Source organism: Adlercreutzia sp. ZJ473, from assembly GCF_013185065.1.
Classification (GTDB): Bacteria; Actinomycetota; Coriobacteriia; order Coriobacteriales; family Eggerthellaceae; genus CAAEEV01.
Window position 1 is genome coordinate 1 of sequence record NZ_JAAVTO010000010.1, and the last position, 56,377, is coordinate 56,377.

Genomic DNA, 56,377 nt, shown 5'->3' on the forward strand with positions numbered 1-56,377 from the left:
GCGCGCGAGCGGACCCGCGTGCGAGCGGGCACGCGAGCGGACCCGCGGCGCCCACGTGCGCCCCGCATCCGCCCGCTGAGCGCGTTCGTAGAGTTTTCACGCCGACGCTGGACAGCGCGCGCGAGCTCGCGGACAATAGGCGAAGCGTTTTTTCGCGGGCATAACCGCAGCTAAAGCTAAGGAAGCAGCATGTTGAAGATAGTTGTGTCACCTGACCCCATCCTCGCCACGGTGTGCGAGCCCTGCACGCCGGGCGACAAGTCGCTCGAGCGCCTCGCCAAGCAGATGGCGCACGCCATGTACAAGAACTCCGGCTGCGGCATCGCCGCGCCGCAGGTGGGCGTCACGAAGCGCCTCGTCGTGATCGACGTGGACTACGATCCGGACGTCAAGTCCTCGCAGGAGCCGCTCGTGCTCGTGAACCCCGAGATCGTCGAGCTTCGGGGCGAGCCGGAGACGGCGGGCGAGGGCTGCCTGTCCTGCCCGGGCATCTCCGTGCCCGTCGCGCGCCAGCCCTGGGCGCGCGTGCGCTACTACGATCTCGCCGGCGACCTCTGGGAGATCGAGGGCGACGGCCTGCTCGGCCGCTGCCTGCAGCACGAGATCGACCACTTGAACGGCCGCACGCTCTTCGAGAGCTGCGACCCCGTGACCCGCATCGAGGCGTTGCGCGCCTACGAGGAGGCGCGCGCCCAGGGCGCCCGCCCCGGCGACACGTCGATCGAGGTGAAGTAGGTTGCGCATCGTCTTCATGGGCACGCCGCCCTTCGCCGCCACCGTGCTCGAGGAGCTTGCGGCCGCACATGACGTGGTGGGCGTCTACACGCGCCCCGACGCCGTGCGCGGCCGCGGCAAGAAGCTCGTCCCCTCGCCGGTGAAGGAGCTCGCGTGCGCGCTCGGCCTGCCCGTCCTCACGCCGCGCTCGCTGCGCAGCGCCGAGGAGCAGGCCGCCCTCGCCGCCCTCGAGCCCGACGTCATCTGCGTGGCGGCCTACGGCGCCATCCTGCCGCGCGAGGTGCTCGACATCCCGCGCCTCGGCTGCCTGAACGTGCACGGCTCGCTCTTGCCGCGCTGGCGCGGCGCCGCCCCCGTCGAGCGCGCCATCCTGGCGGGCGACGCGGAGGCGGGCGTGTGCATCATGCGCATGGAGGAGGGCCTTGACACGGGCGACTTCTGCGTGAGCCGCCGCATCCCCGTGGGGGACCTCGGCGCCGAGGCGCTCAGCGACGAGCTGGCGAACCTCGGCGCCCGCGCGCTCATCACGGCGCTCGCGCACGTGGAGGAGGGCGCCGCGCGCTGGACCCGCCAGGACGAGGCGCTCGTCACCTACGCGGACAAGATCGCCAAGGGCGAGCTCGACCTGGACCCGGAGGCGGCGGCCGACGTGAACGCGCGGCGCGTGCAGGCCTCGAGCGCGGCGCACCCGGCGCGCTGCGCCATCGCCGAGCGCGGCGTCACCGTGACGTCGGCGCGGCTCGCGGCGGACGGGGAGCTGCCCGAGGCGGCGCGCGGCCTCGGCGCGGAAGAGGCTCTCTTCGCGGGCAAGCGCCTCTTTCTGGGCTGCGCCGCCGGCGTGCTCGAGGTGCGCGCCCTCAAGCCGGACGGGAAGAAGGGCATGGACGCGAAGGCGTTCGCCGCGGGCGTGCCCGCGCTGCGCGAGGGCGATGCGAAGTGGGGGAGGCGCCATGGGTGAGCGAGCCAACAAGAGGAGCTTCACGCAGTCGGGCCGCGGCGGACGCGGGCAGGGCGGCGGCGCCCATCGCGGGCGCGGCGGGGCGAAGGGCGCCTCGCCTGCGCGTACCTCGGCGCTCGAGGCCGTGCGCATCCTGCGTGAGCGCGACGCCTTCGCGCAGGACGTCATGGAGAAGACGGTCGACGTGGCGCGCCTGAGCCCCGAGGACCGCGCGTTCGCCACGCGCCTCGTGCTCGGCGTGGTGAGCACCAAAGGCGTGCTCGACGAGGTGCTCAACCGCTGCATGCGCACACCGCACGACGTCACGCCCGACGTGCGCGACGCGCTCCAGATCAGCGTCTACGAGATCCTCTTCCTCGACAAGAGCCCGCACGCCGCCGTCGACCAGGGCGTCGAGCTCGTGCGCGGCATCGCCCCGCGCGCGGGCGGCGTGGCCAACGCCGTGCTGCGCAAGGTGGCCGCCTCCAAGGCGAGCTTCCCCTTCGGGAACCCCGCCACCGACGCGGCGGCCTACGCGCGCCTGCATGGCTTCCCCGCCTGGCTCGCCGCGCGCCTCGTGTCCGACCTCGGCGCGCAGGACGCGCACGAGCTCATCAAGGCGTCGAACGAGCCGGCGCCGCTGTACGCGGCCGTGTGCGCCGCGAAGGCGACGCCCGAGGTGGAGGACGAGGTCGTGGCCGACCTCGAGGCCGCCTGCGCCGCGCCCGAGCCCGTGGAGGTCGACGGCGCGCGCGTCGCGGGCTGCTACCGCCTCGCCGACGGGCGCGCCCTGCTCGACGGCCGCGTGAAGCGCCACATCGCCAACGGGTGCCTGCTCGTAAGCGACGCGGCCTCCCAGGTGGTGGCGAGCCTCGTGCTGCCCGCGGACAAGCCCGCGTCGCTTCTGGAGGTGGGCGCCGGGCGCGGCACCAAGACTATCCTCATCCAGAGCAACGCGCAGCGCCGATACGGCGCGCAGGTCGACGGCTACGTAACGATCGACAACCACGGCTTCAAGACCAACCTGCTCGCCGACCGCGCAAGCGACTACGGCGTGCACCTCGAGGAGGCCCTCACGGGCGACGCCGCGCGGCTTGACGAGGCGGTCGGCGACCGCGCCTTCGACGTGGTGTTCATCGACGCCCCCTGCTCGGGGCTCGGCACGCTGCGCCGGCACCCCGAGATCCGCTGGCGGCTGCGCCCCGACGTGGTCACCGACCACGCGCGGCTCGGCCTGAGGCTGCTCGAGAGCGCCGCGGCGCACGTGGCGCCCGGCGGCATGCTCGCGTACGCCACCTGCACGGTGCTTCCCGAGGAGAACGCGCACGTGGTGGCCAGCTTCCTCAAGGGAGCGTTCGGGGAGGGCTTCGAGCTGGTGCCCGTGCGCGGGCAGGCCGCCTTCGCCACCCGCGTGGCGTCCGGCGGAACTGACGGGCACTTCTGCGCCATCATGCGCCGCAAAGCGCTATAATACGCTCTCAATTGGCCCACGACGAGACGTGAAGGAGGATAGATCGTGGAACCGAACATCAAAGAGGTGGCAAATCGCATTCGCGCGCTGCGTGAGGACATGGACCTGTCGATGCAGGAGATGGCTGACGCCACGGGGCGCTCGGTGGCCGAGTACGCCGCGCAGGAGTCGGGCGAGCACGACCTGTCCTTCACCTTCCTCTACAAGTGCGCCGAGAAGTTCGGCGTCGACGTGATCGAGATACTCACCGGCGAGAACCCGCACCTGACGGGCTACTCGCTCACGCGCGCGCATGACGGGCTGTCCATCAAGCGCCGCGCCGGCTTCGAGTACCTGCACAAGGCGCCGCACTTCCGCCACAAGCTCGCCGAGCCCTTCCTGGTAACGGCGCCCTACCTCGAGGAGGAGCAGGGCGTGCCCATCCACCTGTCGCGCCATGAGGGGCAGGAGATCGACTTCATCATCTCGGGCAAGATGCGCTTCGCCTACGAGGAGCACGTCGAGGAGCTCGAGGCGGGCGACATGCTCATGTACGACTCCGGCCGCGGCCACGGCATGATCGCCGTCGGCGGCGAGCCGTGCGTCTTCCTGGCCATTGTTCTCAAGCCTCACGAGGACAAGATTATCTAGGCGCTGCGCAGACGCGCCAGCGCCTAACAAATGCCGTCTTGTTCGCTTCGCGCAGCGACGTAAGGCCGCTGCGCCCTGATCGCTGAGGAATACTACCATGAGAAACATCAACCTTCGCTACGTGAGCGAGTCCTACGACGAGAAGGGCCTGCTCACCTCCTTCGACGTACACTACCCCGAGGACTTCAACTTCGGCTACGACGTGGTCGACGACATCGCCGTCGCCGACCCCGACCGGCGCGCCATGGTGTGGTGCAACCCCGAGGGCGAGCAGCACACCTTCACCTTCGCCGACATGAAGACGTGGTCGGACAAGACGGCGAACTACCTGGCGAGCCTCGGCATCGGGCGGGGGGACTACGTGATGGTCATCCTGCGCCGCCACTACCAGTTCTGGTTCGTGGCCACCGCGCTCGCCAAGCTCGGCGCCGTCATGGTGCCCGCCACCTTCATGCTCAAGGAGCACGACCTCACCTACCGCGTGAACGGCGCGGACATCAAGGCCGTCATCTGCACGAACGCCGGCGACATCGCGAACGTGGTGGACGCCGTGGCCGACGAGTGCCCCAGCCTCGTGACGCGCGTCCTGGTGAACTCGCCGGGCGCGGGCCTCACCCCGCGCGACGAGGCGGGCAACCTCCAGGTGGCGGAAGGCGAGCTCGTGGGAAGCGCCCTGTCGGGCGAGGAGGGCGTCTGCGCCGCGCCCGTCGAGCGCGCGGGGTGGCACGACTTCAACACCGGCGTGCGCGCGGCCTCGGCTGACTTCGCCCGCCGCGAGACGCGCGCGGCCGACCCCATGCTCATGTACTTCTCGAGCGGCACGTCGGGCAACCCCAAGATGGTGCTGCATGACAGCGGATACGCGATCGGGCACTTGATCACGGCGAAGCACTGGCACAACGTGCGCCCGGACGGCATCCACTTCACCATCGCCGACACGGGCTGGGGCAAGGCCGTGTGGGGCAAGTACTACGGCCAGTGGCTCATGGAGGCGTGCGTGTTCACGTACGACTTCGACCGCTTCCACCCCGCCGAGATCCTCTCGCTCGTGGGCAAGTACCACATCACCACGCTGTGCTGCCCGCCGACCATGTACCGCCTCATGATGCAGGAGGACATCGACGCGTTCGACCTGAGCACGCTCGAGTACTCCACCACGGCGGGCGAGGCGCTCAACCCCGATCTGTTCGACTTCTGGAAGGAGCACACGGGGCTCACCATCTACGAGGGCTTCGGCCAGACCGAGACGCCGCTCACCATCGCGAACCTCACGAACTCCACGCCGCGCGCGGGCTCGATGGGCAAGCCCGTGCCGCTGTACCGCGTGGCCATCCTGCGCGAGGACGGCACGGAGTGCAGCGTGGGCGAGACGGGCGAGATCTGCATCAACATCGACCCGCACCCGGCGGGCATCATGATGGAGTACTACCGCGACCCGGCCAAGACCGCCGCTGCGATGCACGACGGCTGGTACCACACCGGCGACACCGCGTGGGCCGACGAGGACGGCTACTACTGGTACGTGGGCCGCAACGACGACGTCATCAAGTCGAGCGGCTACCGCATCGGCCCCTTCGAGATCGAGAGCGTCATGCTCGAGCACGACGCCGTGCGCGAGTGCGCCGTCACGGGCGTGCCCGACGAGGTGCGCGGCAAGGCCGTGAAGGCCACCGTGGTCCTCGCCGAGGGGTTCGCGCCGTCAGAGGCGCTCACGCGCGAGCTGCAGAAGTGGGTGAAGAACAAGACGGCGCCGTACAAGTACCCGCGCATCGTGGAGTACGTGGACGAGCTGCCGCGCACCGTCAACGGGAAGATCCGCCGCGTGGCCATCCGCGAGGCGGACGAGGCCGCGGGCAAGGCGACCCCCGAGGGGCTGGTGTAGCATGGGCGCGGACGCCTGCGCCTCTGCCTGCGCCTCTGCCTGCGCCGCGGGCGCGGAGCGCGCCGGCGGCGTGCCCTTCGCGCTCGCCCCGGTGAACGTGGTGGCGGGCCACTACGGCGTGGGCAAGACGAACCTCGCGATCAACCTGGCGATCGACGCCGCGCGGGCGGGGCATGACGTCACGCTCGTCGACCTCGACGTGGTGAACCCGTACTTCCGCTCGACCGAGTACCGCGGCGTGCTCGAGGAGGCGGGCGTCGACGTGGTGGCGCCCGTGTTCGCCGAGGCGGGGTCGAGCCTCGACGTGCCGTCCCTCACGGGCGCCGTCGTCCCCGCCGTCGAGCGCGCCTACGCCGACGCTGCTTTTGAGGATGCAGGGGGCGCCGCGGAGGGGCGGACGCGGAGCAGAGCTCAGTCGCTCGGACAGTCCTGCTCGCACGGAAGCGCCGCAGGCGCTTCCGGCTCGTGCGGAACTCGCTTGGTGAGCACCGCACCGCGTCCGCCCCTCCACCCCCAAGTCTCTGCGCCGTGCCGGGGCGGCGGACGCGCCCGCATCGACGCCGCGCCGTCGCCCCGCACCGTCGTCATCATCGACGCGGGCGGCGACGACGCGGGCGCCATGGCGCTCGGCCGCTTCGCGCGCCACGTGGCGGCGGGCCCCTACGCGCTGATCTACGTGGTGAACCGCTTCCGCAACCTGACGCAGGAGCCCGACGAGGCCCTCGAGGTGCTCGCCGAGATCGAGCGCGCGGCGCGCCTGCGCGCCACCGGCGCCGTGAGCAACGCGCACCTCAAGGCCGACACCACCGGCGAGGTGGTAGCGCGCGGCGCGGCGTTCGCGCAAGCGGTCGCCGACGCCGCAGGGCTTCCGCTCCTGTGCGTTACGGCGCCAAAAACGCTCACTCAGCCAGAATCCGACGAACTGTCATCGTTGCGAGGCGCCTTCAACCTGTATCCTGTTGAGCTGCGTGTGAAGACGCCCTGGGAATGAGGGCGCAGCATAGGTTAACCTCGCAGGGGTCGTCGTCTTCGGACGTTCGACCCCTGCGCTTTAGCAAAGAAAGAGGTAAATCATGGCACGAATCATCGTGGACGAGGGCTTCTGCAAGGGCTGCGGCCTGTGCGTTGACGCCTGCCCGGTCCACATCATCGAGCTCGACCCGGCGCGCATCACGCCGAAGGGCTATCATCCGGCCCATTGCACGGACGAGGGAGCATGCACGGGCTGCACGTCCTGCGCGCTCATGTGCCCCGACGTGGCCATCACGGTGGAAAGGTAGGTTGAGGTGGCAGAGAAAGTTCTCATGAAGGGCAACGAGGCCCTTGCGGAAAGCGCCATGCGCGCGGGATGCCGCTTCTTCTTCGGCTATCCCATCACGCCGCAGACCGAGCTCGCGGCGTACATGTCCAAGCGCATGCCGAAGGTGGGGGGCACCTACCTGCAGGCCGAGAGCGAGGTGGCGGCCATCAACATGGTCTACGGCGCCGCGGCTGCCGGCGCGCGCGTGATGACGTCGTCCTCGAGCCCGGGCGTCTCGCTCAAGGGCGAGGGCGTGTCCTACATGGCGGGCGCCGACCTGCCGGGCGTCATCATCAACATCCAGCGCGGCGGCCCGGGCCTCGGCGGCATCCAGCCCTCGCAGTCCGACTACTGGCAGGCCACGCGCGCGCTCGGCCACGGCGACTTCCACATCGTGGTGTACGCGCCCTCGACCGTGCAGGAGATGGCCGACCTGGCTTACAGCGCCTTCGACGTGGCCGACAAGTACCGCACGCCCGTGATGATCCTCGGCGACGGCATGCTCGGCCAGATGATGGAGCCCGTGGTGCTGCCCGAGCCCATCGACCCGGCGACGCTGCCCGAGAAGCCCTGGGCGACCACCGGGCATGCGCACCAGCGCCCGCACAACGTGATCAACTCGCTGTACCTCACCGCCGACGAGCTCGAGAAGCTCAACTTCGAGCGCTACGAGCGCTACGCGGTGATCGAGCGCGACGAGCAGCGCGCGGAGACCTACCTGACCGAGGACGCCGACGTGGTGGTCGTCGCCTTCGGCGCGGCGAGCCGCGTGGCGCGCAGCGCCGTGAACGCCGCCCGCGAGCGCGGCGTGAAGGCGGGGCTCCTGCGCCCGGTGACGCTGTGGCCGTTCCCCAAGCGCGCCCTCGAGGAGACGATCCCCACCGCCAAGGCATACTTGAGCGTCGAGATGAACATGGGCCAGATGGTCGACGACGTGCGCCTGGCCGTCAGCGGGCGGGCGCCGGTTGACTTCTACGGCCGCACGGGCGGCGTGATCCCCACGCCTGACGAGGTACTGGAGCGCATCTGCGCGCTGAGCGAGAAGGTCGGTGAGTAAGCATGACCGAGGAAAAGAAGGAAGCGAAGGTCGTCTTCGAGCGCCCGCACGCGCTGCTTCCCGTGGTGACGAACTACTGCCCGGGCTGCGCGCACGGCATCGTGCAGCGCCTGGTGGCCGAGACCCTCGACGAGCTTGACGTCGAGGGGCGCACGGTCGGCATCGCGCCGGTGGGCTGCTCGGTCATGGCGTACGACTTCTACGGCTGCGACATGATCGAGGCTGCGCACGGGCGCGCCCCGGCGGTGGCCACCGCCGTGAAGCGCGTTCATCCTGGCAACGTGGTGTTCGCCTACCAGGGCGACGGTGACTTGGCCTCCATCGGCATGGCCGAGACGGTGCACGCGGCCACGCGCGGCGAGAACATCACCATCATCTTCATCAACAACGCCATCTACGGCATGACGGGCGGCCAGATGGCCCCCACGTCGCTGCCGAACCAGGTGACGCAGACCTCGCCCTACGGCCGCGACGTGGCCACGGCGGGCTATCCCGTGCGCGTGTGCGAGCTTCTGAGCTCGCTCGACGGCGTGGCGTACCTCGAGCGCGTGACCGTGGACACGCCGAAGAACGTGCGCAAGGCCAAGCGCGCGATCAAGAAGGCGTTCCAGACGCAGGTCGAGGGTCGCGGCTACTCGCTCGTCGAGGTGGTCTCCACCTGCCCCACGAACTGGGGCATGACGCCGCAGGACGCGTTTGCGTGGATGCGCGAGAACATGCTGCCGTACTACCCGCTCGGCGTCTACAAGGACGTGGTGGCCGACGGCTTCGCGAACGCCGCCGAGGCCGCCGCGGCCCGCAGCGCCGCATGTCCCATCGCACACCCCGAGGCGATGGCGGAAGGAGGTGCGCGGTGAGTCGCGAGCTTCAGATCGTGCTCGCCGGCTTCGGCGGGCAGGGCGTGCTCTTCGCCGGCAAGGTGATGGCGTACGCGGGCCTCATCGAGAACCGCGAGCTGTCGTGGCTGCCCTCCTACGGCCCCGAGATGCGCGGCGGCACGGCGAACTGCTCGGTCACGCTGTCTGACGAGCCCATCGGCAGCCCGCTCGTGACCACGCCCGACGTGCTCGTCGCCATGAACCAGCCGTCGTTCGACAAGTTCATCGACGTGGTGCGCGAAGGCGGCGTGGTCATCGCCGACACCGACATGGTGCCCGAGCTCAAGGAGCGCGAGGGCGTGAAGGTCGTGGGCGTCCCCGCCACCTCGCTCGCCGAGGGAGCGGGGCTCAAGGGCCTCGGCAACATCGTGCTGCTCGGCAAGCTCTGGGCCGAGACGCAGTTCTGCGAGCGCGCCACCGTTGACGCGGCCATCGAGAAGTGCGTCCCGCCGCGCAAGGCAGCGCTCATCGACAAGAACAAGCAGGCCATCGGCCTGGGAATCGAGGCATGAGCATGGACGAGCTGAAGGAGATCGGCCTGCGCATCCAGGGTCTGCGCGAGGCGTGCGACATGACGCCCGAGGAGATGGCGCGCGAGCTGGAAGTGAGCGTCGAGCAGTACCTGAGCTGGGAGGAGACGGGGGCTGACGTCCCCATCTCGGCCATCTACCACATGGCGCACGAGTTCGGCGTCGACCTCACCGAGATCCTCACGGGGACGGCGGCGAAGCTCGACACCTACCACGTGGTGCGCCGCGGGCAGGGCAAGGAAGTCGACCGCTACCCGGGCTACCACTACGACGACATGGCATGGCGCTACTCCAACAAGATCATGCAGCCGCTCGTGGTGGTGCTCGACCCCTCTGACGAGCCGGCGAAGCTCGTCTCTCACCAGGGGCAGGAGTTCAACTTCGTCATCGAGGGCTCCATCGTGGTGACCTTCGACGACAAGGAGATCGTGCTCGACGAGTGGGACAGCATCTACTTCAACCCCACGCACCCGCACGGCCAGCGCTGCCACGGCGACAAGACCGCGAAATTCATCACGATCATCGCCGAATAGGCAGGTAGAGATCTGCTGTCGTTCGCGTCGGGTCGCGGGGCAATGCTCAGCCGCTCAGACAGTCCTGCTCGCGCGAAATGCTTAGCAAGCATTTCGGCTCGTGCGGAACTCGCTTGGTGAGCACAGCCCCGCGCCCCGGCGCTGCGTTCTCTCAGTTGAAACCACATGCTTTGAAGGAGCCTAGAGAAATCCCATGGATTACATCTTGAAGAAATACTGCCCCCGCATCGAGTTCGACTCGTACGAGGACTTCTACGCCAACTTCCGCATCGACGTGCCCGAGGTGTTCAACTTCGGCTACGACGTGGTGGACGAGTGGGCGCGCGTCGAGCCCGGCAAGCGCGCGCTTCTGTGGTGCGACGACGCGGGGGAGGAGCGCACCTTCACCTTCACCGACATCTCCCGCCTGTCGAACAAGACGGCCAACGCCTTCCGCAAGATGGGCATCGGCAAGGGCGACGTCGTCATGTGCATCCTGCGCCGCCGCTGGGAGTACTGGGTGGTGGCCACGGCGCTGTGCAAGCTGGGCGCGACCATCATCCCGGCGTCGCTGCAGCTCACCAAGAAGGACATCGTGTACCGCGCGAACAGCGCGAACGTGAAGATGATGGTGTGCGTGGACGACGACTACGTGTGCACCCAGACCGAGCTCGCGCTGCCTGACGCGCCGACCATCACCAACCGCGTGGTCGTGGCGGGAGGCCGCGAAGGCTGGACGAGCTTCGACGAGCTGATCGCCGACGAGCCCGACGCCTTCGAGCGCCCCACCGGCGAGGCGGGCGTCACGAGCAAGGACATCATGCTCATCTACTTCACGAGCGGCACCACGGGCAACGCGAAGGCGGTGTGCCACAACTTCGCGCATCCCCTGGGCCACATCATCACGGCCAAGTACTGGCAGCAGGTGCATGAGAACGAGCTGCACATGAGCGTGACCGACTCGGGCTGGGCCAAGTTCGGCTGGGGCAAGATCTACGGCCAGTGGATCGCGGGCGCCACGGTGTTCGTGTACGACATGATGAAGTTCGTGCCCACCAAGCTGCTGCAGAAGATCCAGGACTACAAGCTCACCACGTTCTGCGCGCCGCCGACCATGTACCGCTTCATGCTGCAGGAGGACGTGGCGGCCTATGACCTGTCGAGCGTGCAGAACTTCGCCACGGCGGGCGAGCCGCTGAACGCCGAGGTCACCATCCAGTGGGAGCGCCTCACGGGCAAGAAGATCCGCGAGGGCTTCGGCCAGACCGAGGGACCGGTGCTCCTGGCCACCTTCCCCTGGGTCGAGCCGCGCCCCGGCTCCATGGGCAAGCCGTCGCCCCTGCTCAACATCAAGCTGCTCGACGACGACGGCGTCGAGGTGGAGGACGGCGAGGAGGGCGCCATCTGCGTCACGGGCCTGAAGGAGGCCTACCCGCCGGGCCTGTTCGTGGGTTACTACCGCGACGAGGAGCGCACGCGCGAGGCCGTGGGCGGGGAGTACTACAACCTGCATGACATGGCGTGGCGCGACTCCGACGGCTACTGCTTCTTCGTGGGGCGCAACGACGACGTCATCAAGTGCTCGGGCTACCGCATCGGGCCCTTCGAGGTGGAGAGCGCGCTCGTGGAGCACCCGGCCGTGGTGGAGTGCGCGGTGACGGCCGCGCCCGACCCCATCCGCGGCAAGGTGGTGAAGGCGACCATCGTGCTCGCGCGCGGGTACGAGCCCTCCGACGAGCTGGTCAAGGAGCTGCAGAACCACGTGAAGAAGACGACGGCGCCGTACAAGTACCCGCGCATCGTCGAGTTCACCGACGAGCTGCCCAAGACCATCGGCGGCAAGATCAAGCGCAAGCTCATCCGCACGAACGACGGCGTGGTGGACTAGCGCTGAAGTCAACCGCATTCAAAGAGCGTCGGAGGGGCGCCCGTGAACTGCGGGCGCCCCTCCGTTCTGCCACGGCATGCGATCTTTCGCGTCGTCCGAGATGTGAGATGGCGTTCAGCCGGGCAGGGTGTCGTGGTCGTAGATGCCCACCATGCGGATTATTCGCTTGCTCTCGCGCTTGAAGTAGATGACGAGCACGTCGTCATCGTAGATGTGGAACTCGAAGTGGCATCCGTCGGCGAAGGGTCGGTGAACGAGCGGATGGTCGTCCCATCCCGCCTCGTCAACGTAACCTTTGTCCGCGAGCTCGCGGATGGCGTCTTTCACGATGCCGATGATCTCGATGATCTGCTCGCGCGTGTACTTCCGGCGCAGCGGCTTCAGCCCGAGCCAGAAGCGATCGGACGCTTTGACGAGGTAGCGGCTCATTGACCCACCTCGTCGGGGGAGATCCCCAAAGCAGCCAGGACGTCGTCTGGTATATGCAGGGCATCTCCGGCATCGTCGGGAATGAGGCCGAGCTCCTGCGCCTCGGCGTACACCATGTCGCGGCGCACGTTCTCGGCGAGCTCAGCAGCAGCTCGCCCGGTGAACACGCCGTCGAAGGGGGTGCGGCCCTCGTTGGCCACCTGCGTCACCATCATCTTCATCGCCATCGGCGTGGTGATGCCGTTGCGCGCGAAGGCGGCGTCTGCGCGCGCCCTCACGTCATCGTCCACCGTGATCTGAATGAGGGACATACGGGTCTCCTTTGCTATGGGATTCCATTGGATTTTCATTATAGCATGCTGCTCTTTCTTCGTAACCGTATCGCTGCATAGGTATGGAAGCAGGGGTTGCTTGCTAGGGAACAACCATCCATGCGCAATAACGATTTGCCGTATTGCAACTTGCTACGTTGTTGCGATCAAAAATCTTTATCTGGCGACGGAACTCCGCCGAAGTTGAACTCAGCATCACGGTATAGAAGATCTTGAGGTAAGAGGGAAAAAGGCTCTCTCGCTTCCTTGAGCCTATGCATTGTGGTCTGCAGCTGATGGTTGAGCCTGTCTTCGCCGAAAAAGTATTTGACCTCATTTCCGCCGTGCTCCTGCTCGAATTTGTCTAGTTTGCTTCTGGCTTCCTCTTCTTACCCTCGACGGCGTCGCTCGTTCGCCTCGTCGAGGCGGTGCTCGTGGACCAGGGCGAGGGCTGGTCGGCGAGGAGGTGCTTCAGCGGCCCGTCGATGGCGAAGGCCTTCAAGCGGCCCGAGCCCGAGCCGGAGGCGTGCGACGTCGGGGAGATCGCCAAGAAGGCCGCAACCGTAATCGAGATGGCCAAGGACAAGAGTGTTGCCATCGGGAAGAGGGCCGCTTAAGATGTAGTCAAGACGATCATGCTCTAGATGATGTTCCGCTTTCTCGGCCAGGTTCTACGGCCTGCCCTCCGAAACGGAATCGGCAAGCATCAACATCAGGCATACTATCCTAAGCGAGGTGAGATCGATGGTTGAAGACGTCACGATGCTGTTTCACGGCAGCTATCTGCCGGTGAGAGAGCCGCGCGTCACAGCGGGAGCCTATGCGAAATACTTTGGCGAAGGCTTCTATCTCACGCTTCTGCAGGAGCAGGCGGAACGATGGGCGCTGAGGAAGTTCCGAAACCTCAGGCGCACAAACCCTGAGGCTCGCCCCATCGTCACCGTCTATCGCTTCGAGAAGAGCCGTGCTGTGAAGAATTGCCCCTCGCTGCTGTTCTCGCAGATGAGCGACGAGTGGCTCGATTTCGTCGCCTCATGCCGAGGTGGGGTGCCCCATGGCTTTGCCTATGTCGAGGGCCCCATGGCCGACGACAAGGTATACAACTTCGTGGAGTCCTTTCTCGCGGGAACCATCGGACGCGACGAGTTCTGGAGGAAGGCGCGGTTCAGCTACCCCACCCATCAGGTAATGCTCGCGGACGAGGCTCTTCCCTTCCTTCATTTCGTGGAATCGTACGACGTTGAGGAGCGATGATGATCACCTATCCTGTCCTCACCCGCTCGACCGTTGTCAAGAGGTTCGAGTTCGACGATGTGCGCTACACGGTTGCCGTGCTCCTCGCAATGGCGCGAGGCATAGGAGCGACTCTGAGGGAGCTCGTCGACCTCCTTTGCCTGGAGAACGACGACATCGCTGATCTGATCGATGACGCCCCCTGCAACCATGCCCTTCCGTTCGAGGCTGCCGTCAGCGAGATGCTCCTGCGCTTCGGCGCGTGCGCCGACGCGGCTCCGATTCCTCCCTATGGCTCCTTCGAGGGCGAGGCGGAGATGCCCGCTCTTCTGGTGGAGCTCGTATCGTTCAACAGCGACCTTGATGAGCCCGCGGCGCTCTACGGGCTCATGTGCGACGGCACGCTCGACTGGCTGGGCAGCGACGACTTCAGAAGGCTGCCCGTCCCCCTCAACCAGGTTGCCAGCGAGCGAATCGCGCTCGTTTCCGACATGACAGCCGCCTAGCGAGGATGATTCCTTTTCGCCCAAGCGCAAGGGCGCATCGAGAAGAGAAGCGTTCGAGTTGAGGAGCTCGGCTGTGGCTTGGGAGAGGACCCGGGACGGATCGCCGTGCCGGGTCTTTTGCTATACTGGGGCAAACACGTCACTTTGCAAGGAGCCCGCATGCTGCCTTACTTCAAGCGCTACGTCATCATCTGCTGCGTCGCCGCGGCCGCCGTTCCCCTCGTCGCCTCGACCATCTGGCCGCTGCTCACCGGGCAGATCATGGCGGCGTCCCTGCCGGGGCTCATCACGCTGCTCGTGCTGTTCTTCGGCACCATGGCCGTCATGCAGCGCGTCATGGGCATGAAGGCGCAGGCCGAGACCGAGCGCCTCTTCGCGCTCTACAACGAGCAGTGCGACCCGAACGCGCTCATCGACCAGGGCGCGCCCGTCGCCGAGCTCGTCGAGCCGCAGTGCGGCGAGCTGCCCTCGTGGTTCATGTCGTACTACGCCCAGGCCCTGCTCGACGCGGGCCAGGTCGAGCGCGCGCAGGCCGTGAAGGCGACGCAGCTCGGCGGCGTGGCGAACCTCAAGAAGCCCGAGGCCCGGGCGGCCGTCGTGGTGAACATGGTGCCCCTCGCGCTGAAGCTCGACGAGCCCTCTGACGTGCTCGGGCTCATCGCGCAGGGGGAGGGGCTGCTCGAGGGGCTCGCCGATGACGCGTCCGCGCAGCGCCGCGCGTATCTGGCCTCGCAGCGCGAGCTCGTGGACGCGCGCGTCGCCGAGGACCCGCAGGGGCTGCTCGACTTGTGCGAGCAGGTGCGCGCGAACGCCGACCACCCCCTGCGCCTGCGCGTCGAGCGCGCGTGGGACGAGGCTCAGGCATGCTACCGGCTGGGCGACGCGGCCCGCGAGCGCGCCTGCCTCGAGTTCGTGGTGGGTCACGGCAACAAGCTCGCCCTCGTGACGCCCGCCCGCGCCCGCCTCGCCGCCTTAGGCGCGTAGGGGCGGTCCCCGAGAGAGCGCTCCGCCCTTCAAGGCGTCGCGTCTGACAAGGCAGACGCGCCTCGCCAGCGCTTCGACGCCGCGCGAGCCAGCGTGAGGCGCTACGTACGGTGCGGTCCGACGCGGGCGGGCATGGCGTCGTCGTGGCGCCCCGCCCGCTCGTGAAAAACTTGGCGCCGAGGGGTTACGCACGCGGGGGAAACGTGGCATACTGGACGAGTCCTTTAAATGCGGTACAGAGAGACCGACAAGGTACAAACCAAGTGCATCACCTGCGCGCGGCCGCGCGCGGCGAAGATGCGAAGCGGGGAGAGCCTTTGTCAGTCGCAGGGGCTCGTTTTTTTGCCCTGCGACGGCGGGATGAACGCGGCGGACAGGACGCGAGCGCAGCGAGGAGCGCGAGGCGCGCGGGCGGCGGGCGCAGGCCCGGGCACGTGAGCGCAGCGCGAGCGCAAGCGGCCTGACGGCGGGGGATTCGGTTTCGTCTGTGCGCACTCGAACCAGAAGGGAGTGTGTATGAACGAGAACAGCCTGGTCAAATCCGTTTGCATGGATGCAAGCGAGATCGAGCGATCCATCACGCGCATTGCGCATCAGATCCTCGAGGCCAACAAAGGAGCTCAAGGCATCGCGCTCGTGGGCATCGTGACCCGCGGCGACCTGCTTGCCAAGAAGCTCGCCTGCAAGATCGAGGAGATCGAAGGGGTGAAGGTGCCCCTCGGCAAGCTCGACATCAGCTTCTACCGCGATGACTTCATGACGCATTTCGCGCCCGAGGTCCACTCCACCGACATCGCGTTCGACATCGACGGCATCACGGTCGTCCTCGTGGACGACGTGCTCTACACGGGCCGCACCATCCGCGCCGCGCTCGACGCGCTCATGGACATCGGCCGCCCGGCTGCCGTGCAGCTCGCCGTCCTCGTCGACCGCGGCCACCGCGAGCTGCCCATCCGCGCCGACTACGTGGGGAAGAACGTGCCCTCGTCCGCCGACGAGAGCGTGCGGCTCTTCCTCGAGGAGGTCGACGGCGTGTCAGCCGTGGAGATTCTTGCAATCGAACCGGGCTCCCGCGCGGGCTCGGCACCCCTGGGAGGTGAGTAGGGCATGGGCTTCAACCACAAGCACCTGATCGACATCACGGAGTACTCCGCCGACGACATCATGACCATCCTCGAGACGGCGGTGCGCTTCCGCGAGGTCAACGAGCGGCGCATCAAGCAGGTGCCCACGCTCAAGGGCTTCACCGTCGTGAACATGTTCAACGAGCCCTCCACGCGCACGCGCTCCTCCTTCGAGATGGCCGAGAAGCGCCTGAGCGCCAACAGCCTCAACTTCGGCGGCTCCTCCACCTCCACGGTCAAGGGCGAGAGCCTCGTGGACACGGTCGAGACGCTGTGCTCCTACAAGGTCGACATGATCGTCGTCCGCGACAAGCACGCGGGCGTGCCGCGCAAGATCGCCGACGTGTCGGGCGTGCACGTGATCGACGCCGGCGACGGCAAGCACCAGCACCCCACGCAGGCCCTGCTCGACCTGTACTCCATCTGGCAGACCAAGGGCGACCTCGACAAGCTGCACGTCGGCGTCGTCGGCGACATCGGGCACTCCCGCGTGTGCGGCAGCCTCATCCCCGCGCTCAAGATCATGGGCTGCGAGGTCACGGTCATCGCCCCGCCCACGCTCCTGCCGGCGCGCCCCGACGTGCTCGGCGCCGACCACTGGACGAGCAACCTCGACGAGGCCCTGCCCGAGCTCGACGTGGTGTACATGCTGCGCATCCAGCGCGAGCGACTCGAGGGGGCGCCGTACCCGAGCCTGCGCGAGTACAACATGCTCTACGGCCTCACCGAGGCACGCGAGCCCCTCATGAAGCCCGACGCCATCGTGTGCCACCCCGGCCCCATCAACCGCGGCGTCGAGCTCGACTCCTACATGGCCGACCACCCGGAGCGCTCGGTCATTCTCGACCAGGTCTATGCCGGCATCCTGACCCGCATGGCCGCCCTGTACCTGCTGCTTGGAGGGAGCGAAGATGGCATTGCTGCTTAGAAACGCGCACTTGGTCGACCCGCAGGTCGGCCTCAACGAAGTCGCCGACGTGCTCATCCGCGACGGCCGCATCGTGGAGATCGGGCACGACCTCGACATGCCGAAGGGCGTCGAGCGCGACCTGGCGGGCAAGACGGTCGTCCCGGGCCTCGTGGACATGCACGTCCATCTGCGCGAGCCGGGCTTCGAGCAGAAGGGCGACATCGCCTCCGAGACGCGCGCGGCGGCCAAGGGCGGCTACACGGCCGTGTGCTCCATGCCCAACACCAAGCCGGTGGTGGACAACGCGGTGGCCGTGGAGTACGTGAAGGCGCGCGCGGCCGCGGTGGGCAAGTGCCGCGTGCACGTGTCCGGCGCCTGCAGCCAGGGCCTCAAGGGCGAGACGCTCTCCGAGATGGGCGACATGGTCGCCCACGGCGCGGTGGCCTTCACCGACGACGGCCGCGGCGTGCAGGGCGCGGGCATGATGCGCCGCGTCATGGACTACGCGAGCCAGTTCGGCCGCGTGGTCATGAGCCACTGCCAGGACGAGGACCTCGTCGGCGAGGGGCAGGTGAACGAGGGCGTGGCGTCCACGCGCCTCGGGCTTTTGGGCTGGCCGGCCGAGGGCGAGGAGCTCCAGATCGCCCGCGACATCGCGCTGTGCCGCCTGACGGGCTGCCCGCTGCACGTCCAGCACATCTCCACCGCGCGCGGGCTCGACCTGGTGCGCGCCGCGAAGGCCGAGGGGCTGCCCGTGACCTGCGAGGCCACGCCGCACCACCTGTTCCTCACCGAGGACGCCATCGGCGACGACTACAATACCAGCTTGAAGGTGAACCCGCCGCTGCGCACGGCCGCTGACGCCGCCGCGCTCGTCGAGGGCGTCATCGACGGCACCGTCGACGCCATCGTCACGGACCACGCGCCGCACACCGACTTCGAGAAGGACCGCGAGTTCGAGCTCGCGCCCTTCGGCATGATCGGCCTGGAGACGGCGCTCGGCCTCATGGTCACGAACCTCGTGAAGCCGGGCCGGATCACCTGGGAGCGCCTCGTGGAGCTCATGAGCGTCGCCCCGCGCGAGATCCTGCGCGTGGAGCCCGTGCGGATCGAGCCGGGCAGCGTCGCCGACCTCACGGTGATCGACCCCGACGTCACCTGGACGGTCGACGTCGCCGACTTCGCCTCGAAGGCCAAGAACTCCGGCTTCGTCGGGGCCGAGCTCACGGGCCGCGCGACGGACGTGTACGTGGGCGGCTACGCCACGCTCGAGGACGGCGCCATCGTCGAGTAGCCAACGCGCGCCTGCGCCCGACGGCATGGGGGCAGGCGGCACATGAGTAGTTCGGCGGGGCCGGGCACGAGCCCGGCCCCGCTGTGAGAGGGAAAGGGTAGCGCATGAGCGAGACAAGCGAGCGACTGCTCGCGGGCACGTCCAAGCCCGCCGGCACGCCGGCTCTCCTCGTATTGGAAGACGGCGCGGTTTTCAAGGGAACCGCCTGCGCGGCGCGAGGGGAGGTGTTCGGGGAGATCTGCTTCAACACGTCGCTCGAGGGCTACCTCGAGGTGATCACCGACCCGTCCTACGCGGGCCAGATCGTCACCATGACCTACCCGCAGATCGGCAACTACGGCGTGAACCTGGACGACTGCCAGTCTGACGCGCCCGCCCTGCGCGGGCTCGTGGTGCGCGACATGTGCGCCACGCCGTCCAACTGGCGCAGCGAGATGAGCCTGCCCGAGTTCCTCGCCAAGAACAACGTGGTGGCCGTCGAGGGCGTCGACACGCGCGCGCTCGTGCGCCACGTGCGCGACCACGGCGCGCAGCGCGCGGTGCTCTCCACCGAGGACGCCAGCGCGGAGAGCCTGCTCTCCAAGGTGTGCGAGAGCGCGTCCATCGTGGGCGTGAACCTGGCGGCCACGGTGTCGTGCGAGGCGGTTCACGCCTTCGACTCGGTGCCGGCCAGCCACGCCTTCGCCGTCGAGCCCCCCGCCCCCAAGCGCTACCGCGTGGTGGCGTACGACTGCGGCGCGAAGCGCTCCATCTTCGAGAACCTCGTGCGCGTGGGCTGCGACCTCACCGTGGTGCCGTGGGACACGCCGGCGCCCGAGGTGCTGGCGATGGAGCCCGACGGGGTGTTCCTCTCGAACGGGCCCGGCGACCCCGAGGCCGTCGAGGGCACGTACGCGCAGGTCGAGCAGCTTCTGGGCAAGGTCCCGGTGTTCGGCATCTGCCTGGGGCACCAGATGATCTCGAAGGCCGCGGGCGCGTCGATCGAGAAGCTCAAGTTCGGGCATCGCGGCGGCAACCAGCCGGTCATGAACCTGCGCACGGGGCGCGTGGAGATCACGGCGCAGAACCACGGCTTCGGCCTGGTGTGGCCGAGCCTGGGGCCGCTCGTGCCGGAGCTCTCCGAGGGCTTCAAGGGGCATGAGGACGACCTGCGCTTCTGGGCGCGCGCCCAGTGCGCGCCGGTGGTGCGCAACGAGAAGTTCGGGCGCATCCAGCTCACGCACGTGAACCTCAACGACGGCACCGCCGAGGGCATCGCGTTTCTGGACGTCCCCGCGTTCTCGGTGCAGTACCACCCCGAGGCCTCGCCCGGGCCGACTGACGCGCACTACCTGTTCACGGCGTTCACGCGCCTGATGGACGGGCGCGAGGACTACCTCGACATCGACATCGCGGCCGACCGCCTCGAGGGCTGGACGTTCGCGGGCGATGCGCGCGAAGAGGGCTTAGGCAACGCAGGCGAAGGCAAGGTGAGCGAGTAATGCCGAAACGTGAAGACATCAAGTCCATCCTCGTCATCGGATCGGGCCCCATCGTCATCGGCCAGGCATGCGAGTTCGACTACTCGGGCGCGCAGGCGTGCAAGGTGCTCAAGGCCGACGGCTACCGCGTGGTGCTCGTGAACTCCAACCCGGCCACCATCATGACCGACCCCGAGCTGGCCGACCGCACCTACGTGGAGCCCATCACGCCCGAGTTCGTGGAGAAGGTGATCGCGCGCGAGAAGGTCGACGCGCTGCTTCCCACCCTCGGCGGGCAGACGGGCCTGAACACGGCCGTGGAGCTCGCGAAGTCCGGCGTGCTCGACAAGTACGGCGTCGAGATGATCGGCTGCGACCTGGCGGCCATCGAGCGAGGTGAGGACCGCAAGCTCTTCAACGAGTGCATGGAGGAGCTCGGCATCGAGACCGCGCGCAGCGGCTACGCCTACTCGGTGGCCGACGCCGAGGCCATCGTGGCCGACCTCGGCTTCCCCGTGGTGCTGCGCCCCTCGTTCACGCTCGGCGGCGCGGGCGGCGGCATCGCGCACGACCTCGACGAGCTGCGCCTCATCGTGAGCCAGGGCCTCGAGCTCTCGCCGGCGGGCGAGGTGCTCGTGGAGGAGTCCATCGAGGGCTGGAAAGAGTTCGAGATGGAGGTCATGCGCGATCGGGCCGGCAACGGCATCATCATCTGCTCCATCGAGAACTTCGACCCCATGGGCGTGCACACGGGCGACTCCATCACGGTGGCGCCGGCCCAGACGCTCTCCGACGTGGAGTACCAGCGCATGCGCGTGGCGTCGCTCGCCATCCTGGAGAAGATCGGCGTGGAGACGGGCGGCTCGAACGTGCAGTTCGCCGTCAACCCGCGAAACGGCCGCATGGTCATCATCGAGATGAACCCGCGCGTGTCGCGCTCCTCGGCGCTCGCGTCGAAGGCCACCGGGTTCCCCATCGCGAAGGCGGCGGCGAAGCTCGCCGTGGGCTACACGCTCGACGAGATAACCAACGACATCACGAAGGCCACGCCCGCGTGCTTCGAGCCCTCCATCGACTACTGCGTCGTGAAGGTGCCGCGCTTCGCGTTCGAGAAGTTCGCCGGCACCGACGACACGCTGTCCACCCGCATGAAGGCGGTCGGCGAGATCATGGCCATCGGCCGCACCTTCGAGGAGGCGCTCGGCAAGGCCATGCGCTCGCTCGAGAACAGCCGCGCCGGCCTCGGCGACGACGGCAAGGGCATCGAGGGCGGCTCCTTCGACGACTTCGAGGACCTGGTGCACCGCCCCACGGCTGAGCGCATCTTCTTCGTCGCCGAGGCGCTGCGCCGCGGCTGGAGCGCCGAGCGCGTCTGCGAGGTCACGCGCATCGATCCCTTCTTCGTCGCGCGCATCGCCGACATGGTCGCCGTGCAGGAGGCCCTGCGCGGCATGAGGCTCGACGAGCTCGACGCCGACGCGTTCCGCGTGGCGAAGCGCTACGGCGTCTCGGACGCCCAGATCGCCCACCTCACCGGCTCCGACGAGCTCACCGTGCGCACCTGCCGCAAGATGCTCGGCGTGCGCCCGGCGTTCAAGACGGTCGACACCTGCGCGGCCGAGTTCGCCAGCTCCACGGCCTACCACTACAAGACCTACGACGCCGACGAGTCCGAGGTGGCGCCGAAGACGCGCAAGCGCGCGATGATCCTGGGCGCGGGCCCGAACCGCATCGGCCAGGGCATCGAGTTCGACTACTGCTGCGTGCACGCGTCCTACGCGCTCGCCGAGGCGGGCTTCGAGACGATCATGGTGAACTGCAACCCCGAGACCGTCTCGACCGACTACGACACCTCCGACAAGCTCTACTTCGAGCCGCTCACCTTCGAGGACGTCATGGACGTCATCGACGTGGAGCAGCCCGACGGTGTGGTGGTCACGCTCGGCGGCCAGACGCCCTTGAAGCTCGCGCGCGCCCTCGAGGCGGCGGGCGTGCACGTGATGGGCACCTCGCCCGAGGCCATCGACCTCGCCGAGGACCGCGACCGCTTCTCCGCCATCCTCGACGAGCTGGGCATCACGTACCCGGCGGCGGGCATGGCCTCCACGTTCGAGGAGGCGTGCGCCGTGGCCGACCAGATCGGGTTCCCGCTGCTCGTGCGCCCCTCCTACGTGCTCGGCGGCCGCGGCATGGCCATCGTGTACGACGGCGCGCAGCTGGAGAAGTACATGGGCGAGGCTGCGAAGATCTCGCCTGACCACCCGGTGTACCTCGACCGCTTCCTCGAGGGCGCCGTCGAGCTCGACCTCGACGCGCTCTGCGACGGCGAGGAGGTCTTCGTGGGCGGCATCCTCGAGCACATCGAGATGGCCGGCATCCACTCGGGCGACTCGGCCTGCTGCACGCCGCCGTTCGCCCTGTCCGAGGCCGTGCAGGCGCGCCTGCGCTCCATCGCGCGCCAGCTCGCGCTGCGCCTCGGCGTGGTGGGCCTCATCAACATCCAGTTCGCCATCAAGGACACGGTGATCTACGTGATCGAGGCGAACCCGCGCGCGAGCCGCACGGTGCCGTTCGTGTCGAAGGCCACGGGCGTGCCGCTCGCGAAGGTGGCAGCGCGCATCATGGCGGGGGAGAAGCTCGCCGACCTGGGCCTGCCGGCCGACGACCGCCGGCTCGACCACTTCAGCGTGAAGGAGGCCGTCATGCCGTTCGGCCGCTTCCCCGGCGCCGACGTGGTCTTGGGCCCCGAGATGAAGTCGACCGGCGAGGTCATGGGCATCGCCCGCAACTTCCCGGCCGCCTACACCAAGACCCAGCTCGCCATCAGCTACGAGCTGCCCCAGGACGGCGTCGCGTTCATCTCGGTGAACGACCGCGACAAGCGCAACATGGTGCCCATCGCCCGCGACATCGCGCGCTTGGGCTTCAAGATCGTGGCCACCACCGGCACGGCGCGGGCGCTGCGCGCCGTGGGCATCGAGTGCGAGGAGGTGGGCAAGATCCACGAGGGCGGCACGTCGATCATCGACCGCATCGCCGCCGGCGAGGTGTCGCTGCTCATCAACACGCCGTTCGGCACCGCCACGCGCGGCGACGGCTACGAGATGCGCGCGGCCGCCGTGCGCCACGGCGTCACCTACGTGACCACGCTCGCCGGGGCGCAGGCCATGGTCGCCGGCATGGAGTTCATGCGCCACTCCGGCCTCGACGTGATCGCGCTGCAGGACCTTCCCCAGTGGAGAGGATAACGACATGACCTTGGTGAATGAGAAGGCGCGCATCCTGGCGAACGCGTGCGTGGGGCCGCGGCTGTGGCTCATGGAGCTCGAGGCGCCCGCGATCGCTGCGACGGTCGAGCCGGGGCAGTTCGTGCACATGAGGGTGCCGCTCATGCCCGAGCGCATCCTGCGCCGCCCGTTCTCGATCTACGCGCGCGACGTGCAGGCGGGCACGGTGGAGGTGCTCTACCAGGTGGTGGGCGCCGGCACCGACCACATGACCACGCTTAGGGAGGACCTCGCCTGCGAGCTCATGGGCCCGGTCGGGCGCGGCTGGCAGCCGCCCGCCTCGGCTCGGCGCGCCCTCCTGGTCGGCGGCGGCGTGGGGGCGGCGCCCCTGTTCATGCTGGCCGAGCAGCTCGTGGGCGCCGGCGTGCGCACCGACGTGGTCCTGGGCGCGCAGACGGAGTCGGCGCTCGCGTGCCGCGGGCGCTACGAGGAGCTGCTCGCGACCGGCGCGTCCTGCGGGTGCGCGGGCGCGCGCTGCGCCACCGACGACGGCAGCTTCGGGCGCGCGGGCTTCTGCACGTCGCTCGTCGAGGAGGCCCTCGCCGAGGCGGACGCGGCGGGCGAGCCCTACGACTACGTGGCCGTATGCGGCCCCGAGCCGCTCATGAGGATCGTGGCGGGCATGGCGGCTCAATCCGGCGTGCCCTGCGAGGTGTCCATGGAGAAGCGCATGGCCTGCGGCATCGGCGCGTGCCTGTCGTGCGTGGTGGACACGCGCGCGGGGAAGAAGCGCTCCTGCGTCGACGGCCCGGTGTTTCCCGCAGAGGAGCTGATGTGGTAATGGACGAGCGAAACGAGCAGAAGGCGGCGCGCGCCCCGCGCGCCACGAGCGTGAGCCTGGCCGTCAACCTGGGCGGGCTTGCCATGAGAAACCCCGTGACCACGGCCTCCGGCACGTTCGCCGCGGGGCGCGAGTACCACGACTTCGTGGACGTGGCGTCCCTCGGCGCCGTCACCACGAAGGGCGTGTCGCTGCACGGCTGGGAGGGCAACGCCTCCCCGCGCATCGCCGAGGTGCCCTCGGGCATGCTCAACTCCATCGGGCTGCAGAACCCCGGCGTGGCGCACCTCAAGGAGCATGAGCTGCCGTGGCTCGCCGAGGTGGGCGCCACCACCATCGTGAACGTGTCGGGGCACAGCTTCGACGAGTACGTGTCCGTGATCGAGGCGCTCGAGGACGCGCCGGTGGACGCGTACGAGGTGAACATCTCGTGCCCGAACGTGGACGCGGGCGGCATGACCATGGGCTGCCACGTGCCGAGCGTCGAGAAGGTGGTGTCGCTCTGCCGCGCGGCGACGGCACGCCCGCTCATCGTGAAGCTCACGCCGAACGTCACCGACGTCACCGAGATCGCCCGCGCGGCCGAGGCGGCGGGCGCGGACGCCATCTCGCTCATCAACACGCTGCTCGGCATGGCGATCGACGCGCGCCGGCGCCGCCCGCAGCTCGCGCGCGTGGTGGGCGGCTTCTCGGGCCCGGCCGTGAAGCCCGTGGCCCTGCGCATGGTGTGGCAGTGCCACAACGCCGTGAAGGTGCCGATCCTCGGCATGGGCGGCGTCACCACCGGGACCGACGCCGTGGAGTTCATGCTGGCCGGCGCCACGGCGGTGGCGGTGGGCACGGCGAACTTCATGAACCCGCGCGCGACCGTCGACGTGATCGACGGCATCATCGACTACTGCGAAGAGCAGGGCGTTTCGGACGTCAACGAGCTGATAGGAGCGCTTCAATGCTAACGAACGACCTCAACCCCAACTTCCGCGAGCTGCCCCAGCGCGACCGCGTCATCGTCGCGCTCGACTGCAACGCCGCCTGGGAGGCCATCGTCATGGCCGACGCCCTGGTGGGGAAGGCGTCCTGGGTCAAGGTGGGCATGACGCTGTACTACGCCGAGGGCCCGGCCATCATCCAGATGTTCAAGCGCCGCGGCTTCAAGGTGTTCCTTGACCTCAAGTTCCACGACATCCCGCACCAGATCGAGGGCGCGGCGCGCTCGGCTGCGGCGAGCGGCGCCGACATGATCACCATGCACACGGTGGGCGGCCTGGCCATGATGCAGGCGGCTCAGCGCGGCGCGGTGGCGGGCGCGGCCGAGATCGGCGCCTCCGTGCCGGCGACGCTCGGCATCACGGTGCTGACCTCGATGGACGACGAGGCCCTGGCCTCCACGGGCGTGACGCGCCCCCTGCGCGACCAGGTGCTCGCCCTGGCCGACCTCGCGCGCAACGCCGGCATCTCCGGCGTGGTTGCCTCGCCGCAGGAGGCGGCGGCCCTGCGCGAGCTTCTGGGCCCGGACGCGTTCATCGTCACGCCCGGCGTGCGCCCCGCCGGCGCCGCGCTGGGGGACCAGAGCCGCGTGGCCACGCCGGCCGAGGCGTTCGCCGCGGGCGCGTCGCACATCGTCGTCGGCCGCCCCATCACGCAGGCGCCCGACCCCGCCGCGGCCTTCGACGCCATCGCGGCCGAGCTCGAGGGCTAGGCGCCTCCCTCGGCGCCGGCCGCGCCTTCTCGCCTGCTGAGCCCCGCGCGGGACGAGGGCCTGCCCTCCCGCGCGGGGCTCCTTTTCGCGCAGGAGGGCTCCACCTGTAGAGGATTTGTGATGGAAATGTTAATTTTCCCAGTTCAACACCTGATTCATCCATAATATGGGCGCTTGAGTTGCCCAAGGGCGCGCACGTGGCGCACTAAGCGGCCTCAAGCAGGCATTTCACGTACTGACGTGCGCCCGCCGGGACCACGTAACCTGCAATCCGAGTTTGGTGAAAGAAGAAGGAGACAGATTCATGGCTATCCCCCAACTCAGCCCTGAAGCACGTGCGGAAGCCCTTGAGAAGGCGAAGGCCGCCCGCATCAAGCGCGCCGAGGTCCGCGAGGACCTGAAGTCGGGCAAGCTCACGATCGAGCAGGTGCTCGACATGAAGGAGGACCCCATCGTGGGCCGCATGAAGGTGTCCACGCTCATCGAGACGCTTCCGGGCTACGGCAAGGCCAAGGCTGAGAAGGTCATGAGGGAGCTCCAGATCGCCGAGAGCCGCCGCCTGCGCGGCTTGGGCGACCGTCAGCGCACCGCCCTGCTGGAGCGCCTGGGCTAGTTCATGCGGCGCGGCAACCTCTTCGTCATCTCAGGGCCGTCAGGTGCCGGCAAGGGCACGCTGGTGGCCCGCCTGCTCGAAGCCGTGCCTGACGCGTGGGTGTCCGTCTCGGCCACCACGCGCGCCCCGCGCGACGGGGAAGCAGAGGGCGTGCACTACTTCTTCAAGTCCGAGGACGAGTTCATGCGGCTCGCGCGCGAGGGCGGGCTTCTGGAGTGGGCGCGCTACGCAGGCAACTGCTACGGCACGCCGCGCGCCTCGGTCGAGGAGCACATGGCCGCAGGCGACCAGGTCATCCTCGAGATCGACGTGCAGGGGGCCTTCCAGGTGCGCGAGAAGATGCCCTCCGCGCACCTCGTGTTCATCGAGCCGCCCTCGCTCGAGGTGCTCGAGCAGCGCCTGCGCGGGCGCGGCACCGAGGCCGAAGAGGCGGTCAAATCACGCCTTGACGCGGCCGTGGTGGAGCTTTCCCGCAAAATGGAGTATGATATACGGCTGGTAAACGACGACCTTGAGCTTGCCTTGGGCGAGCTGGTCGCATATGTGAACGAGCAAGCCGACAACCCGCGAGGATAACAGTCTATGAGCATTATCGAACCTGAGATCGACGTTCTGCTGAACGAAACCGAGAACGACCGCTTCCTGCTGTGCGCCTTGGCCTCCAAGCGCGCGCATGACATCAACGACATGATGCGCGGGCAGCGCGATCGCGCCATCCAGCTGCAGACCGCCGTGGAGATCGCGCGCGCGGCGGACAAGAAGCCGCTCTCGATGGCCTTCACCGAGATCGCCCGCGAAGAGGTCTCCTACGACCCCGAGTCCATCGACGCCAAGAACCACTAGCAACCGCTAGCCGGCTTCGCTGCTGACGAGGCAGCGAAGCCGCTCGACGCTGCGAGGGCCCCTGACCGCCCAGCTGCTCGCCTTGAGCGCTTCGCGCACAGCTTATGCGACCGAAGCGCTTCCGCGGCATCTGAGCGGTCAGGGGCCCTCGCGCTGGCTTGGCTGACGCTTTTCCCTTCTTCTCTTCCTTTGCGAGGTGCAACATGCCGGAATTCCAACGCATCGTCCTGGTCCACTACCACGAGATCGGCCTCAAGGGGCATAACCGCGCGAGCTTCGAGATGCGCCTTCTGCGCAACCTGGAGTCGCTGCTCGACGCGTTCCCCGTGGTGACCATCCACCGCATCGCCGGGCGCCTGCTCGTGTTCCTCAAGGAGGGCACGAGCCACGACACGGCGAACGCGTGCGCCGACGCCATCCTCGGCGTGCCGGGTGTGGCGCGCGTGTCGTGCGGCTTCAAGTGCGAGCGCGACCTCGACGTCATGGGGACGGCTGCGCGGGAGGCGCTCTCCGAGGCCGGCGGCTTCGAGAGCTTCAAGGTGAGCGCGCGGCGCAACCACACCGACTTCGCCATCGACTCCATGTGCATGAACCGCGAGATAGGCTCGGTTCTGTGCGAGGCGTTCCCCGAGAAGAAGGTGCGCATGAAGGACCCCGACGTCACGGTCGGCGTCGAGGTGGTGCAGAACGCCGCGTACGTGTACGCGCGCAGCGTGCGCGGCATCGGCGGGCTGCCCGTGGGGAGCTCGGGCGTGGTGGTGAGCCTCCTGTCCTCGGGCATCGACTCGCCGGTGGCCCTGTGGCGCATGGCGCGGCGCGGCGCGGTGTGCGTCGGCGTGCACTTCTCGGGGCGCCCGCAGACCTCCGACGCCTCGGAGTTCCTCGTCGACGACATCGCGCGCGTGCTCGAGAAGACGGGCTGCATCGCGCGCGTGTACGTGGTGCCCTTCGGCGACTGCCAGCGCGAGATCTCCGTGCTCGCGCCGCCGTCGCTGCGCATCATCCTGTACCGCCGCCTCATGTTCAAGGTGGCCGAGCGCCTGGCGCGCCGCGAGCGCGCCGGGGCGCTCGTCACGGGGGAGAGCCTGGGACAGGTGGCCTCGCAGACGCTCGACAACATCCGCGCCACCGACGCCGCGGTCGACCTGCCGGTGTTCCGCCCGCTCATCGGCACCGACAAGATCGAGATCATCGAGCAGGCTCAGCGCTTGGGCACCTTCGAGATCTCCTCGCAGGACGCGCCCGACTGCTGCACGCTGTTCATGCCGCGCGCCCCCGAGACGCATGCGAAGCTCGCCGACGTCGAGGCCGCCGAGGCGCAGCTGCCGATCGAGCAGTGGGTCGAGGAGCTTTCCGAGGCCGCCGAGGCGCACGACTACGCGTGCGCGGCCTACAAGCGCCGCAAGAAGGAGGCGTCAGCGCACGTCAGCTGCGCTTGACGTATGGCTGACGCGTGAGGCGGCGACGCGGCCGGCGCGCTCGGCGCATGCGGCCGCGATGCGGCAGGCGCGTCAGCTGCGCGCGGTCGTGGCGCGTCAAGTGCGCCAGATGCATGCGGCTGTGGTGCGGCACGTGCGTCAGCTGCGCGCAGCTGAAGCGCGAGCGACGTGCGGTGTGCGTGCGGCCATGACGCGTCAGGCGCGCCTGGATCATGCCCGATGAGCGGGGCCCTCACGCGAGGGCCCCGCCACGTTCCCGTCGTCCTTCTGCCCGACGGCGCCGCTACCCTGTCCTTGGGAGACGAGGGAAGGGGAGCGCATGGGATTCCAGGACTCGGCTTACTCGTGGCGCGTGCGCCTGCATCTGGGAGGGACGAAGCCCGCGGTCATCGCGGGCGTTCTTGCGTCCGCACTGCTCATCGTGCTCTGCGTGGCTTTCGGCGCCCTTGGCGCAAGCGGCTCATCCTTCGAGATCGTCAAGGGCTCAGCGGACGCCTCAGCCTCCGAGATCGCCTCCTCTTCCTCGGCTGCCGCAGAGGAGGCGCCGCAGATCTGCGTGCACGTGGGCGGGTGCGTGGCGCACCCCGGCGTGTGCTACCTGCCCGCGGGGGCGCGCGTCACCGAGGCCGTCGAGGCGGCGGGCGGGTTCGCCGACGGCGCGGCGCATGACGCGGTGAACCTCGCGCGCGTGCTCAGCGACGGTGAGCAGATCATCGTGCCCTCGGCTGACCAGGCGGCTGCTGCCGCGAGCCCGAGCGCCGATGCAGGGGGCGCAGGCGCCCCGCCCGCAAGCGCGGTGGGAGGGCGCGTCAACATCAACACGGCCGACGTGGCGCAGCTGGTGACGCTCGACGGCGTCGGCGAGGCCACGGCGCTCAAGATCGTCAAGGACCGCGAGGCGAACGGCCCCTTCAAGACCATCGAGGACCTCAAGCGCGTCTCCGGCATCGGCGACAAGAAGTTCGAGGGCCTCAAAGACCGCATATGCGTGGGGTAGCGGACCGCGAGGCCCCCGAGCTGGGGGCGGCGGATCATGAGGCGCCCGGCTTGGGGGCTGCGGGTTTTGGGGCGGCCAGGCCGGGGGCGGCGGATCAGGCGGATCGCAAGGCGCCCAGATCGGAAGCAGCGGGTTGCGTGCCGCCCAGGCCGAGCATGCCGCCGCTGCTCGTGGTCGCGCTCGCGTTGTGGGCCGCCTGCGCGGGCGCCTACACGCTGCTCGGCTCGCTTCCGAAGCCGGCGGCGGGTGCCTTCGGCGTGGCGGGCGCCGCGTTCTCCGCCGTCTGCGGCGTGCTTCTGGCGCGTCGGCGTCGGGCGGCGATATGGTGCGTCCTGCTCGGGCTCTGCCTGGGCGCCTGCTGCGCCGGATGCGGCGCGTACGCCGTGCGGGCTGCGTCCGAGCCTCTCGTCGGAAATGCGCGCACGTGGACGTTCACGCTGGCCGAGGACGCGCGCTCGGGCTCCTTCGGCGCGCAGGCGCTCGCGTGGGCGCAGGATGGTGCGGGCGCGCGCGTGAAGGTGAGCCTCATGCTCGGCGAGGATGCCGGGATGCTCCTCTCCGGCAGCAGGCTCGAGGCCACGTGCGCCCTCGAGGAGGCTCCCGAGGAGCGCCAGGCCTTCCTCTGGGGCGAGGGCGCGTGCGCCACGGCGCGCGCGAGGTCGCCTCGGATGCTCGAGGACAGAGGTCCGCTCGCGCCCGTCCGCGCCCTGCGCATGCAGGCCATCGGGGCGCTCGGGGCCTACGGCGGCGCGCAGGCGGGCATCCTGCAGGCGCTCGCGTGCGGGTACCGCGGCACCGTCAGGGACTCAGGCGCCTACGCGCGCTACCAGGCGGCAGGGCTCGCGCATCTGGTGGCGGTGTCGGGCGCGCACCTCTCCCTCGTCGTCGCCCTGCTCGGATGGGTGCTCGGCGCGCTGCATGCGCCCCGCCCTGCGCGCCTGGCGCTGAGCGCGGGCGTGGTGGGCGCCTACCTCGTGCTCGCGGGCGTGCCGCTCTCAGCGGTGCGCGCCGCGGCCATGGTGCTGCTCGCCCTCGTCGCGCCCGCGGCAGGGCGGCGCGCCTCCTCGCTCAACGCGCTCGCGCTGAGCATCATGGCCTTCGTCGCGCTCGACCCCTCCGCGTCTGTCTCGGCGTCGCTCTTCCTCTCGGCGGGCTCCGTGCTCGGCATCGTGCTCTTCGCGGGGCTCTTCCGCTCGTGGCTCGCCCCGCTTCCGCGCGCCCTGCAGGGCGCGCTCGCGCAGCCCCTGGCGCTCACCGCGGCGTCGAACCTGGTCGCGCAGCCCTTCTCAGCGGCGCTCTTCGCACAGCTTCCCCTCGTCGGGCTCGCGGCCAACGTGCTCGCGGCACCGCTCTTCACGCTCGGCTGCGTGGCGAGCCTCATCGCGGGCGTCGTCTCGTGCGCGTTTCCCGCGGCGGCGCCCCTCGCCGTCGAGGCGGCGGGCGCGGCGTGCCTGCCGCTCGAGGCGCTCGTAGCCCTCCTGGCGCGCCTGCCCTACGCCTGCGTCGCCGTGGACCTCTCCCTGGCGCCTGCCGTCATGCTCTCGGCGGCGGCGTGCGCGACGCTCTGGATCGCCTGGCCCCAGCCGCGCCTGCGCGTGCTTGCCGCAGGCGGCGGCGTCCTCGCCGCCGCGCTCGCGCTCATGCTGATGGTAGCGCCCTCCTTCCGCGGCGACGAGATCATCATGCTCGACGTCGGCCAGGGCGACGCCTTCGTCGTGCGCAGCGGCGGCGCGTCCGTGCTCGTGGACACGGGGAACCAGGACGCGCTCCTGCGCAGGGCGCTCGGGCGCAACGGGGTCTACGGCGTCGACGCGCTCATCGTGTCGCACGCCGACGACGACCACTGCGGCAGCATGGGAGTGCTCGAGGGCGTCGCGCACACGAGGCGCGTGTGCGTCGCCGCGGGCGTGCTCACGTGCCCCTGCGCTTCCTGCGAGCGCCTGCGCCTGCAGGCGGAGCGCCTCGCAGGCGCGCAGGGCGTGTGCGGCATGGAGCCGGGAGACGCCTTGGAGGTGGGGAGGTTCACGCTCAAGGCCGTCTGGCCGCATGCGTTCGCCGACGAGGGCGGCAACGCCGACAGCCTCTGCGTGCTCGCCTCGCTCGACGCCGACGGGGACGGCGCGGCTGACTGGACGGCGCTCTTCTGCGGCGACGCCGAGTCCGAGCAAGTGGAGCGCATCGTGGACGAGCAGGGCCTGCGCGGCGTCGACGTCCTCAAGGTGGGCCACCACGGCGCCCGCGTCGCGCTCACCGAGAAGCTCGCCGCCTCGCTCGCCCCGCGCGTGGCGCTCATCAGCTGCGGCGCCCGCAACCGCTACGGCCATCCGAGCGAGGAGGCCCTCACGCGCCTTGGGGCCGCAGGCGCGCGCATCATCAGGACCGACCAGACGGGTGACGCCCGGCTCTCCTTCGCCAAGGGCTCCCTCCGCATCACCACCGAGCGCCCTGGATGAGAAGCGGTGAGGCTCGGCTCGCTTCCCGCGGCAAGAGCCGAGCCTCTGCCGCCCCGTTCGCCACCTCTCAGGTTCCTCGCCGTTGTCCTGCGGGACGGCGCCGCGCTTCGGGTACAATGGGATGCATGACAACCCCGAAGAACACCGAGCTGCTCCCCGCCTACCTGGTGGTGGGGGAGGACGCGCTGAAGCGCGCGGCGGTGCTCGCGCGCCTGCGCACGCGCATGGAGGCGTACGGCGACCTCTCCTTCAACTCCGAGGACCTCAACGGCGAGGCGGTCGCGGGCGCCGACGTCGTCACGGCGTGCAACACCATGCCCTTCGCCAGCGAGAAGCGCCTCGTCTACGTGCGCAACGCCGACAAGCTCAAGAAGGCCGACTCCGAGGCGGTGGTGGCCTACCTCAAGGCGCCGAGCCCCACCACGGTGCTCGCGATGGAGGCCGAGAAGCTCGCGAGGAACACGCGCCTGTACAAGGCGGTCGCCGCAGTCGGCAAGAGCGCGGTCATCGACTGCACGCCGCCGAAGCGCTACGAGCTGCCGCGCCAGGTGCGCGCCATGGCCACCGCGCACGGCGTCACCTTCACCGAGGGCGCCGCCTCGAAGCTCGTTGAGCTCGTCGGCGAGAACACGGTGCACCTCGACAACGAGATCAAGAAGATCGCGCTGGCGCACCGCGGCCGCGACGCCGTCAACGAGAACGAGGTGATCTCGCTCGTCGCGCGCACAGCCGAGGTGAAGCCGTGGGAGCTCGTCGACGCGTTCGCGGCGCGCGACCTCAAGAAGTGCCTGCGCTACCTGCAGATGATGGAGTCGGCGTCGCCCCACGCGCTCATCACCATGTGCGTGAACCGCACGCGCGAGCTCCTCTGCGCGCAGTCGCTCATGCGCCGTGGCTCGGTGGCGCAGCTTCCCCACGCGCTCGGCATGCCAGACTGGAAGTGCAAGCACCATGCCACGTGGGCGCGCCAGTTCACCTCATCCGAGCTGCGCCGCGCCATCTGCACCGCCCGCGACACCGAGCGCGCCATGAAGAGCGGCGCCGACCCGGACGCGGCCTTCTGCGACTGGCTCGTCGCCACCCTCAAGCGCTAGGCGGCAGCTTGCGAGCGCGTTTGCGCCGCATGCCCCTCCGCACGCCATCCCACGCGCCCAAGTGCGCCATCCCACGCGCCCACCTGCATGAGCGCCCCTCGCTCGCATGCGCTCCCCAAACGAAACAGGGCCCGCGACTCATGGTCGCGGGCCCTGCGTCAACCTTGCTGCGGGCGCGTGCCGCTCGGCGCGATGAAGCTACTCAGCCGCTTCCTCAGCCTCGGCGGCCTCGGCCTTGGCAGCCTCCTCGGCCTCCTTGGCCTTGCGGGCCTCGGCAGCCTTGACGGCCTTCATGTGGGCCTCGCGGCGCTTCGCCTTCTCGGCGGAAGCGGCGGCCATGGCCTCCTTGCGGGCGGCCTTCGCGGCGGCCTTCTTGCTGCCCGTCTTCTCCTGCTTCTTGGGCTCGGGCTTCACGTAGGCAGCGCGGTCGGCGTCGGTCACGATGGTGTTGGCGAGCGCCATGATGCCGCTCTTGCGGTTCGCGGCCTGGTTCTTGTGGATGACGCCCTTGGAGACGGCCTTGTCCATGAGGCGGCAGGCGGCCAGCGCGCGGGCGTACGCCTCGGCGCCGTTGCCCTCGGCCACGGCGTCCTTGACGTGGCGGGTGGCCGTCTTCAGCTCGGCCTTGACGGCGCGGTTGCGCATGCGCGCCTTCTCGTTGGTGATGATGCGCTTCTTCTGCGACTTGATGTTCGCCATTTCGATCCTCCTTGTGAATCAACGCGTTGAGCAGGTGGTCAGCGACCAGGCGCATCAGCGCTGCAGGAGGTGGGTGCACGTGAAGATTCAGGGGCAGGATGCCAACGGGCGCGCGAAGAGGCGCGCAAGGGCACGCTCGCTCAGAGAGAGGGAGCGTGCTCAAGGCAGGCGGGATTTTCTGCCTTGCGACCGTTTGGTCATCCAGCGACTCGAATCCTCATGTGCAGCCACGTCTGCGGATGGGGCACGCCTCGGCATGCCCGCACGTATCGCTGAATACGCAAGGCAGTAGAATACCAGAGAAATTGCGCGCAGGCACGAAGAATGTGAAAAAAATCGCGCATGTCACGATACAATAGCGTCTCGACTGACATAAGAGACAGGCGAGGCGCGCAGCCAGCCCGCGCCTACATGAGGAACACGCCAGAGGAAGATACATGAGCTTCGACCCCTCCCACATCAGGAACTTCTCCATCATCGCGCACATCGACCACGGCAAGTCCACGCTGTCCGACCGCATCCTGGAGCTTACGGGCACGGTCTCGGCGCGCGACATGCAGGAGCAGCTGCTCGACTCGATGGACATCGAGCGCGAGCGCGGCATCACCATCAAGAGCCAGGCCGTGCGCGTGAACTACACGGCCGACGACGGCGAGACCTACCAGCTCAACCTCATCGACACCCCGGGACACGTCGACTTCACCTACGAGGTGTCGCGCTCGCTGGCGGCGTGCGACGGCGCGGTGCTCGTGGTGGACGCCACGCAGGGCGTCGAGGCGCAGACGGTGGCCAACGCCATGATGGCCATGAACGCCGATTTGGAGATCATCCCGCTCATCAACAAGATCGACCTGCCCGCCGCCGACCCCGAGCGCGTGCGCGCCGAGATCGAGGACGGCCTGGCGATCCCCGCCGACGACGCGGTTCTGGCCAGCGGCAAGACGGGGGAGGGCGTGCACGACCTGCTCGAGGCCGTGGTGTACAACATCCCCGCGCCCGTGGGCGACGCCACGGCGCCCCTGCGCGCGCTCATCTTCGACAGCTACTTCGACCCCTACCGCGGCGTGGTGGCGCTCGTGCGCGTGGTCGACGGCTCCATGCGGAAGGGCGACCGCATCCGCATGATGGCAACGGGCACCGAGGTGCTCGTGGAGGAGGTGGGCGCGCGCCGCCCCGCGGAGACGCCCCTGCCCGACCTCTCCGTCGGCGAGGTGGGGTACTTGGTCACGGGCCTCAAGGACGTGCGCCAGGTGAAGGTGGGCGACACCATCACGCTCATGGAGGGCGGCGTGGACGAGCCGCTGCCGGGCTACCGCGAGGCCAAGCCCATGGTGTACACGGGCCTGTTCCCCATCGACGGCGACCAGTACGAGCCCCTGAAGGAGGCGCTCGAGAAGCTCTCGCTCAACGACCCGGCGCTCATCTGGGAGCCCGAGAAGTCGCACGCCCTCGGCTTCGGCTTCCGCGTGGGCTTCCTCGGCCTGCTCCACATGGAGGTCATCAAGGAGCGCCTCGAGCGCGAGTTCGGCCTCGACCTTCTGGCCACGGCGCCCTCGGTGGAGTACCACGCGTTTCGGAAGGGGACGGGCGCGTGCGTGTCGCTGCACTCGCCGCAGGAGATGCCCGACCCCGGCGAGCTCGACCGCATCGAGGAGCCCTACCTCAAGGCCAAGGTGCTCATCCCGCCCGACTACGTGGGCGCGGTGATGGACCTCACGGTGGCGCGCCGCGGCACCTTCGTCACCATGAACTACCTGTCGCCGACCACGGTGGAGATGCTCTGGGAGATACCCCTGTCCGAGCTCATCATGGACTTCTTCGACAAGCTGAAGTCCAACACGAAGGGATATGCGAGCCTCGACTACGAGTTTCTGGGCTACAAGCCCTCTGACCTCGTGAAGCTCGACATCCTGCTGTCAGGCAAGCCCATCGACGCGCTGTCGTTCATCGTGCACCGCGACAAGGCGTACGACCGCGGGCGCGTGCTCTGCGAGAAGCTCAAGGAGATCATCCCGCGCCAGATGTTCGAGGTGCCCATCCAGGCTGCCATCGGCGGGCGCGTGCTCGCGCGCCAGACCGTGAAGGCGAAGCGCAAGGACGTGCTCGCGAAGTGCTACGGCGGCGACATCTCGCGCAAGCGCAAGCTGCTCGAGAAGCAGAAGGCCGGCAAGAAGCGCATGAAGGCCATCGGCAGCGTCGAGGTGCCGCAGGAGGCGTTCATGGCCATCCTGAAGGTGGACGAGTAGCCTGCGAGCTGGCGCCGCCCGCTGGCGGCTTGAGCAGTCCCGGGAGGCGCGGCGGGAGCCCGGGCAGAGCTCAGTCGCTCGGACAGTCCTGCTCGCACGGAAGCGCCGCCGGCGCTTCCGGCTCGTGCGGAACTCGCTTGGTGAGCACCGCCCGGGCTCCCGCCGCGCCCTGCGAGGGGATACGGTTTCGCGCTAGGCGAGGTCGTCCCTCACGAAGTTCGTCATCACCTTCGGCTCGATCTCGGGCGGCGTGATGCCGGCCTCGCGCGCCGCGGCGAGGCTCTTCAGCATCCAGGCCATGTTGCGGCCGAGCTGGCGCATGGTGTGCAGGCCCTCGCCGTCGCGCTCCGCCTCGCCGGGGGTGCGCCCGTAGGCGAGGCCCCAGTAGGTGCTCGAGATCACCGGCATGCAGTTGATCTGGAAGTACTTGTTGATCTGGTCGGCCGCCTCCACGGCGCCGGCGCGCCGCGCCACGCCCACGCCCGCGGCCGGCTTGAAGCGCAGGAGCGACCCGCCGGCGTAGAACATGCGGTCGAGCAGCGCGATGAGCGAGCCCGCGGCCCCCGCGTAGTACACGGGCGAGCCGACGATGATGCCGTCAGCCGCCGCGGCCTTCCCGATGAGCTCGTTGCAGCAGTCGTCGTCGAACGCGCAGCGGCTCTCCCCGCTGCGCGCGCAGGCGCCGCAGGCGATGCAGCCGCGGACCGGCTTGCTGCCGATCCAGGCGATCTCGGCCTCGACGCCCTCGGCGCGCAGCGCGGCGGCCGCCTCCTCGAGCGCGCGGTTCGTGTTGCCTTCCCGGCGCGGGCTTCCGTTGATGAGCAGGACCTTCATGCGTCTCCTCGTCTCTCGTCGCTGTTTCGTCCAAGCCCATTGTAGCGCTTGCGCAGCAAACTTGGGATGCTGCTCCTGCTCTTTCAGCGCTGTCGAGCGCGACACGCTCCTGATAGCCGCACGTGTGAGGCGACGACGGCATCCCGCAGGTGATTTGGACGTTAAGAAGGCAAGACAGCGGCTTCGCCCTAGGCGAGCGCCGCCTTTTTGGGGCGGCCAGCGCTGCGGGGGCTGTTGAAGTAGTCCATCACGTCGGAGGTTGACACCAGGCGGGCGCTGCCCACCTTCTCGGCGCCGAGGATGCCGTCGCGGATCAAGGCGTGGATCCGCGCGGTGCTGATGCCGAGCGCGTCAGCGGCCTCCTGCACGGTCATGGTCGGGACATCAGGCTCGTCTGCGCTGCACTCGACGGCCACGGCGATAACGCGTCCGCCCTCCGGCGCCTCGTGGTCCATGCGGGGCTCGGGCAGCGCGCGGCCTTCCCTCAGCGCTTGGGAGATCCACAGCGCGAGGAGGTCCTGCGCCATGAAGGCCGCGTCGAACAGGTCGGCGCCCTGGGTGCAGATGCCCAGATCAGGGAACTCCGCCTCCCACCCGCCGCTCCACGGCGTAACTACGGCCTCGTAGAGGTACTTTTTCATGGCGTATCCTTCCTTTCGCGAAGGGGAGGGCCGTTAGCGTAGCCCGAGCTTTTCCTTGATGCTCTGCTCGACTTTCGGCGACAGGTCGCCGGGGTGGCGAGGGATGGGGAACTCCTCTCCGGCGGCGTTGGCGTAGATGTCGTGGCTCCCGCCGTGCCTCACGAAGCGACCTCCCAGTTTTCTCGTGAGCCTCGCTGCCTCTCTTGCCGTCATCGGCATCTCCTCGCCTCCTTTCCGGGGACTATAATTATAACTAATAGTAACAATTATTGCAAGGGGACGTGTCAGGAGCAGCAAGGCTTCGGCAGCTTTTGCAGACAGGGAGCATTGAGGAAGGACGGCCATGGACTTTGGTTCCGAAAAGCGCTCGCATTCCTTCCGGGAAGCAGCCCAAGAACAGCCTCTCGCATCTTCGACAAGCCGGATTCCTCGCGTTGCCTGGCTCCTGCGCAAAGGGGCGCGTAAACTACCCTTATTTCACCTTGAAAGGAGGGCGCGTGATGTACAGCTGCGATGAGCTGGGCTTCGTCCGATACGACGCCGCGGCAACCGCGTACCTGATGTCGAAGGACAGGAAGCTGGCGCTGGCCATCGAGGCCGTCGGCAGCATCCGCCGTCCCGCAGACGGGGACGTGTTCGCCTCGGTCGTGAAGAGCATCGTCGGCCAGCAGATCTCGACGTCGGCGCTCAAGACCGTCCTCGGCCGCCTCGCGGTGAAGGTCGGCGACCCCGTGACGCCCGAGGCCGTCGGCGCCCTGAGCGTTGACGCCCTCCAGAGCTGCGGCATGACGTTTCGCAAGGCGGGCTACATCAAGTCCTTCGCCGACGCGGTCCGATCAGGCGAGTTCGACCTCGACGCGCTGGCGCGCATGGGCGACGAGGAGGCCGTCAAGGCGCTCACGTCGCTGAGGGGCGTCGGGAGGTGGACGGCGGAGATGGTCCTGATCTTCAGCATGAACAGGATGAACGTGTTCGCCTTCGACGACGTCGGCATACACCGCGGGATCCGCATGGTCTACCACCACCGCGACGTCAGCAGGGAGCTGTTCGAGAAGTACCGCCGGCGCTTCAGCCCCTACTGCACCGTCGCGAGCCTGTACTTCTGGCAGATATCGCACATGGACGTCCCCGGATACGACCGCGACTACGCCCCGAAGGGGCGCTGACGCGCCAGCAAGCGGTGTTTCGGGGTGATTCTGCGCAGGTTCGGCACGGAGGACGCGATTTGGGGTACCCTGACAGTCTCTGGTGAAACCGACGGCGAAAGCGACAAGGAGACCCATGAAGAGCACCCGGGAATACGACTGGCTCAACGACCCCTTCGACGAGAAGAAGTGCGCCGAGGAGCTTGACCGCGCCCGCTCCCGCGGCATGCGCGGCGCGGGGTGCGCGCTCGCGGTCATCGTCGCCATCGCCGTGGTTCTCGTAGCCGCGTTCGTGGTGATCGTCGGCTCAATCGGCAGCGGCGCCTCGATCTAGGGCGCCCACATGGCTCTGTTCGGCAAATACGAGGTGCTGCTGGCGCCGATGGCGGGCGTGAGCGACGTCGCGTTTCGCACGCTGTGCCTGGAGCAGGGGGCCGACCTGGCCTTCACCGAGATGGTGTCGGCGAAGGGGCTCTCGTACGCCAACGAGAAGACGCGGCATCTGCTCGCGCTGGCCGCAGGCGAGAGGAGCGTGGGCGTGCAGCTGTTCGGCCACGAGCCCGACACCATGGCGAGCCAGGCCGCCTGGGTGGAGGACGAGCTCGGCGAGGCGCTCGCGTACCTCGACATCAACATGGGCTGCCCCGCGCGCAAGATCGTGAGCAAGGGCGACGGCAGCGCGCTCATGAAGGCCCCGGACGTGGCGGCCCATATCGTGCGCGCGGTGAAGGCCGCGGTTTCGCACCCCGTCACCTGCAAGTTCCGCCGCGGCTGGGACGAAGGCGAGGAGACCGCGCCCGAGTTCGCGCGGCGCATGGAGGACGCCGGCGCCGACGCCGTCTGCGTGCACGGGCGCTACGCCGCCCAGCTCTACCGCGGCAGCGCCGAGTGGGGCGCGATCGCGCGCGTGAGGGAGGCCGTGTCCATCCCCGTGGTGGGCAACGGCGACATCCGCTCAGGCGCCGACGCGGCGCGCATGCGCGCGGCCACCGGCTGCGACGCGGTGATGGTTGCCCGCGGCGCCGAGGGCAACCCGTGGCTGTTCTCCCAGGTGAAGGCCGCGCTGGCGGGGGAGGCGGAGCCCGCGTGCCCCGACGTGGCGGCGCGCCTGTCCATGGCGAGGCGCCATGCCGCGCTGCTCGCGTGCCGCGAGGGGCGCAACATCGTGCGCATGCGCAAGCACGCCATGTGGTACGTGGCGGGGCTTCCCGGCGCCGCGGCCGCGCGCGGCAAGATCAACTACTGCACCACGCTCGAGGACTTCGGCCGCGTGTTCGACGAGCTCGAGCAGATTGCGAGCGAACATGCCTTATGACCCGTACCAGGCGCTCTACCTCCACGTGCCGTTCTGCGTGAGCCGCTGCCTGTACTGCGACTTCGCCACGCGCGCCATGCCCGCCGACGACCCTCAGATCACGCGCTACGTGGAGGACCTCGTGATGCAGATCCGCCGCGCGGGCAAGCAGGGCGAGCTCGCGGGCGTGGAGACGGTGTACGTCGGCGGCGGCACGCCGAGCCACGTGGGGTCGCGCCACCTCTCGCAGCTGCTCTACGCGCTCGGGCTGTCGATGCACCTCACGCCTGAGGTGGAGTGCACCGTCGAGTGCAACCCCGAGAGCCTTGACGAGCGCCTCGTGCGCGACATGTGGGCGCTCGGCGCGAACCGGCTGTCTGTCGGCGTGCAGAGCTTCGACGACCGCCTGCTGCGCGTGCTCGGCCGCGCGCACACGGCTGACGAGGCCCGACGCGCCGTCGACGCCGCGCTCACGCGCTTCGAGAACGTGAGCGTGGACGTGATGTGCGGCCTGCCCGGGCAGTCCGCCGAGGACGTTCGCGCGAGCGCGGAGGAGGCCGTGCGCCTCGGCGTCACGCACGTGAGCGTGTACCCGCTCACCATCGAGGACCACACGCCGTTCGCGCGCATGGTGATGCGCGGCGAGCTTGTGGAGCCCGACGACGACGTGGAGGCCGAGCACATGGAGGCTGCCGCGGAGGTGCTCGAAGGCGCGGGCCTTCACCGCTACGAGGTGGCGAGCTACGCGCGGGAGGGCTTCGAGAGCCGGCACAACACCGCCTATTGGACGGGGAAGCCCTACCTCGGGCTCGGGCTGTCGGCCGCCACGATGACGCAGAACGCCACGCGCCGCATGCGGCGCCAGGACGGCCAGGTGACCGACGACCTGAACCCCGCGCAGATGCTCGCCGAGGACCTCATGCTCGGCATGCGCATGTCGCGCGGCGTGAGCGACGAGCTTTTGGCGCGCGCCTCGGCGCTCCTGCCCGCCGCGCGCGGCGTGTTCGAGGGCCTTGCGCGCGACGGCCTGGCCGTGCACGAAGGCGGCCGCTGGTGTCCCACGAGCCGCGGCTGGCTGTGCGGCAACGAGCTCTACGGGCGAATCTTCGACCTCGCCACGTAGCGCAGCCACGCCCGAGGCGCCGGGCGCGCATCGCCGCGCCGCGCTTCTGCGCATTATGGCGCTTGCGTTGAATTTTCGGCGGTTCCCTCCAATCGTTTAGCACTCGGGGGCCGAGGCTGCTAAAATGCTGCGAGAGCTTGCGCTGCGCGGCCTGCGTCCACGTGCCCGCAGGCAGGAGAGGAGAAGGCAGAAGGCCGGAAGGCGGCCAAGCGCCGAAGGAGGAGTGCCGTGCTATCCGACAGGCGGCAGCGCGTGTTGAGCGCGCTCATCGAGGAGTACGTCGAGCGGGCGATGCCCGTGGGGTCGCGCACGCTCACCGAGCGCTATCAGCTCGGCGTGAGCCCGGCCACCGTGCGCAACGACCTGTCCGCCCTCGAGGACGCGGGCTACATCACGCAGCCCCACACCTCCGCCGGCCGCATCCCCACCGACGCGGGCTACCGCGCCTTCGTCGACGAGCTTCTGAGCCACGGCCTCGCCGCCGAGGAGCACCCCCACCGCGACATCGTCGACGAGCTGCGCGCGAGCGCCAGCGAGCTCGACGCGCTCATGGAGCAGACCTCGGCCGCGCTCGCGCGCCTCACCGACTGCCTCTCCATCGTGATGGCGCCGTCGTTCTCCGCGCACATCCGCCAGCTCTCGCTCATCTCGCTGTCGAACTACCGCGCGCTCATCGTGATCGTGGCCGAGGACGGCCGCGTGGCGAACCGCAGCGTCGCGTTCGCCGAGGAGGTCACGCCTGACGAGCTCGCCGGCGTGCAGAACCTGCTCGGGCGCCTGTTCGCCGGGAAGTCGGTGCGCGAGCTGCGCGAGGGGTTCGACGCGCCGACCTACGAGGCCCTGCGCGACCCGCTCGTGCAGCTCATCCTCGACGAGGTGATCGCGTGTCTGCAGGAGAACAACATCGGGCGGGCGCACCGGCTCGGCATGAGCTCGCTTCTGCGCAAGCCCGAGTTCAGCAGCTCGAGCGCCCTCCTTCCCCTCGTGCAGGTGCTCGAGGACGACTCCGTGCTCCTGCACGTGTTCGACGAGGCGTCCGCGCCCGCGGAGCCCGCGCAGGCGCCTGACGACGTGCCCGGCGCGGAGGGGGAGCACGTGATGGTGCGCATCGGGCGCGAGAACGCGGCCGTCGAGCTCTCCGGCGTGTCGGTGATCGCAAGCACCTACGGCCGCGGCGAGGGCGAGGGCATCGTCGCCGTCATCGGCCCGACGCGCATGGACTACACGCGCGTCATCCGCGCCGTGCGGGCGGCCCAGCACGTGCTGAGGGACGAGTGAGGCGAAGGCGCGGGCGAGAGCGACGGCGGGGGAGGCCCCTCGGGGCAGCAAGGTAACAAGGCGCGGCCGGTTTCGGGGCCGCGCGTTCGAGATAGGTGACAGAAAGGCATTACGAACCCATGGCTAAAGACTTGTACGAGGTGCTCGGCGTTTCGCGGGACGCCTCCGAGGCTGAGATCAAGAAGGCGTTTCGCCACAAGGCGCGCGAGCTGCACCCCGACGTGAACAAGGCCCCCAACGCGGAGGACCAGTTCAAGGAGCTCAACGAGGCGTACGACGTGCTCTCCGACGCGAACAAGCGCGCGCAGTACGACCGCTTCGGCACCATCCCGGGCGCCGCGGGCTCGAGCCCGTACGGCGGCGGCAGCGGCTACGTTGACTTCGAGGACCTCTTCGGCGGCGGCTTCGGCGGCATGGGCGACATCTTCTCCACCTTCTTCGGCGGGAGCGCCGGGGGCGGGCGCACGGTGCGCAAGGAGGGCCGCGACATGGGCATCGGGCTGCGCCTGACGCTCGAGGAGGTCGCGCGCGGCGTGAAGAAGGAGATCGTGTACGACCGCCTGGCGCCGTGCCCCGACTGCGACGGCTCGGGCCTCGGCGAGGGCGGCCGCGAGGTCACGTGCCCGGAGTGCAACGGCAAGGGCCGCGTGGTCACCGTGCAGCGCACCTTCCTCGGCGACATGCAGTCGTCCTCCACGTGCCCGAAGTGCCACGGCACGGGCTCGTCCATCGAGAACCCCTGCCCGGAGTGCGAGGGCCAGGGCCGCGTGCCCGACCGCCAGAAGGTGTCGGTCGAGGTGCCCGCGGGCGTCCGCGACGGCCAGCAGCTGCGCGTGTCGAGCTTCGGCGAGGCCGGCATGCAGGGCGCGGCGGCGGGCGACCTCATCGTCACCGTGCGCATCCAGCCGCATGAGTTCTACGAGCGCGACGGCGAGGACCTGCACGTGCAGGTGAGCGTGCCCATGGTCCAGGCGGCGCTCGGCGCCGAGATCGAGGTCGACGGCATCTTCGACGACGAGGAAGTGCCGGTGCGCATCCCCGAGGGGACGCAGAACGGCCAGGTCATCCGCTGCAAGGGCTTCGGCATGCCGCGCCTGCGCTCGGACGCGCGCGGGGATCTGTACGTGCACGTGGAGGTGGAGATCCCCCGCCGCCTCTCGAAGCGCGAGCGCGAGATCCTCGAGGAGCTCGCCGACGAGATGGGCGAGGACGTCTCGGAGGCCCGCTCGCCCCTGCAGAAGCTCCGCGACATGTTCTAGCCTGAAGGACCCCGGCCGCCGCTGGCCTCGCCAGCGGCGCTCGCCTTCCTCCCGTTGCAAAGGAGACTCCTTGTCCCTCCACCAGTTCTTCCTGGATGACCAGGTGCTCGCCGACGAAGGCGCCGCGGTGTTCCCGCTGCGCCTCGCGCCCGACGACGCGCGCCACGCCCGCGTGCTGCGCCTCGCGCCCGGCGAGCACGTCGCCGTGGTGGACGCGGCGCGCGACTACTTCGAGTGCGAGGTCGTCTCCTTCGACGACGCGATGCCGCTCGTGCGCATCGCGCGGCGCCTCGACGCGCCTGACGACGGCCCGCGCGTGATCCTGCTCCAGGGGCTCGCCAAGGGCGACAAGATGGAGACGGTCATCCGCCATGCCACCGAGGTGGGCGTCGAGGCTTTCGTGCCCTTGAGGTGCGCGCGCTCGGTGATGAAGGTGGACGCCAAGAAGGCCGCTGCGAAGCGGAGCCGCTGGCAGGCCGTCGCGAAGAGCGCCGCCATGCAGGCGGGACGCCGCGCGGTGCCCGAGGTGAGCGAGCCTCTGGGCCTGCCCGAGGCGTGCGAGCTTCTGGCGAACGCCACCGCCGTGCTCGTGTGCTGGGAGGAGGCGCCCCAGACGGCGACGATGCGCGCGGCGCTTTCCGACGCGCTGGCGCATGCGGGCTGCGCCGTGGCGGCCGACGCGCGCGTGGCCGTGGTGGTGGGCCCCGAGGGCGGCCTTGCCCCCGAGGAGGTGGAGCGCCTGCTCTCGTGCAACCCCCGCGCGCGCCTCGTGTCGCTCGGGCCGTCCATCCTGCGCACCGAGACGGCCGGCGTCGTGGCGCCGGCGCTCGTCCTCTACGAGCTCGGCGGCATGGGCAACGCGGGCGGCGCGCTCGGGGCGTCTGAGGCGCTCGGGGCGGGGGGCCTCTGATGCGGTTCGCCGTGGTCAACCTGGGGTGCAAGGTGAACCGCGTGGAGTCGGACGGCTTCGAGCGGCTCCTTCTGGCGGCGGGCGGCGTGGAGGCCCCGCAGGAGGAGGCCGACCTCATCGTGGTGAACACGTGCACGGTCACCGCCGAGGCCGACAAGAAGACGCGCAAGGCCGTCCGCCATGCGCTGCGGGCCAACGCGTCGGCCCGCGTGGCGGTCACCGGCTGCGCCGCGGCCATCGACGAGGACGCCTTCTCGTCCATGGACGCGCGCGTGAGCGTGGTCCCCAAGGCCGGCATGGGCCTGTGGCTCGCCGACGCCGCTCACGCGGGCGCGGGCGCCGCAGCTGCGGAGGCGAGCGCGGCCTGCGAGCCTGACCTCGCGCTCTTCTCCTCGCGCACGCGCGTGGGCGTGAAGGTGCAGGACGGCTGCGACAACGCGTGCACCTACTGCATCGTGCACGTGGCGCGCGGGCGCGCGACGAGCCGGCCGGCACCCGAGGTCCTCGCCGAGGTCGTGGCGCTCGCCGCTTCGGGCGTGCGCGAGATCGTGCTCTCGGGCATCAACCTCGGCTCGTATCGCTGGGAGGGCAAGGGCCTGGCCGCGCTGCTCGAAGAGCTCCTCGCCGCCACCGCGCGCCTGCATGAGCCCGGCGAGCCGCCGTGTCGCTTCCGCGTGAGCTCCGTCGAGCCCATGGACGTCGACGACGGCTTCGCGAGCCTGCTCGCCCGCGCCGACGGGCGCGTCTGCCGCCACCTGCACCTGCCCCTGCAGTCGGGCAGCACCAAGGTGCTCCGCGAGATGGACCGCCCGTACACCGCCGAGGAGTTCAAGGGCCTCGTGGGCCGCCTGCGCGCGCAGGTGCCCGCGCTCTCGCTCACCACCGACGTCATCGTGGGGTTCCCCGGCGAGACGGAGGGGGAGTTCGCCGAGACGCTCGAGGTCGCCCGCGCCTGCGCGTTCAGCAAGATCCACGTGTTCCCCTATTCGCAGCGCGCAGGCACGCCCGCCGCCGCGCGCGCCGACCAGGTGCCGCCGCCCGTGAAGGCAGCGCGCGCCGCCCGCCTGCGCGCGCTCTCCGACGAGCTGCGCGCCGCCGACCGGGCACGACGCGCCGGCACCAGCGAGCTCGCGCTCGTGGAGGAATCCGGCCGCGCCATGACCGAGAGCTACCACGAGACCACCGCCCCCGCCAACGCAAAGCCCGGCGCCCTGATCCAAGTGAAGCTCTAACATCATGCAGTCCAAAAAGGTTCTTCTTATATCCCTTGGTTTTAGTGATGTCGCAGGGGACCCGGCGCCTCGGGAGCCCGGGCGGTGCTCACCAAGCGAGTTCCGCACGAGCCGGAAGCGCCAGCGGCGCTTCCGTGCGAGCAGGACTGTCCGAGCGACTGAGCTCTGCCCGGGCTCCCGAGGCGCCACCCGGGACTGTTTGGCCCCGCGCTCTGCTACAATAGCCGCATGACCGATCAGACACAGATTACCCTCACCATCCCCGACAGCGTGAGCATGGCGCTCGTGGTCGGCGAGGCCGACGAGATCCTGCGCACGCTGCAGGACGCCTACGAGGCGCGCATCACCGTGCGCGGCAACGCCATCTCGCTCGTCGGCGACCCCGTCGAGGTGCAGTCGCTCACCGCCATCTTCTCCGACCTCGTCAAGCTCGTGAAGGGCGGCGACGTGCCCGACGCCGCGTACGTGCGCCACGCGCTCGACCTCATGCGCACGGCGGAGTTCTCGCCCACGGCGCTGCGCGAGGACGTCCTGCTCACGTACCGCGGGCGCGCCGTGCGCCCGAAGACCACGGGGCAGAAGCGCTACGTCGACGCCATCCGCGCGCATACCATCACCTTCGGCATGGGGCCGGCCGGCACGGGCAAGACGTATCTGGCCATGGCCATGGCGGTCGCGGCGCTGAAGCGCAAGGAGGTCGGCCGCATCATCCTCACGCGCCCCATCGTGGAGGCGGGGGAGAGCCTCGGCTTCCTGCCCGGCACCCTCACCGAGAAGGTCGACCCCTACATCCGCCCGCTCTACGACGCGCTCTTCGACATGTGCGACGCCGAGCGCGTGAACCAGCTCATCGAGGCGGGCACCATCGAGATCGCGCCGCTCGCCTTCATGCGCGGGCGCACCCTGAACGACAGCTTCATCATCCTCGACGAGGCGCAGAACACCACCCCCGAGCAGATGAAGATGTTCCTCACGCGCCTGGGCTTCGGCTCGAAGATGGTCATCACCGGCGACGCCTCGCAGATCGACCTGCCGCGCGGGGCCTCGGGCCTCACGCGGGCGCGCAGCATCCTCGAGGGCGTCGACGACATCGCGTTCTGCACGTTCACCGGCAAGGACGTCGTGCGCCACTCGCTCGTGGCCGCCATCGTGGCGGCCTACGACCGGGCGGCCTCCGCGGCGAGCCGGTCCTGAGGCAAGGCGGAGAGGAGCCCCATGGAGATCTACGTCGACTACGCCCATTGTGCTGACGAGTTGCGCGCGCTGCCCGTCGAGGAGCTCGTGCGCTTCGTGCTCGAAGCCGAGGAGATGCCCGAGAGCACCGAGGTGTCCGTGAGCTTCGTCACCGACGAGGCCATCGCCGCGCTGAACGAGGAGTTCCGCGGCAAGGCCGGCCCCACCGACGTGCTGTCGTTCGAGTGCGACGGCGCGGATGACGCGTTCTACGAGGCCCTGCTTCCGCCCGACGGCGCGGCGGGCGCCGCATGCGACGAGCTCCCCTTCGAGCTCGGCGACGTGGTCATAGCCCCCGACGTGGCGCGCCGCCAGACCGACCTGTACGGGACCACCTTCGAGGGCGAGGTCACGCTTCTGCTCGTGCACGGCCTCCTCCACCTCGCCGGCTTCGACCACATCGCCGACGACGAGGCGGAGGAGATGGAGGCGCGCGAGCGCGAGATCCTGGGGCTGTGGGCCGACGCGGGGCACGAGGGCGTGCGCCACGTGCGCGACGACACCATCCGCGTCCGCGGCGACCACTGAGGAGCGCGCATGTCCCGCCAGCCGAACATACCTGACGCGTCGGGCGCGCCTTCCCGCGCGGGCGCATCCGAGGCTCCCGCCGCGCAGGCCGCGCCGTCGCGCGTCAGCGCCCCCGACGCCCGCAATACCTCCAGCGCCCCCGACGAGTCGCGCTTCGTGCGCCACGCTGCCGACAGCCGCGCCAGCGCGCGCACGCGCTTCACGCTCTTCCGCGCGTTCTCCTGCGCGTGGGAGGGCATCGCCTACGCCTTCACCTCGCAGCGCAACCTCAAGATCCACAGCGCGTTCGCCGTGCTCGCCGTGGCGCTCGGCTTTGCGCTTCGCATCTCGGAGGCCGGCTGGCTCTCCGTGGTGGTCTGCATTGCGCTCGTCATGGCGCTCGAGGTGGTGAACACGGCCGTCGAGTCGGTGGTCGACCTGGTGTCACCCGAGTGGAACGAGCTCGCCAAGCGCGCGAAGGACTGCGCCGCCGGGGCGGTGTACCTCGCGGCGGGCGCCTCGCTCGTCGTGGCCGCGATCGTGTTCCTGCCGCGCCTCTGCGCGCTCATCCTCTAACGAGAAACGAGAACTGACATGGACCTGGACGCCTTCTTCGCCGAGAACCCCATGGGCGGCACGCCCGACGCCCTGCCCGACGGCTTCAAGTCGGGCTTCGTCACGCTCGTCGGCCGTCCGAACGCGGGCAAGTCGACGCTTCTGAACGCCGTCATGGGCAAGAAGATCGCCATCACCTCGGACACCGCGCAGACCACGCGCCACCGCTTCCGCGCCGTGCTCACGCGCGAGGGCTTCCAGATGATCATCGTGGACACGCCCGGCTTGCACAAGCCGCACGACGCGCTCGGCGAGGAGCTCAACACCTCGGCCATCAAGGCGCTCGAGGACGTCGACGTGGTGGCCATGCTCATCGACGCCTCGGCGCCGATCGGGCGCGGCGACGCGTGGGTGGCCGAGCAGGTGCGCGCGGCGCGCGGCGCGAGGAAGATCTGCGTGCTGTCGAAGTGCGACCTGGCGACCGAGGCGCAGATCGCCGCCCAGCGCGAGGCCGCCGAGGGACTCGCCGACTGGGACGCCATGGTGGCGCTGTCGTCGGAGACGGGCTACAACGTGGAGGCGTTCGTGGAGGAGGTCACGTACTTCCTGCCGGAGGGCCCCGCGTGGTTCCCGCCCGACATGGAGACCGACCAGCCCCTCGAGGTCATGATCGCCGAGTTCGTCCGCGAGAAGATCCTGCGGGGCTTCCACGACGAGGTGCCGCACGCCATCGGCGTGGTGGTCGAGGAGATGGAGTACGTGCGCAAGACCGACCTGACGCGCATCTACGCCATCGTCTACGTGGAGCGCGACAGCCAGAAGGGCATCATCATCGGCAAGCGGGGGAGCGCCCTCAAGCAGATCGGGACCGAGGCGCGGCGCGACCTCGAGCAGCTCCTGGGCACGCGCGTGTTCTTGGACCTGCGCGTGAAGGTGAAGAAGAACTGGCGGCGCGACGCCAACCAGATCCGCCGCTTCGGCTACGGCGAGGGGCTGTAAGCGCGCCCGCCGCTCGACGTGCGGCGCGCGATGCGGGCGGCGGGGCGCCGCCGCGGGGCTCCTCCGCCGCCGAGCGTCGCCCTCGGGCGTCCTTTTCGCAGGTGAACTTGATGTGAATTGGCAACGAAATTCATGTGGGGTTTCTTTTTGGCTATAATGGGCGCAGCCGTAACGAGGAGAACCCTTTCATGATATGCCCTAACTGCAAAACCGAGAATCGCGCCGAGGCCAAGTTCTGCGACGAGTGCGGGTTCGACCTGCGCGCGTCAGCCGTCGAGGAGGCGGCCGCAGCAGAGGAAGCCGCCGCCGCGAGTGCGCAGGCTGCTTGCGCCGGGGAAGCCGCATCCGATGCGGCCGACGCGCCGGCGCCGGCTGACGCGGCCCCCAACCAGGTGATCGCCGAGGCGCTCGGCGAGGTGCGCGCGCTGCGCGACGCCGTGCCGCCCGTCATCAAGGTGCCGGCCATCGTGTCGGTGCCCGACATCACGATCGAGGACGCGCCCGAGCCGGCGGCGTCAGAGCCCAAGCTGGAGGCTTCCGCACCTGTTGAGGCTCCCGCGCCCGCCGAGGCGCGCACGTCCGCAGCGCCCGCGAAGCCTGACATCCCCGCAATCGCCGAGCCCGCGAGACCCGCCGCTGACGGCGCGCCTTCCGCAGGCGCCAAGGAGCCCGCGTCCTCCGACGTCCGTCCTGACACCCCCTTCGCCGAGGCGCGCGCGATGTTCGGCCCCAAGGGCATCTCGGCCGAGGTGACCGCCGACCTCTCGGGGCTCGAGCGCCTCGTCGACTCGAGCTACGTGCCGCCCTCGTCGTCGGGTCGCGCCGGCGACACCATGGAGATCCCGCGCATCGAGGAGGACCCGGCGCCGCGCGCCACCTCCTTCCGCGCCGAGGTCGACCGCAAGGAGGCGCGCCGGCAGCGGCGGGCGCAGCGCAAGCTCGAGCGCGAGCAGGCAAGACGCGCCAAGGAGCTGCAGAAGCAAGGGGCCGTCGCTGCGTCGGGCGCGCCCCCCGCGCTTGACGACCTGCCCGCCGTCGAGCCCGAGCCCGAGCCCGCGGCCGTCTCCGATCCCGAGGCCAAGGTCGCGCCCGAAGCCGCGCCCGAGACGGCGACCGCGCCTGAGATCCCGGCGGAAAGCGCGCCCGATGCTTCGGCCGAGGCCGCGTCTGCGCCTTCCCCCGAGCCCGAGCACGCCGAGTCAGAGTCCGCCGGCCATGCCGGCCAGCCGTCCGAGCCCCGCAGCTCCGCGCCTGCGGGCCACGCTGACGCCCCCGGCGATTCCGCCGCGCGGCCGCGTCCCCGCACGTCGGTCATCGCCGGCATCGTCGTCGCCTGCGTCATCGTCTGCGCGGCCATCGCGTTCGGCACCTACAGCGCCGAGCTCTGGGGCGGCAAGGTCGTCCCCGACGTCGCCGGCAAGTCGCAGGCCGACGCGCGCTACCTGCTTGAGGAGAAGGGCTTCGCCACCATGACCACGCAGGTGAAGTCCGACGAGGTCGAGGGCCTCGTGATTGAGACCGACCCGGCGGCGGGCGAGCGCGCCGACAAGGGCAGCGAGATCACGCTGCGCGTCGCCACGGCGCGCAGCATCCCCGAGGTCGCCGGCAAGCCGCAGGCCGAGGTGGAGAAGCTCATGGCCGAAGAGGGATTCGAGCGCGTCGAGTACGTGCTCGTGAAGTCGAACGAGGCCGAGGGCACGGCGCTGTCGGTCACGCCTGAGCCGGGCACGCGCGCGAAGGCGTCAGAGCCCGTCAGGGTGGAGGTCGCGCAGGCCTACACGGTGCCCGCGGTCGAGGGGAAGACCACCGCCGAGGCGACGAGCGCGCTTGAGGCCGAGGGCTACGAGGTGACCACGGCCCCGCACAACACCGAGGAGCTTCCCGAGGGCACGGCCGTCTCCACCGACCCGGCGGCGGGCACGAAGCTCCCCTCGGGCTCGACGGTCACGCTCTACGTGGCGCACAACCGCTCGACCGACCTCATCGAGTTCACGCGCGCGTTCTTCACCGACTCGCCGGTGATAACCTACGCGGACAAGGTCTACAACACCAGGCCGAACACGCTCGAGCTGGCCTACGTCGGCAACGACACGGTGAGCTTCAGCATCCAGGGCGTCGAGGTCGGGTTCATCTTCGGCATCGCCATCGAGAACCCGAACGGGCAGGCCACGCTCACCGGCACCATCACCTGGGACGATGACGACAACATCGTGTCGACGAGCCCCGTGATGAAGCAGGGCGCCTGATCGGCCGTGGCCGCGCCCACCTACCGCGCCCGCGCGCTCGTCCTGCGCAAGACGAAGCTGGAGGAGAGCGACCTCATCCTCACGCTGCTCGCCGAGGACGGCAGCCAGCTGCGCGCGGTGGCGAAGGGCGCGCGCAAGCCGCGCAGCTCGTTCGCGAGCCGCCTCGAGCTCTACAGCGAGGTTGACCTTCTGTGCGCGCGGGGCCGGAGCCTCGACGTCGTGAAGGAGGCGCGCCTCGTCAAGGGCCGCGACGCGCTGCGCACGAGCGTCGAGCGCGCCGCCGGGGCCGCGTGCGCCTCCGAGCTCGTCGAGCGCGTGTCGCTCGAGCACGTCTGCGCGCCGCGCCTCTTCGCCGCCACCGGCGTGGCGCTCGACTCGCTCGCGCGCGCCAGCGTGGCGCAGGTCCCCATCATCACGGCGGCCCACCTGCTGAAGGCGTTCTCCCTCGCCGGCCTGCGCCCGAGCTTGGAGGCGTGCGTGGCGTGCGGGAGTCCGGCGGAGCCGGCGGCGGGGCAGGTGCGCTTCTCGGCCCCCGACGGCGGCGTGGTGTGCGCGCGCTGCGCGTCCCGCGTCCAGACGACGCTTCTGCCCGAGCAGACCCGCGCCTGGGCGTGCGCGCTCATCGCCTCCACCTTCGCCCAGATCGAGCAGATGGACGCGCCCGCCCAGGCCGGCGTCGACCTGCTCCAGCTCTGCCAGGCCTGGGCCGCCGCCCACCTCGGCGTTCGCCTCAAGTCGGTCCAGTTCCTCCTCACCTGCGGCCTGCTCTGAGCCTGTTCTCGCGGCGTGACGCCTTCGGGGAGGGGCGGCGCGACTTCGGGCGCGAGAGCGGGCGCGGCTCCTGCTCCGATCCCTTCGATTTCCCCTTGTTTTTGAGGTGTCGCTGTCGTATACTAGAAAAGCTGTGCACAGGCGCAGCTCGTCTGACCTTAGCCTGCATGGGCCACCCTCTTGCTCGCTCAGATCTGACGGGACACGTACATGCCGTAAGGCACGGGCGATGAGGCCCGCACGAACACGAAAGGTGGAGACATGGCTGACAAACTGAGCATCAGCAAGGAGCGCACCGCAGAGCTCGTCAAGGAGTTCGGCAAGGGCGAGGGCGATTCCGGCAGCGCCGAGGTGCAGGTTGCCATCCTCACGGAGCGCATTCGCAACCTGACCGAGCACCTCAAGGTGCACAAGAAGGACAACCACACCCGTCGCGGCCTGATGATGCTCATCGGCAAGCGTCGCGGCCTGCTGAAGTACATCAAGCAGCGCGACATCGACGAGTACCGCGCGCTCATCAAGAAGCTCGGCATTCGCGACAACATCTAATCGCGTCAGCATCGGGGCCCGCAAGCTTTGCGGGCCCTGTGTTTGTTGAGTCGGTCGAAGCTGCCAGTGGGGCTGCTTTGCTCGAGAGGCGCGGTGAAGGTAAGTAGCCGCCCCTCGAAGAAGCTCACGCGCAATGAGGCGCGCGAGGTGAAGAGAAAGACACGAAAAAACATGACCAAGATCGTCGAATCCTTTGAGCTGTACGGCAAGGAATACCGACTTGAGACCGGCGAGCTGGCCAAGCAGGCCACCGGCGCCGTTCTCGCAACCTGCGGCGACACCACCGTGCTCGTGACCGCCGTGGTGTCCAAGCAGGAGCGCGACTACGACTTCTTCCCGCTGACGGTGGACTTCCAGGAGAAGATGTACTCCGTGGGGCGCATCCCCGGCGGGTACCTGAAGCGCGAGACGAAGCCGTCCGACCACGGCACGCTCACGGCGCGCATGATCGACCGCCCCATCCGCCCGGGCTTCCCGGACGGGTACAAGAACGAGGTCCACATCGTGGTCACGCCGTTCGTGTGCGACGGCCAGCACCTGCCTGACACCATCGCCGTCAACGCCGCCTCGGCGGCCCTCCTGGTCGGGGGCGCGCCGTTCGACGGCCCGGCGGCCTGCGTGCGCATCGGGCGCATCCGAAACGAGGAGACCGGCGAGCTCGAGTTCGTGGTGAACCCCACCGTCGACGAGGAGGCCGCGTCCGACCTGGAGCTGACCATCGCCGGCACCGCCGACTACATCTCCATGGTGGAGGCCGGCGCGCATGAGATCTCCGAGGAGGACATGCTCGCCGCCATGACGTTCGGCCAGGAGGCCATCGCCGCGTTCTGCGAGAAGCAGAGGGAGTTCCTGGCGAAGGTGAGCCCCACGCCGATGGACTACGTCATCCACGCCGCCGACCCCTGCGTCGCCGAGCGCATCGAGCCCTACTTCGAGCAGATGTCCGCGGCCCTCAAGGACGCCGACAAGCTCGCCCGCATGGGCAAGGTGGAGCAGCTCAAGGCCCAGGTCAAGGAGACCGAGTTCACCGAGGACGAGCGCGCCGCCTGGGGAAGCGACATCGCCGCGGCCCTCAAGAAGCTCGAGAAGCGCGCCATGCGCAAGATGATCATCGAGACGGGCGAGCGCGTCGACGGGCGTGCGCCCGAGGAGGTGCGCCCGCTGCACATCGTCCCGGGGTACCTGCCCCGCGTGCACGGCTGCGGCCTGTTCCAGCGCGGCCAGACCCAGGTCATGAGCGTGTGCACCCTCGGCATGCTCAACGAGTGGCAGCGCCTCGACACCATCTGGCCTGAAGAGGGCAAGCGCTACATGCACCAGTACAACTTCCCGCCGTTCTGCACGGGCGAGACCGGCCGCATGGGCGCCCCGAAGCGCCGCGAGATCGGCCACGGCAACCTCGCCGAGAAGGCCATCCTGCCGGTGCTGCCCACCGAGGACGAGTTCCCCTACGCCATCCGCGTGGTGTCTGAGGTGCTCGAGTCGAACGGCTCGTCCTCCATGGCCTCCACATGCGGCTCCACGCTCGCGCTGATGGACGCCGGCGTGCCCATCAGCGCCCCCGTGTCCGGCGTGGCCATGGGCCTCATCAAGGAGGGCGACGACGTCGTCATCCTCACCGACATCCAGGGCATCGAGGACTTCCTCGGCGACATGGACTTCAAGGTGTGCGGCACGTCGAAGGGCATCACGGCGCTGCAGATGGACAACAAGGCCAAGGGCCTGTCGGTCGACATCCTCGCCCGCGCGCTCAAGCAGGCGCACGAGGGCCGCGCGTTCATCCTCGACGCCATGCTCGCCGAGATCGCCGAGCCGCGCGCCGAGATGCGCGAGACGGCGCCGCGCATCGAGACCATCAAGATCCCCGTGGACAAGATCCGCGACGTCATCGGAAGCGGCGGCAAGGTCGTCCGCGGCATCCAGGAGGAGACGGGCGCGTCCATCGACATCCAGGAGGACGGCACCATCCACGTCGGCGCCACCGACGGCACCTCCATGGAGGCCGCCAAGGCCATGATCCTCGGCATCGTGAAGGAGCCCGAGGTCGGCGAGGTCTACGAGGGCGAGGTCGTGGGCATCAAGGACTTCGGCGCCTTCGTCAAGCTCACGCCGGGCAAGGACGGCCTGCTGCACATCTCGCGCGTCGCCAACGGGCGCGTGGGCAAGGTGGAGGACGTGCTCAACCTCGGCGACGTCGTGAAGGTCGAGGTCCTCGAGGTGGACGCCAAGACGGGCAAGATCTCGCTCGACCGCCTCGACAAGCCGGACGCGCCGGCTGGCAGCGCCCCGGCGCGCGACGACCGCCCGCGCGAGCGTCGCGGCGAGCGCGCCCCCAAGGGCGACAAGCCGCGCCCGGGCCAGGGCACGCGCACCCCGCGCCGCCGCCACGGCAACGACGCGTAAGGAGAGCCTGACGCGCTGACGCGGGAGCCTTTGCGGCTCCCGCGTCGCTGTTTGAGGCTGCTGTTGAGAGCGCCGTGCAGATTTTCCGCGGGATTTTGGCAGAAATCTTCAGATATTTGCCCCTCATTCGTCGACGGAGGGGCGCATTTGCGGGAGATGGCTCCCGTCTTCATGTGTTTTTGCAGGTCAGTTTTTCTCGCGCGCGACAACGCGATCCCGCGCGCAGGCGCGGGACCCTGATTTTGACCAACATCTGAAGATTTCTGCCAAAATGCCTTGAGGATTCTGCACGGGGCTCACGAGACTTCCCCTCTTGCATGAAAACGACGCAATCGAAGGAGACATGATGATCAAAGTTGCTGTTGCCGGATGCGCGGGCCGCATGGGCTCGGCCGTCTGCGATGCCGTTCGCGCCGCAGACGACATGCAGGTCGTCTGCGGCATCGACCCGCACGCCGCAGACGCGGCGGACTTCCCGGTCTACGCCGCGGTTGACGAGGCGCTCGACGCACACGAGGTCGACGTGCTCGTGGACTTCACGCAGCCCTCCGTGGTGGCGGGCAACCTCGCCGCCGCCCTGCCGCGCGGCGTGAACTGCGTGGTGGGCACCACCGGCCTCGACAACGCGACGCTCGAGGAGCTGGCCGGCCGCGCGGCGGGCGACGCGTGCCTGTTCTACGCGCCGAACTTCACCACGGGCGCCGTGCTCATGATGCAGTTCGCGAAGGCCGCCGCGCCCTACTTCCCCGAGGCCGAGGTGATCGAGTTCCACCACGCCAAGAAGAAGGACGCGCCCTCGGGCACGGCCGTGCGCACCGCGCAGATGATCTCGGAGGCCCGCGGCGGGCGCGCAAGCGAGGCCCCCGGCGCCGAGACCGAGATCGCCGGCGCCGAGGGCGCCCGCGGCGCGCTCGTCGACGGCGTGCCCGTGCACTCCGTGCGCTCGATGGGCTACGTCGCCAGCCAGGAGGTCGTGCTCGGCTCCATGGGCCAGACGCTCACCATCCGCCACGACTCGTGGGACCGCGCCTCCTACATGCCCGGCGTGCTCCTCGGCATCCGCAGCGTGGGCGCTCGTCGCGGCCTGATTGTTGGTTTGGAGAACTTCATGGCGTAACGCCTGCGAAACGCGAACAGTCGTGGCACAATATCAACCAGTTGTTCGTCGCGTGATGG

General features: G+C 69.3%; 55 protein-coding genes. 49 read left to right on the forward strand and 6 right to left on the reverse strand.

Annotation, left to right across the window (positions count from 1 at the left end; all coding sequences use genetic code 11):
* Positions 1-189 precede the first annotated feature (189 nt).
* The 12 genes from def (at position 190) to HRL41_RS03240 (ending at position 11,820) form a co-directional block, all read left to right on the forward strand.
* Positions 190-735, forward strand: coding sequence for a peptide deformylase (def, locus tag HRL41_RS03185; RefSeq protein ID WP_172135514.1), 546 nt, complete (start codon positions 190-192; stop codon positions 733-735).
* 1 nt (position 736) lies between these two features.
* A complete protein-coding gene (fmt, locus tag HRL41_RS03190; protein ID WP_172135515.1) occupies positions 737-1,693 on the forward strand; it encodes a methionyl-tRNA formyltransferase in 957 nt (318 codons plus the stop codon).
* Entirely contained in the window at positions 1,686-3,143 is a 1,458-nt protein-coding gene (locus HRL41_RS03195) for an RsmB/NOP family class I SAM-dependent RNA methyltransferase (protein ID WP_172135516.1), read from the forward strand. The genes fmt and HRL41_RS03195 overlap by 8 nt, the downstream gene beginning before the upstream one ends.
* A gap of 45 nt (positions 3,144-3,188) precedes the next feature.
* Positions 3,189-3,773: a helix-turn-helix domain-containing protein gene (locus HRL41_RS12410; RefSeq protein WP_165171663.1), complete on the forward strand. Its 585-nt coding sequence runs from the start codon at positions 3,189-3,191 to the stop codon at positions 3,771-3,773.
* Between the two features lie 97 nt (positions 3,774-3,870).
* Positions 3,871-5,655, forward strand: coding sequence for an AMP-binding protein (locus HRL41_RS03205; protein WP_172135517.1), 1,785 nt, complete (start codon positions 3,871-3,873; stop codon positions 5,653-5,655).
* A 1-nt stretch (position 5,656) separates the two neighbouring features.
* Positions 5,657-6,646, forward strand: a complete 990-nt coding sequence (locus HRL41_RS03210; RefSeq protein WP_172135518.1) for a ParA family protein — start codon at positions 5,657-5,659, stop codon at positions 6,644-6,646.
* An 82-nt stretch (positions 6,647-6,728) separates the two neighbouring features.
* Entirely contained in the window at positions 6,729-6,935 is a 207-nt protein-coding gene (locus HRL41_RS03215; protein WP_165171657.1) for a 4Fe-4S binding protein, read from the forward strand.
* Between the two features lie 6 nt (positions 6,936-6,941).
* Positions 6,942-8,012 carry a 3-methyl-2-oxobutanoate dehydrogenase subunit VorB gene (locus tag HRL41_RS03220; protein ID WP_172135519.1) on the forward strand — a complete coding sequence of 357 codons (1,071 nt, stop codon included), beginning with the start codon at positions 6,942-6,944 and terminating at the stop codon, positions 8,010-8,012.
* Between the two features lie 2 nt (positions 8,013-8,014).
* Positions 8,015-8,869 carry a thiamine pyrophosphate-dependent enzyme gene (locus tag HRL41_RS03225; RefSeq protein ID WP_165171652.1) on the forward strand — a complete coding sequence of 285 codons (855 nt, stop codon included), beginning with the start codon at positions 8,015-8,017 and terminating at the stop codon, positions 8,867-8,869.
* Positions 8,866-9,402: a 2-oxoacid:acceptor oxidoreductase family protein gene (locus tag HRL41_RS03230; RefSeq protein ID WP_165171650.1), complete on the forward strand. Its 537-nt coding sequence runs from the start codon at positions 8,866-8,868 to the stop codon at positions 9,400-9,402. The genes HRL41_RS03225 and HRL41_RS03230 overlap by 4 nt, the downstream gene beginning before the upstream one ends.
* A gap of 2 nt (positions 9,403-9,404) precedes the next feature.
* The gene (locus tag HRL41_RS03235) at positions 9,405-9,953 is read left to right on the forward strand and encodes a helix-turn-helix domain-containing protein (RefSeq protein ID WP_165171648.1); all 549 of its coding nucleotides are present in this window, start codon (positions 9,405-9,407) and stop codon (positions 9,951-9,953) included.
* A gap of 193 nt (positions 9,954-10,146) precedes the next feature.
* Entirely contained in the window at positions 10,147-11,820 is a 1,674-nt protein-coding gene (locus HRL41_RS03240; protein WP_165171646.1) for an AMP-binding protein, read from the forward strand.
* A gap of 114 nt (positions 11,821-11,934) precedes the next feature.
* On the opposite strand, the gene HRL41_RS03245 is transcribed toward HRL41_RS03240, so the two are convergent.
* Positions 11,935-12,249, reverse strand: a complete 315-nt coding sequence (locus HRL41_RS03245) for a hypothetical protein (RefSeq protein WP_172135520.1) — start codon at positions 12,247-12,249, stop codon at positions 11,935-11,937.
* Positions 12,246-12,560: a type II toxin-antitoxin system RelB/DinJ family antitoxin gene (locus tag HRL41_RS03250; RefSeq protein ID WP_165171642.1), complete on the reverse strand. Its 315-nt coding sequence runs from the start codon at positions 12,558-12,560 to the stop codon at positions 12,246-12,248. The genes HRL41_RS03245 and HRL41_RS03250 overlap by 4 nt, the downstream gene beginning before the upstream one ends.
* A gap of 434 nt (positions 12,561-12,994) precedes the next feature.
* Here HRL41_RS03250 and HRL41_RS03255 point away from each other — a divergent pair, with 434 nt between their 5' ends.
* The 19 genes from HRL41_RS03255 (at position 12,995) to holA (ending at position 33,277) form a co-directional block, all read left to right on the forward strand.
* Positions 12,995-13,177, forward strand: a complete 183-nt coding sequence (locus tag HRL41_RS03255) for a hypothetical protein (protein WP_172135521.1) — start codon at positions 12,995-12,997, stop codon at positions 13,175-13,177.
* 127 nt (positions 13,178-13,304) lie between these two features.
* Positions 13,305-13,814: a DUF3990 domain-containing protein gene (locus HRL41_RS03260; RefSeq protein WP_172135522.1), complete on the forward strand. Its 510-nt coding sequence runs from the start codon at positions 13,305-13,307 to the stop codon at positions 13,812-13,814.
* Positions 13,814-14,299 (forward strand): hypothetical protein, encoded by a 486-nt coding sequence (locus HRL41_RS03265; protein WP_172135523.1) that lies wholly within the window; start codon positions 13,814-13,816, stop codon positions 14,297-14,299. The genes HRL41_RS03260 and HRL41_RS03265 overlap by 1 nt, the downstream gene beginning before the upstream one ends.
* 159 nt (positions 14,300-14,458) lie before the next feature.
* Complete coding sequence (locus HRL41_RS03270) at positions 14,459-15,283, forward strand: hypothetical protein (protein WP_172135524.1); 825 nt, start codon at positions 14,459-14,461, stop codon at positions 15,281-15,283.
* Positions 15,284-15,799: 516 nt separating this feature from the next.
* Positions 15,800-16,387, forward strand: coding sequence for a bifunctional pyr operon transcriptional regulator/uracil phosphoribosyltransferase PyrR (gene pyrR / locus HRL41_RS03275; RefSeq protein WP_165171619.1), 588 nt, complete (start codon positions 15,800-15,802; stop codon positions 16,385-16,387).
* A gap of 3 nt (positions 16,388-16,390) precedes the next feature.
* Positions 16,391-17,335: an aspartate carbamoyltransferase catalytic subunit gene (locus tag HRL41_RS03280; protein WP_172135525.1), complete on the forward strand. Its 945-nt coding sequence runs from the start codon at positions 16,391-16,393 to the stop codon at positions 17,333-17,335.
* The gene (locus HRL41_RS03285) at positions 17,319-18,611 is read left to right on the forward strand and encodes a dihydroorotase (protein WP_165171615.1); all 1,293 of its coding nucleotides are present in this window, start codon (positions 17,319-17,321) and stop codon (positions 18,609-18,611) included. The genes HRL41_RS03280 and HRL41_RS03285 overlap by 17 nt, the downstream gene beginning before the upstream one ends.
* A gap of 104 nt (positions 18,612-18,715) precedes the next feature.
* Positions 18,716-20,092: a glutamine-hydrolyzing carbamoyl-phosphate synthase small subunit gene (carA, locus tag HRL41_RS03290; protein WP_172135526.1), complete on the forward strand. Its 1,377-nt coding sequence runs from the start codon at positions 18,716-18,718 to the stop codon at positions 20,090-20,092.
* Positions 20,092-23,319, forward strand: a complete 3,228-nt coding sequence (carB, locus tag HRL41_RS03295; protein WP_172135527.1) for a carbamoyl-phosphate synthase large subunit — start codon at positions 20,092-20,094, stop codon at positions 23,317-23,319. Before carA ends, carB begins: the two co-directional genes overlap by 1 nt.
* A gap of 4 nt (positions 23,320-23,323) precedes the next feature.
* Positions 23,324-24,139: a dihydroorotate dehydrogenase electron transfer subunit gene (locus HRL41_RS03300; protein WP_172135528.1), complete on the forward strand. Its 816-nt coding sequence runs from the start codon at positions 23,324-23,326 to the stop codon at positions 24,137-24,139.
* Complete coding sequence (locus HRL41_RS03305; RefSeq protein ID WP_172135529.1) at positions 24,139-25,095, forward strand: dihydroorotate dehydrogenase; 957 nt, start codon at positions 24,139-24,141, stop codon at positions 25,093-25,095. The genes HRL41_RS03300 and HRL41_RS03305 overlap by 1 nt, the downstream gene beginning before the upstream one ends.
* Positions 25,089-25,838 carry an orotidine-5'-phosphate decarboxylase gene (gene pyrF / locus HRL41_RS03310; protein WP_165171590.1) on the forward strand — a complete coding sequence of 250 codons (750 nt, stop codon included), beginning with the start codon at positions 25,089-25,091 and terminating at the stop codon, positions 25,836-25,838. The genes HRL41_RS03305 and pyrF overlap by 7 nt, the downstream gene beginning before the upstream one ends.
* Before the next feature lie 304 nt (positions 25,839-26,142).
* Positions 26,143-26,451, forward strand: coding sequence for an integration host factor, actinobacterial type (mihF, locus tag HRL41_RS03315; RefSeq protein WP_165171588.1), 309 nt, complete (start codon positions 26,143-26,145; stop codon positions 26,449-26,451).
* Between the two features lie 3 nt (positions 26,452-26,454).
* Entirely contained in the window at positions 26,455-27,027 is a 573-nt protein-coding gene (gene gmk / locus HRL41_RS03320) for a guanylate kinase (RefSeq protein ID WP_172135530.1), read from the forward strand.
* A gap of 6 nt (positions 27,028-27,033) precedes the next feature.
* Positions 27,034-27,294: a DNA-directed RNA polymerase subunit omega gene (locus HRL41_RS03325; RefSeq protein WP_165055942.1), complete on the forward strand. Its 261-nt coding sequence runs from the start codon at positions 27,034-27,036 to the stop codon at positions 27,292-27,294.
* Positions 27,295-27,497: 203 nt separating this feature from the next.
* Positions 27,498-28,733 carry a tRNA uracil 4-sulfurtransferase ThiI gene (gene thiI / locus HRL41_RS03330; RefSeq protein ID WP_172135531.1) on the forward strand — a complete coding sequence of 412 codons (1,236 nt, stop codon included), beginning with the start codon at positions 27,498-27,500 and terminating at the stop codon, positions 28,731-28,733.
* A gap of 319 nt (positions 28,734-29,052) precedes the next feature.
* Positions 29,053-29,730: a ComEA family DNA-binding protein gene (locus tag HRL41_RS03335; protein WP_172135532.1), complete on the forward strand. Its 678-nt coding sequence runs from the start codon at positions 29,053-29,055 to the stop codon at positions 29,728-29,730.
* Positions 29,731-29,867: 137 nt separating this feature from the next.
* A complete protein-coding gene (locus tag HRL41_RS03340; protein ID WP_172135533.1) occupies positions 29,868-32,183 on the forward strand; it encodes a DNA internalization-related competence protein ComEC/Rec2 in 2,316 nt (771 codons plus the stop codon).
* A gap of 125 nt (positions 32,184-32,308) precedes the next feature.
* Positions 32,309-33,277, forward strand: coding sequence for a DNA polymerase III subunit delta (holA, locus tag HRL41_RS03345; RefSeq protein ID WP_172135534.1), 969 nt, complete (start codon positions 32,309-32,311; stop codon positions 33,275-33,277).
* A 198-nt stretch (positions 33,278-33,475) separates the two neighbouring features.
* Here the strand turns inward: holA and rpsT are convergent, their stop codons facing one another.
* Positions 33,476-33,976 carry a 30S ribosomal protein S20 gene (gene rpsT, locus HRL41_RS03350; protein ID WP_172135535.1) on the reverse strand — a complete coding sequence of 167 codons (501 nt, stop codon included), beginning with the start codon at positions 33,974-33,976 and terminating at the stop codon, positions 33,476-33,478.
* A 437-nt stretch (positions 33,977-34,413) separates the two neighbouring features.
* On the opposite strand from rpsT, the gene lepA reads away from it, so the two are divergent.
* The gene (gene lepA, locus HRL41_RS03355; RefSeq protein WP_172135536.1) at positions 34,414-36,222 is read left to right on the forward strand and encodes a translation elongation factor 4; all 1,809 of its coding nucleotides are present in this window, start codon (positions 34,414-34,416) and stop codon (positions 36,220-36,222) included.
* 192 nt (positions 36,223-36,414) lie between these two features.
* Here lepA and HRL41_RS03360 read toward each other — a convergent pair whose 3' ends face one another.
* The 3 genes from HRL41_RS03360 to HRL41_RS03370 all read right to left on the reverse strand — a co-directional run bounded on the left by HRL41_RS03360 (position 36,415) and on the right by HRL41_RS03370 (position 37,910).
* Positions 36,415-37,056 (reverse strand): flavodoxin family protein, encoded by a 642-nt coding sequence (locus tag HRL41_RS03360; protein ID WP_172135537.1) that lies wholly within the window; start codon positions 37,054-37,056, stop codon positions 36,415-36,417.
* A gap of 188 nt (positions 37,057-37,244) precedes the next feature.
* Positions 37,245-37,697 carry a type II toxin-antitoxin system HicB family antitoxin gene (locus HRL41_RS03365; protein WP_172135538.1) on the reverse strand — a complete coding sequence of 151 codons (453 nt, stop codon included), beginning with the start codon at positions 37,695-37,697 and terminating at the stop codon, positions 37,245-37,247.
* 33 nt (positions 37,698-37,730) lie between these two features.
* Positions 37,731-37,910 (reverse strand): type II toxin-antitoxin system HicA family toxin, encoded by a 180-nt coding sequence (locus tag HRL41_RS03370; protein ID WP_172135539.1) that lies wholly within the window; start codon positions 37,908-37,910, stop codon positions 37,731-37,733.
* Positions 37,911-38,197: 287 nt separating this feature from the next.
* Here HRL41_RS03370 and HRL41_RS03375 point away from each other — a divergent pair, with 287 nt between their 5' ends.
* From HRL41_RS03375 to dapB, 17 genes are all read left to right on the forward strand, one after another.
* A complete protein-coding gene (locus tag HRL41_RS03375; RefSeq protein WP_172135540.1) occupies positions 38,198-38,863 on the forward strand; it encodes a DNA-3-methyladenine glycosylase in 666 nt (221 codons plus the stop codon).
* A 115-nt stretch (positions 38,864-38,978) separates the two neighbouring features.
* Positions 38,979-39,176, forward strand: a complete 198-nt coding sequence (locus tag HRL41_RS03380) for a hypothetical protein (protein WP_172135541.1) — start codon at positions 38,979-38,981, stop codon at positions 39,174-39,176.
* A 9-nt stretch (positions 39,177-39,185) separates the two neighbouring features.
* Positions 39,186-40,157 (forward strand): tRNA dihydrouridine synthase DusB, encoded by a 972-nt coding sequence (dusB, locus tag HRL41_RS03385; protein ID WP_172135542.1) that lies wholly within the window; start codon positions 39,186-39,188, stop codon positions 40,155-40,157.
* The gene (hemW, locus tag HRL41_RS03390) at positions 40,147-41,259 is read left to right on the forward strand and encodes a radical SAM family heme chaperone HemW (RefSeq protein ID WP_172135543.1); all 1,113 of its coding nucleotides are present in this window, start codon (positions 40,147-40,149) and stop codon (positions 41,257-41,259) included. Before dusB ends, hemW begins: the two co-directional genes overlap by 11 nt.
* Positions 41,260-41,487: 228 nt before the next feature.
* A complete protein-coding gene (gene hrcA / locus HRL41_RS03395; RefSeq protein ID WP_172135544.1) occupies positions 41,488-42,537 on the forward strand; it encodes a heat-inducible transcriptional repressor HrcA in 1,050 nt (349 codons plus the stop codon).
* A 119-nt stretch (positions 42,538-42,656) separates the two neighbouring features.
* Positions 42,657-43,796, forward strand: a complete 1,140-nt coding sequence (dnaJ, locus tag HRL41_RS03400; RefSeq protein WP_172135545.1) for a molecular chaperone DnaJ — start codon at positions 42,657-42,659, stop codon at positions 43,794-43,796.
* Positions 43,797-43,866: 70 nt separating this feature from the next.
* Positions 43,867-44,706: a 16S rRNA (uracil(1498)-N(3))-methyltransferase gene (locus HRL41_RS03405; RefSeq protein ID WP_172135546.1), complete on the forward strand. Its 840-nt coding sequence runs from the start codon at positions 43,867-43,869 to the stop codon at positions 44,704-44,706.
* Positions 44,706-45,938 carry a tRNA (N(6)-L-threonylcarbamoyladenosine(37)-C(2))-methylthiotransferase MtaB gene (gene mtaB, locus HRL41_RS03410; RefSeq protein WP_172135547.1) on the forward strand — a complete coding sequence of 411 codons (1,233 nt, stop codon included), beginning with the start codon at positions 44,706-44,708 and terminating at the stop codon, positions 45,936-45,938. The genes HRL41_RS03405 and mtaB overlap by 1 nt, the downstream gene beginning before the upstream one ends.
* Positions 45,939-46,166: 228 nt before the next feature.
* Entirely contained in the window at positions 46,167-47,132 is a 966-nt protein-coding gene (locus tag HRL41_RS03415; protein WP_172135548.1) for a PhoH family protein, read from the forward strand.
* A 21-nt stretch (positions 47,133-47,153) separates the two neighbouring features.
* Positions 47,154-47,699, forward strand: coding sequence for an rRNA maturation RNase YbeY (gene ybeY, locus HRL41_RS03420; protein WP_172135549.1), 546 nt, complete (start codon positions 47,154-47,156; stop codon positions 47,697-47,699).
* A gap of 9 nt (positions 47,700-47,708) precedes the next feature.
* Positions 47,709-48,254 (forward strand): diacylglycerol kinase family protein, encoded by a 546-nt coding sequence (locus HRL41_RS03425; RefSeq protein ID WP_172135550.1) that lies wholly within the window; start codon positions 47,709-47,711, stop codon positions 48,252-48,254.
* Positions 48,255-48,305: 51 nt separating this feature from the next.
* A complete protein-coding gene (gene era, locus HRL41_RS03430; protein ID WP_172135557.1) occupies positions 48,306-49,232 on the forward strand; it encodes a GTPase Era in 927 nt (308 codons plus the stop codon).
* 188 nt (positions 49,233-49,420) lie between these two features.
* On the forward strand, positions 49,421-51,478 hold the full coding sequence (locus HRL41_RS03435; protein ID WP_172135551.1) for a PASTA domain-containing protein: 2,058 nt from the start codon (positions 49,421-49,423) through the stop codon (positions 51,476-51,478).
* Between the two features lie 6 nt (positions 51,479-51,484).
* Positions 51,485-52,249, forward strand: coding sequence for a DNA repair protein RecO (gene recO, locus HRL41_RS03440; protein WP_172135552.1), 765 nt, complete (start codon positions 51,485-51,487; stop codon positions 52,247-52,249).
* A 261-nt stretch (positions 52,250-52,510) separates the two neighbouring features.
* A complete protein-coding gene (gene rpsO, locus HRL41_RS03445) occupies positions 52,511-52,798 on the forward strand; it encodes a 30S ribosomal protein S15 (protein ID WP_165056592.1) in 288 nt (95 codons plus the stop codon).
* Positions 52,799-52,969: 171 nt separating this feature from the next.
* Positions 52,970-55,201 carry a polyribonucleotide nucleotidyltransferase gene (locus HRL41_RS03450; RefSeq protein ID WP_172135553.1) on the forward strand — a complete coding sequence of 744 codons (2,232 nt, stop codon included), beginning with the start codon at positions 52,970-52,972 and terminating at the stop codon, positions 55,199-55,201.
* 346 nt (positions 55,202-55,547) lie between these two features.
* Entirely contained in the window at positions 55,548-56,318 is a 771-nt protein-coding gene (gene dapB, locus HRL41_RS03455) for a 4-hydroxy-tetrahydrodipicolinate reductase (RefSeq protein WP_216662485.1), read from the forward strand.
* The last annotated feature ends 59 nt before the right edge of the window (positions 56,319-56,377 follow it).

Bases quoted from the DNA above. Each gene is read 5' to 3' on its own strand.
- HRL41_RS03250 (WP_165171642.1), bottom strand. From the start codon at position 12,560: ATGTCCCTCATTCAGATCACGGTGGACGATGACGTGAGGGCGCGCGCA.
- HRL41_RS03285 (WP_165171615.1), top strand. From the start codon at position 17,319: ATGGCATTGCTGCTTAGAAACGCGCACTTGGTCGACCCGCAGGTCGGC.
- rpsT (WP_172135535.1), bottom strand. From the start codon at position 33,976: ATGGCGAACATCAAGTCGCAGAAGAAGCGCATCATCACCAACGAGAAG.
- HRL41_RS03235 (WP_165171648.1), top strand. From the start codon at position 9,405: ATGGACGAGCTGAAGGAGATCGGCCTGCGCATCCAGGGTCTGCGCGAG.
- rpsO (WP_165056592.1), top strand. From the start codon at position 52,511: ATGGCTGACAAACTGAGCATCAGCAAGGAGCGCACCGCAGAGCTCGTC.
- HRL41_RS03450 (WP_172135553.1), top strand. From the start codon at position 52,970: ATGACCAAGATCGTCGAATCCTTTGAGCTGTACGGCAAGGAATACCGA.
- pyrF (WP_165171590.1), top strand. From the start codon at position 25,089: ATGCTAACGAACGACCTCAACCCCAACTTCCGCGAGCTGCCCCAGCGC.
- HRL41_RS03305 (WP_172135529.1), top strand. From the start codon at position 24,139: ATGGACGAGCGAAACGAGCAGAAGGCGGCGCGCGCCCCGCGCGCCACG.
- mihF (WP_165171588.1), top strand. From the start codon at position 26,143: ATGGCTATCCCCCAACTCAGCCCTGAAGCACGTGCGGAAGCCCTTGAG.
- HRL41_RS03215 (WP_165171657.1), top strand. From the start codon at position 6,729: ATGGCACGAATCATCGTGGACGAGGGCTTCTGCAAGGGCTGCGGCCTG.
- holA (WP_172135534.1), top strand. From the start codon at position 32,309: ATGACAACCCCGAAGAACACCGAGCTGCTCCCCGCCTACCTGGTGGTG.
- HRL41_RS03325 (WP_165055942.1), top strand. From the start codon at position 27,034: ATGAGCATTATCGAACCTGAGATCGACGTTCTGCTGAACGAAACCGAG.
- dnaJ (WP_172135545.1), top strand. From the start codon at position 42,657: ATGGCTAAAGACTTGTACGAGGTGCTCGGCGTTTCGCGGGACGCCTCC.
- HRL41_RS03300 (WP_172135528.1), top strand. From the start codon at position 23,324: ATGACCTTGGTGAATGAGAAGGCGCGCATCCTGGCGAACGCGTGCGTG.
- carB (WP_172135527.1), top strand. From the start codon at position 20,092: ATGCCGAAACGTGAAGACATCAAGTCCATCCTCGTCATCGGATCGGGC.
- HRL41_RS03380 (WP_172135541.1), top strand. From the start codon at position 38,979: ATGAAGAGCACCCGGGAATACGACTGGCTCAACGACCCCTTCGACGAG.
- HRL41_RS03335 (WP_172135532.1), top strand. From the start codon at position 29,053: ATGGGATTCCAGGACTCGGCTTACTCGTGGCGCGTGCGCCTGCATCTG.
- HRL41_RS03270 (WP_172135524.1), top strand. From the start codon at position 14,459: ATGCTGCCTTACTTCAAGCGCTACGTCATCATCTGCTGCGTCGCCGCG.
- ybeY (WP_172135549.1), top strand. From the start codon at position 47,154: ATGGAGATCTACGTCGACTACGCCCATTGTGCTGACGAGTTGCGCGCG.
- HRL41_RS03205 (WP_172135517.1), top strand. From the start codon at position 3,871: ATGAGAAACATCAACCTTCGCTACGTGAGCGAGTCCTACGACGAGAAG.
- HRL41_RS03260 (WP_172135522.1), top strand. From the start codon at position 13,305: ATGGTTGAAGACGTCACGATGCTGTTTCACGGCAGCTATCTGCCGGTG.
- HRL41_RS03195 (WP_172135516.1), top strand. From the start codon at position 1,686: ATGGGTGAGCGAGCCAACAAGAGGAGCTTCACGCAGTCGGGCCGCGGC.
- HRL41_RS03265 (WP_172135523.1), top strand. From the start codon at position 13,814: ATGATCACCTATCCTGTCCTCACCCGCTCGACCGTTGTCAAGAGGTTC.
- HRL41_RS03365 (WP_172135538.1), bottom strand. From the start codon at position 37,697: ATGAAAAAGTACCTCTACGAGGCCGTAGTTACGCCGTGGAGCGGCGGG.
- HRL41_RS03375 (WP_172135540.1), top strand. From the start codon at position 38,198: ATGTACAGCTGCGATGAGCTGGGCTTCGTCCGATACGACGCCGCGGCA.
- carA (WP_172135526.1), top strand. From the start codon at position 18,716: ATGAGCGAGACAAGCGAGCGACTGCTCGCGGGCACGTCCAAGCCCGCC.
- dapB (WP_216662485.1), top strand. From the start codon at position 55,548: ATGATCAAAGTTGCTGTTGCCGGATGCGCGGGCCGCATGGGCTCGGCC.
- era (WP_172135557.1), top strand. From the start codon at position 48,306: ATGGGCGGCACGCCCGACGCCCTGCCCGACGGCTTCAAGTCGGGCTTC.
- gmk (WP_172135530.1), top strand. From the start codon at position 26,455: ATGCGGCGCGGCAACCTCTTCGTCATCTCAGGGCCGTCAGGTGCCGGC.
- HRL41_RS03425 (WP_172135550.1), top strand. From the start codon at position 47,709: ATGTCCCGCCAGCCGAACATACCTGACGCGTCGGGCGCGCCTTCCCGC.
- HRL41_RS03280 (WP_172135525.1), top strand. From the start codon at position 16,391: ATGGGCTTCAACCACAAGCACCTGATCGACATCACGGAGTACTCCGCC.
- HRL41_RS03245 (WP_172135520.1), bottom strand. From the start codon at position 12,249: ATGAGCCGCTACCTCGTCAAAGCGTCCGATCGCTTCTGGCTCGGGCTG.
- HRL41_RS03210 (WP_172135518.1), top strand. From the start codon at position 5,657: ATGGGCGCGGACGCCTGCGCCTCTGCCTGCGCCTCTGCCTGCGCCGCG.
- HRL41_RS03225 (WP_165171652.1), top strand. From the start codon at position 8,015: ATGACCGAGGAAAAGAAGGAAGCGAAGGTCGTCTTCGAGCGCCCGCAC.
- HRL41_RS03360 (WP_172135537.1), bottom strand. From the start codon at position 37,056: ATGAAGGTCCTGCTCATCAACGGAAGCCCGCGCCGGGAAGGCAACACG.
- HRL41_RS03240 (WP_165171646.1), top strand. From the start codon at position 10,147: ATGGATTACATCTTGAAGAAATACTGCCCCCGCATCGAGTTCGACTCG.
- mtaB (WP_172135547.1), top strand. From the start codon at position 44,706: ATGCGGTTCGCCGTGGTCAACCTGGGGTGCAAGGTGAACCGCGTGGAG.
- HRL41_RS03370 (WP_172135539.1), bottom strand. From the start codon at position 37,910: ATGACGGCAAGAGAGGCAGCGAGGCTCACGAGAAAACTGGGAGGTCGC.
- pyrR (WP_165171619.1), top strand. From the start codon at position 15,800: ATGAACGAGAACAGCCTGGTCAAATCCGTTTGCATGGATGCAAGCGAG.
- thiI (WP_172135531.1), top strand. From the start codon at position 27,498: ATGCCGGAATTCCAACGCATCGTCCTGGTCCACTACCACGAGATCGGC.
- HRL41_RS03415 (WP_172135548.1), top strand. From the start codon at position 46,167: ATGACCGATCAGACACAGATTACCCTCACCATCCCCGACAGCGTGAGC.
- hemW (WP_172135543.1), top strand. From the start codon at position 40,147: ATGCCTTATGACCCGTACCAGGCGCTCTACCTCCACGTGCCGTTCTGC.
- def (WP_172135514.1), top strand. From the start codon at position 190: ATGTTGAAGATAGTTGTGTCACCTGACCCCATCCTCGCCACGGTGTGC.
- dusB (WP_172135542.1), top strand. From the start codon at position 39,186: ATGGCTCTGTTCGGCAAATACGAGGTGCTGCTGGCGCCGATGGCGGGC.
- lepA (WP_172135536.1), top strand. From the start codon at position 34,414: ATGAGCTTCGACCCCTCCCACATCAGGAACTTCTCCATCATCGCGCAC.
- HRL41_RS03435 (WP_172135551.1), top strand. From the start codon at position 49,421: ATGATATGCCCTAACTGCAAAACCGAGAATCGCGCCGAGGCCAAGTTC.